The organism is Pseudomonas sivasensis, from assembly GCF_052938085.1.
In genome coordinates, this window is the sequence record NZ_CP176442.1 from 3,636,061 (window position 1) to 3,693,731 (window position 57,671).

The 57,671-nt window shown below is 60.6% G+C and carries 49 protein-coding genes and 2 riboswitches (2 of these 51 only partly in view); of the genes, 24 read left to right on the forward strand and 25 right to left on the reverse strand.

Going from position 1 to position 57,671, the window contains the following annotated elements; translation table 11 throughout:
• Positions 1 to 841: the 5' portion of a glucose-6-phosphate dehydrogenase gene (gene zwf / locus ACKZ62_RS16900; protein WP_032887056.1), read on the reverse strand. The gene continues 683 nt to the left of window position 1, outside the view; 841 of the gene's 1,524 nt are visible here — the first part of the coding sequence; the start codon lies at positions 839 to 841; the stop codon falls past the left edge of the window.
• Positions 838 to 1,821: a phosphogluconate dehydrogenase (NAD(+)-dependent, decarboxylating) gene (gnd, locus tag ACKZ62_RS16905; RefSeq protein ID WP_032887058.1), complete on the reverse strand. Its 984-nt coding sequence runs from the start codon at positions 1,819 to 1,821 to the stop codon at positions 838 to 840. The genes zwf and gnd overlap by 4 nt, the downstream gene beginning before the upstream one ends.
• Before the next feature lie 272 nt (positions 1,822 to 2,093).
• On the opposite strand from gnd, the gene ACKZ62_RS16910 reads away from it, so the two are divergent.
• The 4 genes from ACKZ62_RS16910 to ACKZ62_RS16925 all read left to right on the forward strand — a co-directional run bounded on the left by ACKZ62_RS16910 (position 2,094) and on the right by ACKZ62_RS16925 (position 6,889).
• Positions 2,094 to 2,273, forward strand: coding sequence for a DUF6026 family protein (locus ACKZ62_RS16910; RefSeq protein WP_256226376.1), 180 nt, complete (start codon positions 2,094 to 2,096; stop codon positions 2,271 to 2,273).
• Between the two features lie 161 nt (positions 2,274 to 2,434).
• On the forward strand, positions 2,435 to 4,192 hold the full coding sequence (locus ACKZ62_RS16915; protein ID WP_032887059.1) for a phosphoethanolamine transferase CptA: 1,758 nt from the start codon (positions 2,435 to 2,437) through the stop codon (positions 4,190 to 4,192).
• Between the two features lie 114 nt (positions 4,193 to 4,306).
• Complete coding sequence (locus ACKZ62_RS16920; protein ID WP_447095555.1) at positions 4,307 to 6,535, forward strand: TonB-dependent siderophore receptor; 2,229 nt, start codon at positions 4,307 to 4,309, stop codon at positions 6,533 to 6,535.
• Between the two features lie 144 nt (positions 6,536 to 6,679).
• Positions 6,680 to 6,889: a hypothetical protein gene (locus ACKZ62_RS16925; protein ID WP_122753567.1), complete on the forward strand. Its 210-nt coding sequence runs from the start codon at positions 6,680 to 6,682 to the stop codon at positions 6,887 to 6,889.
• A 100-nt stretch (positions 6,890 to 6,989) separates the two neighbouring features.
• Here the strand turns inward: ACKZ62_RS16925 and ACKZ62_RS16930 are convergent, their stop codons facing one another.
• The 8 genes from ACKZ62_RS16930 to ACKZ62_RS16965 all read right to left on the reverse strand — a co-directional run bounded on the left by ACKZ62_RS16930 (position 6,990) and on the right by ACKZ62_RS16965 (position 15,297).
• Positions 6,990 to 7,481: a GNAT family N-acetyltransferase gene (locus tag ACKZ62_RS16930; protein WP_095185912.1), complete on the reverse strand. Its 492-nt coding sequence runs from the start codon at positions 7,479 to 7,481 to the stop codon at positions 6,990 to 6,992.
• Between the two features lie 172 nt (positions 7,482 to 7,653).
• Positions 7,654 to 8,757, reverse strand: coding sequence for a cell division protein ZapE (gene zapE / locus ACKZ62_RS16935; RefSeq protein ID WP_099602907.1), 1,104 nt, complete (start codon positions 8,755 to 8,757; stop codon positions 7,654 to 7,656).
• Between the two features lie 39 nt (positions 8,758 to 8,796).
• Positions 8,797 to 11,454: an aminopeptidase N gene (gene pepN, locus ACKZ62_RS16940; RefSeq protein WP_122681385.1), complete on the reverse strand. Its 2,658-nt coding sequence runs from the start codon at positions 11,452 to 11,454 to the stop codon at positions 8,797 to 8,799.
• 13 nt (positions 11,455 to 11,467) lie between these two features.
• Complete coding sequence (locus tag ACKZ62_RS16945; protein ID WP_032887068.1) at positions 11,468 to 12,298, reverse strand: DUF2797 domain-containing protein; 831 nt, start codon at positions 12,296 to 12,298, stop codon at positions 11,468 to 11,470.
• A complete protein-coding gene (locus ACKZ62_RS16950; RefSeq protein WP_032887070.1) occupies positions 12,295 to 12,555 on the reverse strand; it encodes a YeaC family protein in 261 nt (86 codons plus the stop codon). Before ACKZ62_RS16950 ends, ACKZ62_RS16945 begins: the two co-directional genes overlap by 4 nt.
• Positions 12,556 to 12,569: 14 nt before the next feature.
• Positions 12,570 to 13,439: a rhomboid family intramembrane serine protease gene (locus ACKZ62_RS16955; protein WP_122681386.1), complete on the reverse strand. Its 870-nt coding sequence runs from the start codon at positions 13,437 to 13,439 to the stop codon at positions 12,570 to 12,572.
• Positions 13,436 to 14,410, reverse strand: a complete 975-nt coding sequence (locus tag ACKZ62_RS16960) for a metallophosphoesterase (RefSeq protein ID WP_371260727.1) — start codon at positions 14,408 to 14,410, stop codon at positions 13,436 to 13,438. Before ACKZ62_RS16960 ends, ACKZ62_RS16955 begins: the two co-directional genes overlap by 4 nt.
• Positions 14,407 to 15,297, reverse strand: coding sequence for an NAD(+) kinase (locus ACKZ62_RS16965; RefSeq protein WP_032887076.1), 891 nt, complete (start codon positions 15,295 to 15,297; stop codon positions 14,407 to 14,409). Before ACKZ62_RS16965 ends, ACKZ62_RS16960 begins: the two co-directional genes overlap by 4 nt.
• A 156-nt stretch (positions 15,298 to 15,453) precedes the next feature.
• Between ACKZ62_RS16965 and ACKZ62_RS16970 the strand changes: the two genes are divergently transcribed.
• Positions 15,454 to 16,401, forward strand: coding sequence for a DUF1853 family protein (locus ACKZ62_RS16970; RefSeq protein ID WP_447095556.1), 948 nt, complete (start codon positions 15,454 to 15,456; stop codon positions 16,399 to 16,401).
• Positions 16,402 to 16,527: 126 nt separating this feature from the next.
• Here ACKZ62_RS16970 and ACKZ62_RS16975 read toward each other — a convergent pair whose 3' ends face one another.
• The 4 genes from ACKZ62_RS16975 to cobW form a co-directional block, all read right to left on the reverse strand.
• The gene (locus ACKZ62_RS16975) at positions 16,528 to 17,130 is read right to left on the reverse strand and encodes a vWA domain-containing protein (RefSeq protein ID WP_447096966.1); all 603 of its coding nucleotides are present in this window, start codon (positions 17,128 to 17,130) and stop codon (positions 16,528 to 16,530) included.
• A 53-nt stretch (positions 17,131 to 17,183) separates the two neighbouring features.
• Positions 17,184 to 18,182, reverse strand: coding sequence for a magnesium chelatase ATPase subunit I (locus tag ACKZ62_RS16980; protein WP_122681390.1), 999 nt, complete (start codon positions 18,180 to 18,182; stop codon positions 17,184 to 17,186).
• A 226-nt stretch (positions 18,183 to 18,408) separates the two neighbouring features.
• Positions 18,409 to 22,170: a cobaltochelatase subunit CobN gene (cobN, locus tag ACKZ62_RS16985; RefSeq protein ID WP_447095557.1), complete on the reverse strand. Its 3,762-nt coding sequence runs from the start codon at positions 22,168 to 22,170 to the stop codon at positions 18,409 to 18,411.
• A gap of 3 nt (positions 22,171 to 22,173) precedes the next feature.
• A complete protein-coding gene (cobW, locus tag ACKZ62_RS16990; RefSeq protein WP_447095558.1) occupies positions 22,174 to 23,235 on the reverse strand; it encodes a cobalamin biosynthesis protein CobW in 1,062 nt (353 codons plus the stop codon).
• Between the two features lie 93 nt (positions 23,236 to 23,328).
• A riboswitch (cobalamin riboswitch) is annotated at positions 23,329 to 23,529 on the reverse strand.
• Between the two features lie 41 nt (positions 23,530 to 23,570).
• A riboswitch (cobalamin riboswitch) is annotated at positions 23,571 to 23,776 on the forward strand.
• Positions 23,777 to 23,872: 96 nt separating this feature from the next.
• Here cobW and ACKZ62_RS16995 point away from each other — a divergent pair.
• The 4 genes from ACKZ62_RS16995 to cobM all read left to right on the forward strand — a co-directional run bounded on the left by ACKZ62_RS16995 (position 23,873) and on the right by cobM (position 25,983).
• Positions 23,873 to 24,061 (forward strand): CbtB domain-containing protein, encoded by a 189-nt coding sequence (locus ACKZ62_RS16995; protein WP_012723860.1) that lies wholly within the window; start codon positions 23,873 to 23,875, stop codon positions 24,059 to 24,061.
• Between the two features lie 11 nt (positions 24,062 to 24,072).
• Positions 24,073 to 24,777, forward strand: coding sequence for a CbtA family protein (locus tag ACKZ62_RS17000; RefSeq protein WP_095185921.1), 705 nt, complete (start codon positions 24,073 to 24,075; stop codon positions 24,775 to 24,777).
• Positions 24,774 to 25,166: a cobalamin biosynthesis protein gene (locus ACKZ62_RS17005; protein ID WP_095185922.1), complete on the forward strand. Its 393-nt coding sequence runs from the start codon at positions 24,774 to 24,776 to the stop codon at positions 25,164 to 25,166. The genes ACKZ62_RS17000 and ACKZ62_RS17005 overlap by 4 nt, the downstream gene beginning before the upstream one ends.
• A gap of 70 nt (positions 25,167 to 25,236) precedes the next feature.
• Positions 25,237 to 25,983, forward strand: a complete 747-nt coding sequence (cobM, locus tag ACKZ62_RS17010) for a precorrin-4 C(11)-methyltransferase (RefSeq protein ID WP_447095559.1) — start codon at positions 25,237 to 25,239, stop codon at positions 25,981 to 25,983.
• Between the two features lie 248 nt (positions 25,984 to 26,231).
• Here cobM and nfuA read toward each other — a convergent pair whose 3' ends face one another.
• Positions 26,232 to 26,816: a Fe-S biogenesis protein NfuA gene (gene nfuA / locus ACKZ62_RS17015; protein WP_032887092.1), complete on the reverse strand. Its 585-nt coding sequence runs from the start codon at positions 26,814 to 26,816 to the stop codon at positions 26,232 to 26,234.
• Positions 26,817 to 27,710: 894 nt separating this feature from the next.
• Positions 27,711 to 30,002: a fatty acid cis/trans isomerase gene (locus tag ACKZ62_RS17020; protein ID WP_447095560.1), complete on the reverse strand. Its 2,292-nt coding sequence runs from the start codon at positions 30,000 to 30,002 to the stop codon at positions 27,711 to 27,713.
• A gap of 166 nt (positions 30,003 to 30,168) precedes the next feature.
• On the opposite strand from ACKZ62_RS17020, the gene metH reads away from it, so the two are divergent.
• Positions 30,169 to 33,879: a methionine synthase gene (gene metH / locus ACKZ62_RS17025; RefSeq protein WP_095185926.1), complete on the forward strand. Its 3,711-nt coding sequence runs from the start codon at positions 30,169 to 30,171 to the stop codon at positions 33,877 to 33,879.
• A 127-nt stretch (positions 33,880 to 34,006) separates the two neighbouring features.
• The gene (locus tag ACKZ62_RS17030; RefSeq protein ID WP_032885836.1) at positions 34,007 to 34,225 is read left to right on the forward strand and encodes a DUF2970 domain-containing protein; all 219 of its coding nucleotides are present in this window, start codon (positions 34,007 to 34,009) and stop codon (positions 34,223 to 34,225) included.
• Here the strand turns inward: ACKZ62_RS17030 and ACKZ62_RS17035 are convergent.
• A complete protein-coding gene (locus ACKZ62_RS17035) occupies positions 34,222 to 35,289 on the reverse strand; it encodes an ABC transporter substrate-binding protein (RefSeq protein ID WP_401380932.1) in 1,068 nt (355 codons plus the stop codon). The genes ACKZ62_RS17030 and ACKZ62_RS17035 overlap by 4 nt on opposite strands.
• A 422-nt stretch (positions 35,290 to 35,711) precedes the next feature.
• Here ACKZ62_RS17035 and ACKZ62_RS17040 point away from each other — a divergent pair, with 422 nt between their 5' ends.
• Both ACKZ62_RS17040 and ACKZ62_RS17045 read left to right on the forward strand, forming a co-directional pair.
• Positions 35,712 to 37,370 carry a nitrite/sulfite reductase gene (locus tag ACKZ62_RS17040; RefSeq protein WP_032885834.1) on the forward strand — a complete coding sequence of 553 codons (1,659 nt, stop codon included), beginning with the start codon at positions 35,712 to 35,714 and terminating at the stop codon, positions 37,368 to 37,370.
• Positions 37,354 to 37,848 carry a DUF934 domain-containing protein gene (locus ACKZ62_RS17045; protein WP_260367262.1) on the forward strand — a complete coding sequence of 165 codons (495 nt, stop codon included), beginning with the start codon at positions 37,354 to 37,356 and terminating at the stop codon, positions 37,846 to 37,848. Before ACKZ62_RS17040 ends, ACKZ62_RS17045 begins: the two co-directional genes overlap by 17 nt.
• Before the next feature lie 41 nt (positions 37,849 to 37,889).
• Here the strand turns inward: ACKZ62_RS17045 and ACKZ62_RS17050 are convergent, their stop codons facing one another.
• Positions 37,890 to 38,294 (reverse strand): MerR family transcriptional regulator, encoded by a 405-nt coding sequence (locus tag ACKZ62_RS17050; protein WP_447095561.1) that lies wholly within the window; start codon positions 38,292 to 38,294, stop codon positions 37,890 to 37,892.
• A gap of 71 nt (positions 38,295 to 38,365) precedes the next feature.
• On the opposite strand from ACKZ62_RS17050, the gene ACKZ62_RS17055 reads away from it, so the two are divergent.
• Entirely contained in the window at positions 38,366 to 39,598 is a 1,233-nt protein-coding gene (locus ACKZ62_RS17055) for an NADH:flavin oxidoreductase/NADH oxidase family protein (RefSeq protein WP_447095562.1), read from the forward strand.
• Positions 39,599 to 39,676: 78 nt separating this feature from the next.
• The gene (poxB, locus tag ACKZ62_RS17060) at positions 39,677 to 41,401 is read left to right on the forward strand and encodes a ubiquinone-dependent pyruvate dehydrogenase (protein WP_032885830.1); all 1,725 of its coding nucleotides are present in this window, start codon (positions 39,677 to 39,679) and stop codon (positions 41,399 to 41,401) included.
• A 53-nt stretch (positions 41,402 to 41,454) separates the two neighbouring features.
• On the opposite strand, the gene ACKZ62_RS17065 is transcribed toward poxB, so the two are convergent.
• The gene (locus ACKZ62_RS17065) at positions 41,455 to 42,012 is read right to left on the reverse strand and encodes an NADPH-dependent FMN reductase (RefSeq protein WP_032885829.1); all 558 of its coding nucleotides are present in this window, start codon (positions 42,010 to 42,012) and stop codon (positions 41,455 to 41,457) included.
• Positions 42,013 to 42,240: 228 nt separating this feature from the next.
• On the opposite strand from ACKZ62_RS17065, the gene ACKZ62_RS17070 reads away from it, so the two are divergent.
• Positions 42,241 to 42,477, forward strand: a complete 237-nt coding sequence (locus ACKZ62_RS17070) for a hypothetical protein (protein ID WP_032885828.1) — start codon at positions 42,241 to 42,243, stop codon at positions 42,475 to 42,477.
• A gap of 61 nt (positions 42,478 to 42,538) precedes the next feature.
• Here the strand turns inward: ACKZ62_RS17070 and ACKZ62_RS17075 are convergent, their stop codons facing one another.
• A complete protein-coding gene (locus ACKZ62_RS17075) occupies positions 42,539 to 42,877 on the reverse strand; it encodes a hypothetical protein (RefSeq protein ID WP_447096967.1) in 339 nt (112 codons plus the stop codon).
• A 180-nt stretch (positions 42,878 to 43,057) separates the two neighbouring features.
• Here ACKZ62_RS17075 and ACKZ62_RS17080 point away from each other — a divergent pair, with 180 nt between their 5' ends.
• Positions 43,058 to 43,951: a LysR substrate-binding domain-containing protein gene (locus ACKZ62_RS17080; protein ID WP_122681398.1), complete on the forward strand. Its 894-nt coding sequence runs from the start codon at positions 43,058 to 43,060 to the stop codon at positions 43,949 to 43,951.
• Here the strand turns inward: ACKZ62_RS17080 and ACKZ62_RS17085 are convergent.
• The 5 genes from ACKZ62_RS17085 to ACKZ62_RS17105 form a co-directional block, all read right to left on the reverse strand.
• The gene (locus tag ACKZ62_RS17085) at positions 43,948 to 44,517 is read right to left on the reverse strand and encodes a GNAT family N-acetyltransferase (protein ID WP_032885825.1); all 570 of its coding nucleotides are present in this window, start codon (positions 44,515 to 44,517) and stop codon (positions 43,948 to 43,950) included. The two genes, ACKZ62_RS17080 and ACKZ62_RS17085, sit on opposite strands and share 4 nt — an antisense overlap.
• Before the next feature lie 20 nt (positions 44,518 to 44,537).
• Entirely contained in the window at positions 44,538 to 46,793 is a 2,256-nt protein-coding gene (locus ACKZ62_RS17090) for an Orn/Lys/Arg family decarboxylase (protein WP_032885824.1), read from the reverse strand.
• A gap of 201 nt (positions 46,794 to 46,994) precedes the next feature.
• Positions 46,995 to 47,735, reverse strand: a complete 741-nt coding sequence (gene dnaQ, locus ACKZ62_RS17095) for a DNA polymerase III subunit epsilon (RefSeq protein WP_163033241.1) — start codon at positions 47,733 to 47,735, stop codon at positions 46,995 to 46,997.
• A 73-nt stretch (positions 47,736 to 47,808) separates the two neighbouring features.
• Positions 47,809 to 48,261, reverse strand: coding sequence for a ribonuclease HI (gene rnhA / locus ACKZ62_RS17100; RefSeq protein WP_017738572.1), 453 nt, complete (start codon positions 48,259 to 48,261; stop codon positions 47,809 to 47,811).
• 45 nt (positions 48,262 to 48,306) lie between these two features.
• Positions 48,307 to 49,065, reverse strand: a complete 759-nt coding sequence (locus tag ACKZ62_RS17105) for a class I SAM-dependent methyltransferase (protein ID WP_032885822.1) — start codon at positions 49,063 to 49,065, stop codon at positions 48,307 to 48,309.
• A 65-nt stretch (positions 49,066 to 49,130) separates the two neighbouring features.
• Here ACKZ62_RS17105 and gloB point away from each other — a divergent pair, with 65 nt between their 5' ends.
• The 7 genes from gloB to ACKZ62_RS17140 all read left to right on the forward strand — a co-directional run.
• Positions 49,131 to 49,898: a hydroxyacylglutathione hydrolase gene (gene gloB / locus ACKZ62_RS17110; protein WP_447095563.1), complete on the forward strand. Its 768-nt coding sequence runs from the start codon at positions 49,131 to 49,133 to the stop codon at positions 49,896 to 49,898.
• Positions 49,899 to 49,996: 98 nt separating this feature from the next.
• Positions 49,997 to 51,406, forward strand: a complete 1,410-nt coding sequence (locus ACKZ62_RS17115) for a lytic transglycosylase domain-containing protein (protein ID WP_032885820.1) — start codon at positions 49,997 to 49,999, stop codon at positions 51,404 to 51,406.
• Positions 51,407 to 51,617: 211 nt separating this feature from the next.
• Complete coding sequence (locus tag ACKZ62_RS17120; RefSeq protein WP_447095564.1) at positions 51,618 to 53,447, forward strand: extracellular solute-binding protein; 1,830 nt, start codon at positions 51,618 to 51,620, stop codon at positions 53,445 to 53,447.
• On the forward strand, positions 53,444 to 55,282 hold the full coding sequence (locus ACKZ62_RS17125; protein WP_447095565.1) for an extracellular solute-binding protein: 1,839 nt from the start codon (positions 53,444 to 53,446) through the stop codon (positions 55,280 to 55,282). The genes ACKZ62_RS17120 and ACKZ62_RS17125 overlap by 4 nt, the downstream gene beginning before the upstream one ends.
• On the forward strand, positions 55,283 to 56,359 hold the full coding sequence (locus tag ACKZ62_RS17130) for a microcin C ABC transporter permease YejB (RefSeq protein ID WP_122681402.1): 1,077 nt from the start codon (positions 55,283 to 55,285) through the stop codon (positions 56,357 to 56,359).
• Between the two features lies 1 nt (position 56,360).
• Positions 56,361 to 57,380: an ABC transporter permease gene (locus ACKZ62_RS17135; protein WP_032885814.1), complete on the forward strand. Its 1,020-nt coding sequence runs from the start codon at positions 56,361 to 56,363 to the stop codon at positions 57,378 to 57,380.
• Between the two features lies 1 nt (position 57,381).
• Positions 57,382 to 57,671, forward strand: partial view of an ABC transporter ATP-binding protein gene (locus ACKZ62_RS17140; protein WP_032885813.1) — the start only. The gene runs 1,312 nt beyond the window's last position; the window shows 290 of its 1,602 coding nt (coding positions 1-290); the start codon lies at positions 57,382 to 57,384; the stop codon falls past the right edge of the window.

Sequence of the window (57,671 nt, forward strand, 5' to 3'; positions counted from 1 at the left end):
CGCGCACAGCGTCGGCACCAAATGCGGCGGGCGGCTCCATGGCCACCATCGCCAACAACTGGAACAGGTGGTTCGGCACCATGTCCCGCAGGGTGCCGGTTTTTTCGAAGAAATTACCCCGGGTTTCCACACCAACGGTTTCGGCGGCGGTGATTTGCACATGATCAATGTAATGGTTGTTCCAGAACGCCTCGAACAGCACGTTGGAGAAACGGCTGATCAGGATGTTCTGTACGGTTTCCTTACCCAGATAATGGTCAATGCGGTAGATCTGCTTCTCGCTCATCACCTTGAGCAAGCTGGCGTTCAGCGCTTCGGCGGTGGCGAGGTCGGAGCCGAACGGCTTTTCGATCACCACACGCCGGAAGCTGTCATCAGTCTCCGTCAACAATCCGGCACTGCCCAGGCGCTGCACCACTTCACTGAAGAAGCGGGGCGCAGTGGCCAGGTAGAACACAGCGTTGCCGGTGCCGCTGTCGGCGATTTTCTTGCCGATGTCGGCGTAGGTGCTGTCGTCGAGGAAATCACCCTCGACGTAGCTAATGCCTTTGGCCAACTGCGCCCACAAGTCCGGGTCCAAAGCGTTCTCGCCATTGCCCTTGACCTTGCTGGCAGCCTCGGTGCGAATGAAATCCTCGAGTTTCTTGGCGAAGTCGGCATCACTGATGGCGTTGTGATCAACGCCCACAATGCGCAGCCCATCGCCCAACAGGCCATCACGACTGAGGTTGTACAGCGCCGGCATGAGCAGGCGCTTGACCAGATCGCCATGGGCGCCAAACAGAAACAGCGTGGTTGGAGGTGCGGGTTCGGCCTTGGGTTTCTTGCCGTTAGCGGTCATTTTTTGGAAGTCTCCACATGACCACCAAAGCCGAAGCGCATGGCAGACAGCATCTTGTCACCGTAGGTGCTCTGCTGGCGCGAGCGGAACCGCGCGAACAACGAGGTGGACAGCACCGGTACCGGCACGGCTTGTTCCATAGCGGCTTCGATGGTCCAGCGGCCTTCGCCACTGTCGGCGACGGAACCCGAGTAGCCTTCAAGTTTCGGGTCGGTGGCCAGGGCGTCGGCGGTCAGGTCCAGCAACCAGGACGAAACCACACTGCCACGGCGCCAGACTTCAGCGATATCGGCAACGTTGAGGTCGAAACGCTGGTCTTCCGGCAGGTTGTCCGAGTTCTTGGTCTTGAGGATGTCAAAACCTTCGGCGAAGGCCTGCATCATTCCGTACTCGATGCCGTTGTGGATCATCTTGACGAAATGCCCGGAACCCGCAGGACCGGCGTGGATATAACCCTGCTCGGCGCGCGGGTCTGCGGAGGCGGAACGGTCCTTGGTGCGCGGGATATTGCCCAGGCCCGGTGCCAGTGCGGCGAAGATAGGGTCGAGGCGTTGCACGGTCTCGGTATCGCCACCGATCATCATGCAGTAGCCGCGCTCCAGGCCCCAGACGCCGCCAGAGGTGCCGACATCAACGTAGTGCAGGCCCTTTTGCGCCAACGCCTTGCCGCGACGAACGTCATCCTTATAGTTGGTGTTGCCGCCGTCGATGATCACGTCACCGTCTTCGAGCAGCTCACTGAGTTCATTGATGGTGTTTTCAGTGGGGTCGCCTGCTGGCAACATCACCCACACGGCGCGAGGCTTTTGCAGCCCGGCAACCAGGGCTTTCAAGTCGGCAACGCCAGTGGCGCCCTCCTCGCTCAAGCCTTTGACAAATGCTTCGTTACGGTCGAAAACAACGGTGGTATGCCCATTGAGCATCAGGCGCCGTGCAATATTCCCGCCCATGCGGCCTAGTCCGATAATCCCCAGTTGCATGTGCTGATGCTCCTAACTACTAAATAAATGTGTGACATAGTTTATAGCGCAATGAGGCTAATGAGGGTTAGTCAGGGGCAGATCGATGTAGTTTCATGACAAAAAAGTTGCCATCGTTTCAGCATCACAGCACCAAAAGTCACAGGACCACCAAAAATAAAAAAGTTCCATTGCGCTGAAAAAGAATTCAGAATTGCTTCCGACTGTTGCCGAGAACCTCGACTCAAGCGTTCTGGCACACCGCGACACACCGGCTATTTGCGAGGTAAGCAATGAGCACTGCACAGATGACCCGTCCTCCCCAGACCCTCTACGTCACGCTCCGTCGCGATGAACTGCGCCAGTTGAAAGACGAACGCGAGCAGTTGCAGCAGGAGGTCATGCGCCTGCGTGCTCATATCATTCAAGCCCAGCTGGATCAGCCTTACGGCGCGCAACCTGCGCTCTGCTGAGCCCTGTCATGACTTTGTAAGATAACGGCTACACAAATCTCACAAAGTTTTCACACGCACTTCCCGATACTCCCGCCCACAAGGGCCACCCCAATGCAAGGGTGGCCTCTATTGCGCGCAGCCCTGCGCGTGATTGAAAAACTACCGGGTTGGAGCGCTGGATGGCGATGTTCGAACGCAGCACTAAGTCTGCGAAAGGCTTTGATTGGGCCGGTCTTGGCTGGCTATTCCTGTTTTTCTGGTACTTCTCCGGCATCACACAACTGCTGATCCAGCTCAGCGGCACGTCCGGCTTCAGTGGTTTTCGCCAAGCGTTCTTCATGAGCGCACTGTGGCTCGCCCCCCTGCTCGTTTTCCCACGCCGTACGCGCTTGCTCGCCGCCCTGATTGGCGTGGTGCTGTGGGCCTGCTCCATGGCAAGCCTGGGTTACTTCTTCATTTACCAGCAGGAGTTTTCCCAAAGCGTCATCTTCATCATGTTCGAGTCGAACATCTCTGAAGCCGGTGAATACGCCACCCAATACTTCGCTTGGTGGATCGTGCTGGCCTTTATTGCCCACACCGCCGTCGCGGTTTTCCTGTGGACCCGTGTGCGACCGGTGTACCTGCCGCGCGGCCAAGCCCTGGTGGCGGCAACGGCGATCCTGGTGGCCATTGTCGGATACCCGCTGGTCAAGCAAATTGCCCGCAGCGACACCCTGGACGACGCCATCGACCGCTTTGAATCGCGCATCGAGCCTGCAGTGCCTTGGCAGATGATCGTCGCCTATCGCCGCTACACCGAACAACTCGACAACATGCAAGGCATGCTCGACAGCGCCAGCCAGATTGCGCCCTTGACCAATCTCAAGGACACCATGGCCGGCCAGCCCTCGACCCTGGTGCTGGTCATCGGCGAATCAACCAACCGCCAGCGCATGAGCCTCTACGGTTACCCGCGCAACACCACGCCGGAACTGGACAAGCTGCGCGACCAACTGGCGGTGTTCGACAACGTCATCACCCCGCGCCCCTACACCATCGAAGCGCTGCAACAGGTGCTGACGTTCGCCGATGAAGAGAACCCGGACCTGTACCTGAAAACCCCGTCGATTGTCAGCGTGATGAAACAGGCCGGCTACAAGACTTACTGGATCACCAACCAGCAGACCATGACCAAGCGCAACACCATGCTCACGACCTTTTCCGAACAGGCCGACGAACAGGTGTACCTGAACAACAACCGCAACCAGAACGCACGCCAATACGACGGTGACGTCCTCGCGCCATTCTCCAAGGCCCTGGCCGATCCGGCGGAGCGCAAGTTCATTGTGGTGCACCTGCTCGGCACTCACATGAGCTACCAGTACCGCTACCCGCCGACGTTCGACAAATTCACCGATCGCCAAGGCGTACCGGCAGGCATCAGCGATGATCAATTGCCCACCTACAACAGCTACGACAATGCCGTGCTGTATAACGACTTCGTGGTGTCGAGCCTGATCAAGGATTACGCCAAGACCGATCCAAACGGCTTCCTGCTATACCTGTCCGACCACGGTGAAGACGTATTCGACTCCGCCGGCCACGCCACACTGGGACGTAACGAAGGCAAACCGACTGCGCCGATGTACACCATTCCCTTCATGGCCTATGCCTCGCCGAAATGGCGTGAGAGCCATGACTGGAGTTTCGCCGGCGATCTGCAACGCCCTTACACCAGCTCGCAGTTGATCCACACCTGGGCCGACCTGGCCGGGCTGAGCTCCGATGAAATCGACCGCAGCAAAAGCCTGGTGAGCGACAGTTTCAAAGCACGTCCGCAACTGATCGGCAACCCGTACTTGCGCCAGCAGAAGGCCCTGATCGACTTCAGCCTGATCAAGCCGAAGAAGGTTGGCCCGACCGATGTGGTGCTTCAGGAAGCGCCAGGTTCGTAACAGAAAGATAACAATCATTCTCGTTTAACCCTAAAGTTCCGCTCCTCCTTTCGTCTTTGAGCCAAGGCCTTCCCTTTCCGGGGTGGCCGCAAAGACGACAAGGAGTCTCACGCGATGTTCGCGCCAATTACCCGTTCCATGACCCTCACGCTCGGCCTGTGCAGCGCCGCGCTGAGCCCGGACCTGCTGGCTGAAACCGACCCCGAACAGACCCAACTCGAACTCGGCGCCACCCGCATCACCGCCGAAGGCCTGGGCGCGACCACTGAGCACACCGGTGCCTACACCACCGGTTCGATGAGCACCGCCACCCGCCTCAACCTGTCCGTGAAAGAAACCCCGCAGTCGATTTCGGTGATCACGCGCCAGCAGATGGACGATTTCAATCTCAATACCTTGACCGACGTGCTGCGCCAGACCACGGGTATCAACGTGCAGCACAACGACTCAGACCGCGTGTCCTACTCCTCTCGCGGCTATGGCATCACCAATTTCCAGATTGATGGGATGCTCAACACCTTCGGCTACATGAAGTCCGACGCTGACACCATCATCTACGACCACATCGAAGTGGTGCGCGGCGCCACGGGCCTGACCACCGGAGCGGGCGACCCTTCAGCCACTATCAACATGGTGCGCAAGCGCCCCACCGCCCAGTGGCAGGCGAAAACCGGCGTAAGCGCGGGCAGCCATGACAACTATTACAGCTACGTGGACGTGGGCGGCCCGCTGGCGTTCGACGGCAAGTTGCGCGGGCGTACCGTGCTGGCCTATCGCGACAGCCAATCCTTCCGTGACAACTATGAGCTACAGCGGGAGGTCGGCTACGGCATTCTCGAAGGCGATCTGTCAGACGACACCGTGCTGGCCGTAGGTTTTGATTACCAGAACAAACAAGTCCAGGGCACTTCCTGGGGCACCGTGCCGTACTGGAACAGCCAGGGCGGCAAGGCCGGGCTGTCGCGCTCTACCAACATGGCCGCGCACTGGAGTTCCTGGCCGCTGACGGACAAGACCACTTTCGCGACCCTCGAACATCGACTGGGTGGCGATTGGCATATCAAAGCCGCCTACACCCATCGCCAGAGCGACACAGATGGCAAGGTCTACTACGGCGGCTCGGGTTTCCCCAACGACGACCGCAGCGGCATGACCGCCTGGGCGAGCCACATGCGCGGCACCTCGCGGATGGAAGCCATCGACCTCAACCTGGCCGGCAGCTATCAGTTGCTGGGCCGCGAACACGCCTTGATGATGGGCTACGGCGAGGCCGCGCAACGGGACAGTTCGCCGTTTATGCGCGAGAACATCCCAGCCGGCTACTACAGCATTGAAGACTGGAAATACATGGGCGGGATCGCTAAGTTCGGCGACACCGTCACCGGCCTCAAAGGCGAACACAGCAGCAAGGAACAGAAGGCCGGCTACCTGGCTACGCGACTGAGTCTCACCGACCGCCTGCATGCGGTACTGGGCAGCCGCTATGGCAGTTGGGAACTGAAAAGCGCGGCCCCCCGATACGACGACAACGACCAACTGACCGCCGCCGGCAAAACCAGCCAGACCCACAACGACATGTGGACGCCCTATGCCGGGCTGCTTTACGACATAACACCGGAGTACACCGTCTACGCCAGCTACACCGATATTTTCAAACCCCAAAGCCTCAAGGATGCCAACAAGAAATTCCTTGAGCCTGTAGTGGGCAGCAACTACGAAGTGGGCATCAAGGGGAGTGTGCTGCAAGAGCGCCTGAACCTGGCGGCGGCGTATTTCTGGAGTACCCAGGACAACGTTGCCGAGCGCGATTACTCGGTGCCACGCAACCCAAGGACCGGCGAGGAATATTACAAGTCAGGCGGCAAAGGCAACAAAGTGAACGGCTTCGAACTGGAAGCGTCCGGGGAAGTGATGCCTGACTGGAACCTCACGGCAGGCTACACCTACACCCATTCGGTCAACGGTTCGGGCAACCGCAATAACACGGGTCAGCCGCTGAACCTGCTGAAAGTATCCAGCGCTTACCGCCTGCCGGGTACATGGCGCAACCTCACCGTCGGCGGCGCCGTGAACTGGCAAAGCGATTTCTATGATTTCAGCAATCGACCGACCGGGGCGCGCGATACCGATGGCGACCCAATCACCACCCGGGCAAAAATCACGCAGCAGGCCTACACCGTGGTTAACCTCATGTCCCGCTATCAATTCGACGACCATATTTCAGCGTCGCTTAACGTCAACAACCTGTTTGATAAAAAATATTACGAGCGTGTCGGCTTCTATAACGGCGTGTACTGGGGTGACCCGCGCGCCATTACGTTGGCCTTGGACTGGAGACTTTAAAGCGCACAACCCGAAGTTAACGAAATTGTTAACTTCGGACGTTTCTCGAGTTAATTCCCACTTAATAAGATCGCTGCAAAATCGCCCCATGAATCTGCTCAAGGACAGAACGGATAACCGATCACACTTAATGAGAATACCCCGATGAAACTCTCGACTTTGATGCTTGCCAGCCTGATGACCGTAGCCTCCGCCGCCGCTTTTGCAGAAGATGGCTCGGAGCGCGCGAAGGAGTACTACAACAACTTCACCTTCATGCAGCAGAAGGTTCACGGCACTAACGAGCAAACAGCATCCGCCGACGACACGTCTTCCAAGACCAGCACCACCAATCAGGAACAACCGAAGAGTTAATTAATGTTTAGTTAATCCGCAACACCCTGGGCCATTCCGCTCCGTTGGCAAAGGTTTATTGGGCGCCATTTAATGGCGCCCTTTTTTTGCCTGTTATTTATTAAAGCGGCTTGTTCCAGAACAGCATACGGCCATGAGCCGGATCAAACTTTGAATCATCAAAGCCAAACTTTCGGTACGCCGACTGAGCAATAGCATTACCCTCAAGCACCTCCAGGGTGATCTTGCAGCAACCGCGCTGGCGGGCAATTTCCTCGACCTTTTGCAGCATTTTCTGACTCAGGCCCAAGCCGCGGAACTCATTCATCACCACCACGTCATGAATGTTGACCAGTGGACGGCAGGCAAAGGTGGAGAACCCTTCAAAACAATTCACCAGCCCCGCCGGCACGCCACCGACGAACGCCAGCACACTGAAGGCATGGGGGCGCTTGGCCAATTCGGCCGGCAGTTGCTCTAGAAGGTCAGCGGGCAGGCTATGGCTTCCGCCCATGGGGTCTTGTGCGTAGTGGTTGAGCACGCGGCCTATGGCTTCAGCGTGCACGGGGTTGGTGTAGCTGGCTTGCAGCACCAGGATATCTGGAGTTTCCATTGCCTTCCTCGATCACGACAACAAGGGAATCGGCTCCCTTTGAGGGGCTCGATTGTAAGCGTGGAGTCGGCGGTAGATGAAGGAGAAAAACTACAAATATCTGCCAGAAAGCGCGAGGTTCATGCCGACGAAAAAGCGCTGGCGGCAGATTTAGGAGGTTGCCCTACACGCCTTAGCCGAAACGCTGCAATTGCATCTCCTGCAGCCGGCTCAGGGTGCGGCGGAAGGGAAACTCCAGGTAGCCCTGGGTATAGAGGCGCTCCAGCGGCACTCGGGCCTCGATGAACAGGGGCACCTTGCGGTCGTAGCACTCATCCACCAGGGCGATGAACCGACGCACGCTGTCGTCGTGCACCGACAACTGCGGCAATTCGCGATCACCCGCCACCACCCGCTGGGCGCCGTCTTCGGTGCCTCGGGCAATCCGGCCCGGGCGCTGCTGCGCACTCAGGTCAGGCACCTCGCCAAGTAAAATCGCCTTGAAGCGATCACACAGCAGCATGAAGTCCATAGCGGCCAGGGGTTGTTCGCACAGGTCGGCATAACGACACCAGAGCACGCTGTCACTGGACCGCACCGTCACGATGCTACGGTGACCGACAACGACCGGCTCGTGGCTCACCACCTGCCCTTCTGCCAATTGCGTGAAGACAGCCGCAAGCGCCTCGGGCTGATTCACCCAATAACGCTGCATGCCGACACCTGGATGCAAACGATGGTCTTCACCGCCGTCCACCGCCACCACCCGCATATGCTGCTTGATCGCTGCGATACCCGGCAAAAACCGTTCGCGGTTGAAGCCATCGGCATACAGTTGGTCGGGAGGCTGGTTGGAGGTACAGACCATCACCACACCTTCCTCGAACATCACCTGGAACAACCGCCCCAGGATAATCGCGTCCCCGATGTCATTGACGAACAACTCGTCAAAGCAGAGTACGCGCACCGCCCTGCTCAGCTCTCGCGCCAGGGCCTGCAACGGGTCGGCGGTGCCAGTAAGCTCGAATGAACGCTGATGCACCCACCCCATGAAGTGATGAAAGTGCTGACGCCGCGCCGGCACTCGCAGGCTCTGGTAGAACTGGTCCATCAACCAGGTTTTGCCCCGACCCACCGGCCCCCACAGGTAGACACCGGTGACCGGTGCACGCCCTTGGTGCAGAGCCTCATGGCAGGCTTGCAGGGCATCCACCGCCCGCCGCTGGGCATCGTCAGAGACGAAGCCCTGTTGGGCGATGGCGTGTTGATAGGCAGCGAGAGGCGAGTCGAAAGTCATGCACGCACTCCTGACAGGCCGTTTTCTTAAACTTCGAACTTACGCAAGGCTCTTACTGACCACCTCGAACACATCGCTCGACAGCTCGCCCGAACCACGAATGCGCTCCAGCTCGGCCTTCATCAGCGCCTGTCGCGCGCTGTCGTATTTACGCCAGCGGGTCAACGGCGCCAACTGGCGCGACGCAATCTGCGGGTTGAAGCCATTCAACTGGATCACCAGATCCGCCAGGAAGCGGTAGCCGGAGCCATCCGCCGCATGGAAGTTGATTAGGTTCTGCCCGGCAAAGGCGCCGATCAGTGCACGCACTTTGTTCGGGTTTTTGAGCGTGAACGCCGGGTGTTCCATCAACGCCTGGACCCGCGCCAGCCCGCCCGGCAAGGTGCTGCCGGCCTGCACACTGAACCACTGGTCCATCACCAACGGGTTGTCCTTGAAGTTCTCGGCAAACACCGCCAACGCCTGGGCTTTTTCCGCCTCGAACGGTGAGTTCACCAGCACCGCCAGCGCGGTCAGGCGCTCGGTCATGTTGTCACTGGTATCGAACTGCTCCAGGGTGGCCGCCAACACCTCAGGCTTGCCACTGAGCATCAGGTACGACAGGGCGATGTTCTGCAAGGCGCGACGGGCAAAGTGCTCGGCCGCTGCCACATATGGGGTTTGCTTGGACAGGTCGCGATTGGCCTGATAACGCAGCCACAGCCCTTCGAACAGGTTGTCGGCCAGTTGCTTGCGTGCAAATTCGCGTGCGGCGTGGATCGCATCCACATCCGCCACTTCGCTGATTTCTGTCAGGTAGGCTTCGCCCGGCAACGAGAGCATTTCCGCGACCATCGCCTGGTCCAGGCTTTCGTCGCTCAGTACCGTACGCAGCGCGTCGATCAGGCGTTGATCCATTTTCAGCGCCTGGCCCGCCTGATGCTGGCCAATCAGTTCCTGCAACACCTGCACCGACAGTTGCTGGCCGGCATCCCAGCGGTTGAAACCGTCGCTGTCGTGCTGCATCAGGAACATCAACTGATCGCGGTTGTACGGGAAGCTCAGTTTCACCGGCGCCGAGAAGCCGCGCAGCAGCGACGGCAACGGCTGTTCAGCGATGTCGACAAACGTGAACGTCTGCTCGGCCTCAGTCACCGAAATCACGCGGGACGTACCGCCCGCCGCTGCTTCACCGGCCAGGCGCAAGGCGATACCGGCGCCCTTCCCGTCCAGCAAGCCCAGCTCAACTGGAATCACGAACGGCAGTTTCTCGACCTTGTCCGGGGTTGCCGGGCAGCTCTGGCGGAAGGTCAGGCTGTAGGTCTTCGCCGCGGCATCGTACGACTCGCTCACCGCCAGACGCGGTGTACCGGCCTGGCTGTACCAGCGCTTGAACTGGCTCAGGTCGGCGCCGTTGGCGTCTTCCATGGCCTTGATGAAATCGTCGCAGGTCACGGCCTGGCCGTCGTGGCGCTCGAAGTACAGGTCGCTGCCTTTACGGAAGCCTTCGGCGCCCAGCAAGGTGTGGATCATGCCGACCACTTCCGAACCCTTTTCGTAAACAGTCAGGGTGTAGAAGTTGGAGATCTCGATAAAACTGTCCGGGCGCACCGCATGGGCCATCGGGCCGGCGTCTTCGGCGAACTGGTGGGTCCGCAGGTATGCCACGTCCTGGATACGCTTGACCGTGGCCGAGTTCATGTCAGCCGAGAAGCCGGAGTCGCGGAACACGGTGAAGCCTTCCTTGAGCGACAGCTGGAACCAGTCGCGGCAGGTCACGCGGTTGCCCGACCAGTTGTGGAAGTATTCGTGGGCGACGATGGCCTCGACGCGCTGGTGCGCGGCATCGGTGGCGGTTTCGGCGCGTGCCAGCACGGCGCTGGAGTTGAAGATATTGAGACCCTTGTTCTCCATGGCGCCCATGTTGAAGTCGTTCACCGCGACGATCATAAAGATGTCGAGGTCGTACTCACGGCCGTAGGTTTCTTCGTCCCAGCGCATGGATTTCTTCAGGCTGGTCATGGCGTGCTGGCACTTGTCGATGTTTTCTGGCTCGACGTAGATGCGCAACGCTACTTCGCGCTGGGTCATGGTGGTGAAGCTGTCTTCGACGCACCACAAATCCCCGGCCACCAGGGCAAACAGATAAGCGGGTTTCTTGAACGGGTCTTCCCACGTCGCCCAGTGGCGGCCGTCTTCACCGGGGCCGCTGGCAATCGGGTTGCCGTTGGACAGCAGCACCGGGTAGCTGTGCTGCTCGGCGATCACCGTGGTGGTGAAGGTGCTCATCACATCCGGGCGGTCGAGGTAATAGGTGATTTTGCGGAAGCCTTCGGCCTCGCATTGGGTGCAAAACATGCTGCCGGATTTGTACAAGCCTTCCAGAGCGGTATTGGTTTCCGGGTGGATCTTGACCGTGGTATCGAGGGTAAAGGTCGCCGCCGTCGGGTGCACGGTCAGGTGGCTATCAGTCAGTTGGTAGTCAGCGTCCGTCAATTCCTGGTCGGCCAGGTTCACGCTCACCAGCTCCAGCTGCTGGCCATCGAGCACCAGCGGCGGCAGGCCCGCGCCACGCTCGGGGTTACGGCGCATCACCAGCTGCGCGTGGACCAGGCTGTGGTCCTCGAACAACTCGAAGGTCAGGTGCGTCTCATCGATCAGGTAGTCCGGCGCCTGATAATCCTTCAGGTAAATCATCTTCGGTTGTTCGGTGCGCATGGGTGGCATCCTTCTACTGGTGCACGGCGAGCTGGTAGGCCGTGTACTTACGAATATTGATAACGCCGGTGTCGAAGATCAGGTATTGGCCCTTGATCCCCAGCAGCGTGCCTTCGGCAATCGGGTTCTTGTCCAGATTGAAGCTGACGATCTTGGCCGGATACTGCTCCACCGGGTAGCGAATCTCAATCGGCTCGATGTCGGTCACCGGTTGGATGGCTTGCAGGCCAAAGCGTTCCTGCAGGTTTTCCAAGCCTTCGGCGCAGGAGGCGAACAGTTCGTCACGCACCTGCTTGAGGTCTACGGGTTGTGCGTCGCCCTTGAGCAATGCACGCCAGTTGGTCTTGTCGGCCACCTGGCTGCGCAGCACGTCTTCGACGAAGCCGGACTGCTGGCGCGTGGCAACTCGCAGGATCGGCAACGCCTGACTCGCGCCCTGGTCCAGCCAGCGCGTCGGCAGTTGGGTGGCGCGCGTGATGCCGACCTTGATCCCCGATGAATTGGCCAGGTAAACCACGTGGTCGGTCATGCAAAATTTCTCGCCCCAGCCTGGATCACGGCAGGTGCCAGCGTCGTAATGGCAACGCTCGGGGCTCATGATGCACAGGTCGCACTGGGCCAGCTTGGTCATGCACGGATAGCAATAACCCTGGCTGAAGCTGGTCTTGGTCTTGCGGCCGCAATGGCTGCAATGGATGGCGCCGAGGTACTCCAGGCGGATATGGGTACCGATCAATGGGTTGACCGGCACCTCGGTCTCGCCCAGGCGAAACGCGTATTGAACGGTCGGCTCACCGAGTTGCGCCGACATTTTGCTGACTGCACCGCGACCAATTTCAATCAATGGATCGCATCCGACTTGAACAGGATGTTCGCCACCGGCTCGGATTTGGACGCGCATTCCTGCGGGCCCATGTAGCCGGTGCGCTGGTCTTCCGGCAGGTTCTGGATTTCCCAGGCGATCATCGCTTGCAGGGACAGTTCACGCTGTTCGGCGGTGAGCTTGCGGCCATCGGACCACTTGCCGATTTCCACGGCGAGCTTGAGGCTCTCGTAGATGTCCGGGGTGATGTTTTCGATCATTTCAGCAAAAGAGGACATTAGGCTCTTCCTTATCAAATAGACGATTTGCGGCGGCTGTAAAGCCCACCCAGCAAACCGGTGAGGCAACCGATAACCAGGCCGCCCACGTGGGCTGCGTTGGCGATTTCGCCGAAGCCGATCATAGAGACCAGCCCCGACATGCAGAGCACCAGCCAAATCAGCATCATCGCCAGCACGCCACGGGGCAGGCGATAAGCCGGATTCGGCGAGAGTAAATGAAAGATCCAGCAATGCCCGAGCAGGCCATACAGCACGCCCGACAACCCGCCAAACAAACCGGGGCCACCGTAAGCGTATTGAGCGTAGTTGGAGACCAGGCTGAACAGCAGGGTCAAACCGAGCAAGTTGACACTGCCCTGGCGTGCTTCGATACGCCGTCCCAGTTCCCAGTACCACATGCCGTTCATGGCCAGGTGCAGGATGCCGAAGTGGATCAACATCGGCGTAACCAACCGCCACCACTGCCCCGACGCCAAACTGTCGGCCAGCGGCGTGAATTGGATGTACTCGCCCAGGATGCGGAACGGCAAAAACGTCAGCCAGGCGACGGCTTGCAGGTTGTCCCCCAGCAAGGTCAGTGCGCCGACGATAATGCTCGCCAGCAGCACAGACGCCGTAACCGGGCTGTGACGCACTTGCTGGGCAAAACTCGGACGCGTCATCGGCGCCTGTTCAGGGATATCCAGTTGCTGGTCGGGGTCCCCGGCGGGAAACCGCTGGTACAGCACGCGCACGTCGTCGCTGATGGTCTCGGGCACCCACAACACCTGCTCGCCCGCCTCTTCGCTGACGCGATGGGGCACTTGCATGCGTTGCAGCAGTTTGACGAAGCCGCCCAGATCGACACTCAGGGGCAGGCGCAGTACAGCCACGGTACTCATGTGATGACCTCGGGCCGCTCAACATCGACCCATACGAATTTACGTGGATCGAGGCGGGTTTCCTGATCCAGGCGATACGCCACCAGCTTGCCGTACAGCACTGCGCTGTAGTCCAGGCAAGCCAGGTTGTCGCGGATCGGCGCCGGTTTGCCACTGCGCCAGTAGTGGCCGACGAACAGCAACGGCTCGTCGACGCCATAGCGCAGCAGTGAATTTTTTTCACTGGAGGACAGCGGCGTGCGCGCCACCGGCTCGGGCAGTGCGTCGGGCTGGAACACGATGTCGCCGTAAGTCTTCGGGTCGTCTTCCCAGAACTTGGTGCGGAAGAACGAACGCGTCAGACCGTCGCCACCGGTGAGCGTCAGGCCATCGGGCAGGCGCATGTCGGTGCCGCGCAGCAGGCGGTCAAAGGCGTTGCAGGCAAAACTGCCAGGGACGGCAGCGGCCTGCAGGAAGTGCTGGTCGATGCAGCCATCCGGGAAGGTCGCACGCAGCGGCGTGATAAAGCCGTCGTCCCAGCACGCATGCACCACGCGGAAACGCCCGGCATCGACAAACAGCGGCATGTCGTAGAACCAGCCGAGGAAGTCGTGCCAGTCGGCCGGGTGGTGTTCGAACTGGGTCAGGGTCTCTTGGATCAACCGTGCATGCCGTGGGTTGTGCTCACGCACGAACTGCTTGCCACTGCCCGGTGGCGCCGGCGTAGTCCAGCCCAGAGCGTTGAACTCGTGGTTGCCCATGATGCACAGCGCCTGGCCGGCCTCGGCCATGTCGTGGACGATATGCAGCGCCTCGCGGATGCGTGGGCCACGGTCGATGATATCGCCGAGGAACACCGCCATGCGCGACGGATGGCGCCAGGTGCCGCCCTGCTTGTGGTAACCCATTTGGTCGAGCAAGTGCTCAAGGGTATGAGCGCAACCGTGCACGTCACCAATCAGGTCGTAGCTACGCGCGGGATCGAGCATCAGTCGCCTCCACCCCCCAAGCGGCTGCCCCAGCCCAACTTGGTGCGGCACACTTCGTAATAGTTGTGGTCCAGCGGGTGGATCAACCGCAGCTTCTGCGCCTTTTTGCTCACGGTGATGGTGTCACCGGGGGCGCAGGTGAAGTGGTTCTGCCCGTCACAGGAAACCTGCGGGTAGATTTGCATGTCTTTGGACACCACGATTTTCAGCTCACTGTTGCCATCGACCACAATCGGCCGGCTCGACAACATATGGGGATACATCGGCACGATCACAATGGCATCCAGCTTGGGATGCATGATCGGCCCGCCGGCCGACAGCGCGTAGGCCGTGGAACCGGTGGGCGTGGCGACGATCAGGCCGTCAGCCTTCTGGCTGCACACGAACTGGCCGTCGATGTACAACTCGAACTCGATCATCCGCGTGGATTTACCGGGGTGAAGCACCACATCGTTGAGAGCATCGCCCTGGCCGATGGCTTCGCCGTGGCGGCGCACTTCGGCTTGCAACAGGAAGCGGTTTTCCACCAGGTAGTGGCCGTCGAGCACCTTGGCCACTTCGACTTCCAGTTCATCGGGGCGGATATCGGTGAGAAAACCCAGGCTGCCCCGGTTGATCCCCAGCACCGGCACGTTATGCCGCGCCAACGCCCGCGCGGCACCGAGCAGGCTACCGTCGCCGCCCACCACGATGACCATGTCGCACACTTCGCCGAGCATTTTGCGCGACGAGGTTTGCAGGCCGTGGCCAGGAAGAATCTCGGCGATGGTGTCTTCGAGGATCACGTGCAGGTGGCGATCCAGCAGGAATTTTTTCAGCCGGCGGACGGTGTCCAGCACCTGGGTACTGCCCAGGCGACCGATAATGCCGATATTGCGAAAGTGCTCCATGGGGCTCCTGCGGGATATGGGGTGTGGCAAAAAAGAAACGATTATGGGCGAAAGGCCGCCTCAGACAAAATCCTTTGTCATCGCCAAGCCTTGATGACAATGGTTCTCAGGGCTTCTGCTCATCCTGCGCCCGCATTAAAAGGCTATGCTCGGACCATGACCGTATTCCCCGACCTGCACAGCTTACCCCGCCAATTGCGTCACCCTGAGGTGCGCGACCTGGCGTGGGTGGTGCTCGCCCCGCCGATGCTCGCGCAGACGCCCTGGCCGCAACGCCATCCATTGGCCGGCAGCGACTGGGTGCAGGCGCCCGAGCGTCTGGAACGCTGGCTGCGGCAACTGGACAAGGACAGTCGTGACTTGCAGCACTGGTTAAGCCTGGCCCGCACTCGCCGCCTGGGCCTGTACTACGAGCGACTTTGGCAATTCGCCGTGCAGCATGCGCCGGGCGTGGAGTTGCTCGCCGCCAACCTGCCGATCCGCCGCGCCGGGCATACCCTGGGTGAGTTGGATATGTTGCTGCGCGACCGCGATGGCGTGCATCACCTGGAACTGGCGATCAAGCTCTATCTCGGGCCGCAGGCGGGTAATGGCGAAGACCCGGCGCAGTGGCTGGGGCCGGGCTGCCATGACCGACTGGACCGCAAGTTGGCGCATCTTGCCCAGCATCAATTGCCTATTTCGGCGCGTCCGGAAAGCCGCGAAGCACTGGCGGCGCTAGATATCCAGCAGTTCGATGCGCATTTGTGGCTTGGCGGGTATTTGCTCTACCCCTGGCCTGGACTGGCCGAATCGCCCAACGGCGCCCATCCGCAGCATTTGCGGGGGCGCTGGTTGCATCAGCGTGATTGGCAGGATTTTGTCAGCGCCAGCGCGCCAGGTCGCTGGCAACCATTGCCCCGGCATGCGTGGCTGGCGCCGGCGCACTACTCGGCGGATGAAGTGTGGAGTGAAGACCAGATGCAGCATTGGCTGAGGGAGCTCGATCCGATGGCGCCCGCGCAGTTGCTCGTGCGCATGGTGCAGAGCGGCGAGGATTGGGAGGAAGCCGAGCGGTTATTCCTGGTGGCGGATCTTTGGCCGAATGTGCCGGGGGCTGGCTGATGGAGTGTGTGGTGTCTGTGAGTGCCTCATCGGGGGCAAGCCCCCTCTCACACTGACCGCATTCCAAAGGGGTGTACTCGGTCAAATGTGGGAGGGGGCTTGCCCCCGATAGCGGCGACACCGCCACTACAAATTATCGATATGCCGATAATCCAACTGCAACCCTGCCGCCAGCGTCTCGGCCCGGCCCAGCCTGATTGGCCCGCGCTCGATATCCACCAGCAACCCTGAACACTCCAACGACGGCAACGCGGCGATGTCCTTGAGGCGTCCATCAGTGATCACCAATAAACGCTGCTCCTCAGCCGGATAACGCCTACGCCGCGCCGTCAGCCACTGCCCGGCCTCGGTCAGTGCGGCCAGCAATGGAGTGCCACCGCCCGCGCCGAGCTGATCCAGCCAGCCTGCCAAGCCTTTCGCCGCCTTCAAGCCCTGCACCTGCCATTTGGGCGCCTGCCCACTGGCGGTCAGCAATGCCATGCGCGCCCGTTGTCGGTACGCGTCATCAAATAGCTGGGCCAGCAAGCCCTTGGCATCGGTCAACGCGTGATGGCGCCGAGTAGAAGCCGATGCGTCGACAATCACCAGCCACAATTGCTGGGCCGAACGGCTGCGCAGGTGAAACAGCAAATCCTCACGGGATTGCGGTCGGCCGCCAAGCAAGGTGCCCGGCCAGTTGATCGAACCCTGTTGCGCGCTGCGCGCCTTGCCCTGCCTGCCTCTGTCCAGTCGCCCTGCCTTGGGCCGGGCATCCGCCCCCGCGTCAGGTCGGGGGCGAATGCCTAGGGCTTTTTTGGCCAGCTGGGTACTTCGCGACGTGCGCCGGTGGGCAGCGGCGGCGCGGGCATGTCACCCCACTGGCCTTGACCCGGCGAAGCCTCGCTGGACTTGGGCGACTGGCCTTCAGGCGGCGGACTGGCGGGCGGCGACTGTTCCTGGCGACGGTGGCGCAGGGCAAACTCAGCCACGGCTTCAATATCCTCCTCGGCAATTTCATCAGCGCCGCGCCACGCCGCATGGGCCCTGGCGCCGCGCAGCCAGACCAAGTCCGCGCGCAAGCCGTCGACGCCCGCAGCAAAGCAACGCTCGGTAATCTGCGCCAGGGCCTGGTCATCCAGCGCGATACTGTCGAGCCGCGCCCGAGCCTGGGTGCAACGCTCGCGCAAGGCCGCCTGGGGCTCGGCCCACTGGGTGCAGAACGCGACAGGATCGCTGTCGAAATCCAGGCGACGGCGAATGATCTGGCCACGCTCGGCTGGCAAGGTCTGCCCACTCAAGGCCACGTTAAAACCGAAACGGTCGAGTAACTGCGGACGCAACTCACCCTCTTCCGGGTTCATCGTGCCGATCAGCACAAAACGCGCGCTATGGCGATGGGAGATGCCGTCACGCTCGATCAGATTGGTGCCGCTGGCCGCCACGTCCAGCAACAGGTCCACTAAGTGGTCGGCCAGCAAGTTGACTTCATCGACATACAACACGCCGCCATCGGCCTTGGCCAATACGCCGGGGGAAAACTGCGCGCGGCCCTCGCCCAGCGCAGCGTCGAGGTCCAGGGTACCGACCAGGCGCTCCTCGGTCGCACCCAACGGCAAGGTGACGAATTGACCGCTCGCAAGCAGGTCCGCCAGGCCACGGGCCAGTGTGGATTTGGCCATGCCACGCGGGCCTTCGATCAGCACACCGCCGATCTTCGGGTCGATGGCGGTCAGGCACAGCGCCAGTTTCAGGTCGTCGGCGCCGACCACGGCGGACAGCGGGAAATGGGGAATATCGGTCATCCGGTCTCTCTTTAAATTCTGCTGTACACGTAATCAACCTGTCATGAGCCCGCTTCTTGTGGCGAGCGGGCTTGCCCCGCGCTGGGCTGCGAAGCAGCCCCAATAGAAGCGCCGCAGTCTGCCAGGCAGCTCCGAGGCTATGTTTTGGGGCCGCTTCGCAGCCCAACGCGGGGCAAGCCCGCTCACCACAAGAGCACCGCCCGCCACAACAGGCCCATCTCGCGTTCTAACTGTCTTCTTCTATATCCAGCAACAGATTTTCCAACGCTTCACGGTACGCCCCCGGCTCTTGCCAAAGGCCACGCTGTTGCGCCTCCAGCATGCGCTCGGTCATGTCCCGCAACGCCGCGGGGTTGTGCTGCTGCACAAACGCGCGGGTGTCGGGGTCGAGCAGGTAGGCGTCGGCGAGCAAGGCGTATTGATGATCGTCGATCAGCGCGGTGGTGGCGTCGAAGGCGAACAGATTGTCCACGGTCGCGGCCATCTCAAACGCACCTTTATAGCCATGACGCTTCACCCCATCGATCCACTTGGGGTTGGCAGCGCGGGCACGGATCACCCGGTTCAGCTCTTCCTTCAAGGTGCGGATCTTCGGCAAGTCCGGCTGGCTGTGATCACCGTGATAGCTGGCAGCCTTATCGCCGCTCAGGGTTTCCACGGCGGCGAGCATGCCGCCCTGGAATTGGTAGTAATCGTTGGAGTCGAGCAGGTCGTGCTCGCGGTTGTCCTGGTTTTGCAGCACGGCCTGCACCTGGCTCAGGCGCTGGGCGAACTGCTCGCGGGCGGCGGTGCCTTCGTCGGCGCCGCCATAGGCGTAGCCGCCCCAGTTCAAGTAAACCTCGGCCAAGTCCTCGCGGCTTTGCCACAGGCGGCCATCGATAGCGCCCTGCACGCCCGCGCCATAGGCACCGGGCTTGGCGCCAAAAATGCGCCAGCCGGCCTGTTTCGCCGCGGCCTCTTCATCCAGGCCAGACGCCAGCAACGCCGCGCGTTCGCTGCGCACCTTGGCGGCCAGTGGGTTCATGTCGTCCGGTTCGTCCAGCGCCGCCACCGCCTGCACCGCCGCGTCAAACAGGCGGATCAAGTTGGCGAAGGCATCGCGGAAAAACCCGGACACCCGCAGCGTCACATCCACACGCGGGCGGTCCAGCAGGCTGACCGGCAGGATTTCAAAGTCGTCTACCCGCTGGCTGCCGGTAGCCCACACCGGGCGCACGCCCATCAGCGCCATGGCCTGGGCGATATCATCGCCGCCGGTGCGCATGGTCGCGGTGCCCCAGACCGACAGGCCCAACTGGCGCAAATGATCGCCGTGGTCCTGCAAATGCCGCTCAAGAAGCAAGCTGGCCGACTGGAAGCCGATGCGCCAAGCCGTGGTGGTGGGCAGGTTGCGCACATCGACGGTGAAGAAATTGCGCCCGGTGGGCAGTACATCCAAGCGCCCACGACTCGGCGCGCCGCTCGGACCTGCCGGCACGAAACGGCCGTCGAGGGCTTCCAGCAAACCGCGCATTTCCGCCGGGCCGCAGGCATCCAGGCGTGGTGCCACGACAATGCGCAGGCTTTCGATAACCGCTTTCACGTCTTCCCAGCCGGGTTCTTCCAACTGTTCAAGGGGACCTTCCAACGCCTGCTCGATCAGCCGCGCCGCGTACAACTCCAGACGCTCGCGGGTGTCGCCGGCGGTGCGCCACACCTGCGCATCGATGCTCTGCAACACCGCCGGGCGGCGCCCGGTCCACGGTTCGGCCAGGGCGCAGTCCAGCGGGTCGAAGCCCAGCCCAAAGGCCTTGGCCAACACGCGCAGCAAGCTCGATTGCGGGCCACGGCCATCACCTCGGGGGATGCGCAGCAAGGCCAGCAACGTATCAATGCGCAAACGGCCTTGCGGCGATTCACCGAAGATATGCAGGCCGTCGCGGATCTGCGATTCCTTCAAATCACACAGGTAGGTGTCCAGGCGCGGCAGCCAAATCGCCGCATCGGCGTCGCCATCCAGTTCAAGCTCCTGGTCGATACGAGTTTCGCGCACCAGCTTAAGGATGTCTTTTTGCAGCTCACGAGCACGGCGTGGGTCGAGCAGTTGGGCCTCGTAATACTCGTCCGCCAACAGCTCCAGGTCACGCAGCGGGCCGTAGGTTTCGGCGCGGGTCAGCGGCGGCATAAGGTGATCGATGATCACTGCCTGGGTGCGCCGCTTGGCCTGGGCGCCCTCGCCCGGGTCGTTGACGATAAAAGGGTAGATATTCGGCAGCGGCCCCAGTATCGCGTCAGGCCAACAGTGTTCCGACAGGCCCACGCCCTTGCCTGGCAACCATTCCAGATTACCGTGCTTGCCCACATGGATGACGCCATGGGCGCCATAGGTGTGGCGTAACCAGAAATAGAACGCCAGATAGCCGTGGGGCGGCACCAGGTCCGGGTCGTGGTACACCGCACTGGCGTCCACCTGGTAACCCCGCGCCGGCTGGATGCCGACGAACGTCAGGCCCAGGCGTAGGCCGGCGACCATCAGGCGGCCATCGCGGAACATCGGATCGTTATGGGGCGTGCCCCAGCGCTCCAGCACGGCGCGCTGGTTGGCTTCAGGCAGGCGCTTGAACATCGCCTCGTACTCATCCAGGCCCAGGCTTTGATGGCACGGGCGCAAGTCGAGGCTGTCCAGATCGTTGGTGACGCCACCCAGCAAGTCTTGGATCAAGGCAGTGCCGCTTTCCGGCAGTGCCGCTGGCACCGGGTAACCTTCAGCTTGCAACGCACGCAGGATATTCAGCGCCGCCGCCGGAGTGTCCAGACCCACGCCATTGCCGATGCGGCCATCGCGGGTCGGGTAGTTGGCAAGGATCAGCGCGATGCGTTTATCCGCATTCGGCACACGCGCCAGTTCGACCCAACGGCGCGCCAGCTCGGCGACAAAATCCATACGCTCGGGCGCTGCGCGGTAGCACACCACGTCCGACTGGCTGCGTTCGCTGCGCCAGGCCAGGTCTTTGAAGCTGATCGGCCGGCTGATAATGCGGCCGTCCAGCTCCGGCAAGGCAATGTGCATCGCCAGGTCGCGCGGGCCCAGGCCTTGTTCACTGGCCTCCCAGCCGGGCTGGTTATCCTGGGCGCAAATCGCCTGGACCACCGGAATATTGCGGCGAAATGGGCGCAAATGCGGGGCTTCGGGGCTGGATTGGGCAAAACCGGTGGTATTCAGAATCACCGATGCCTGCACGTCATCCAGCAAATCCTCGACCACCGCGAGGCAGCCGGGCTCTTTCAAACTGGCCACCGCCATCGGCAACGGGTTGAGGCCCGCCGCCTGCAAGCGCTGGCAGAACACATCGATAAAACCGGTATTGGCCGCCTGCAAATGGGAGCGATAGAACAGCACCGCCGCCACGGGATGGTCGGCGTGCCAATCTGCCTGCCAGTCGCTCAGGCAAGCATTGGCTTTGCCGGGATGATAAATCGCCGTACGCGGCAAGGCTTGCGGCTCGGCCCACGGGTAGTCGCGGCCCATATAGCCGCTGGCCAGGCAGCGATAAAAGTCCAGCGCGTTGCCCAGCCCGCCCTGGCGCAGAAACTGCCACAAGCGATCCCGCGCCTCGACGCCGACGGTACTGAGACCGCTGAGTTCCGGGTCCGGGCGATCATCCCCCGGCACCAGGATCAGCTGCACACCGCGCTCGGCCAACTCCACCAAGCGCTCGATGCCGTAGCGCCAATAACCGATGCCACCGTGCAGGGAAATCAGGATGACCTTCGCGTGGCGCAGCACCTCATCGACATACAGGTCGACCGAAGCGTGGTTCTGCACCTGCATCGGGTTGGCCAGGCGCAGGCTCGGGTAGTCATCCGGCAACTGCTGGGCCGCTTCGGCCAGCAGCGCCAGGCTGGAATCACCGCTGCACAGGATCACCAGCTCGGCGGGGGTTTGTCCAAGGTCGGCAATATTGTCGTCCGCGACAAAACCACCGGGCTGAGTCCTGAGCAGGTGCATGGATTAAACGCTGAGCGCGGCGCGCAGTTGCGCCTCAAGGCCGACCGCATCCAGGTCCTGGCCGATCAGCACCAGGCGCGTGATGCGTGCTTCGTCAGCACCCCAGGCGCGGTCGAAGTGTTTGTCAAAGCGGGTGCCCACGCCCTGGATCAACAGGCGCATCGGCTTGTTCGGGATCGCGGCGAAGCCTTTGACACGCAAGATGCCGTGTTGCACGACCAGTTGAGTCAATGCGTCGAGCAGCAGCGCTTCGTCGGCCTGGGGCAAGTTGATGGAGATGGAATCAAACGCATCGTGGTCGTGATCGTCTTCACCTTCGTGGTGATGATCGTGATGACTATGACGACCGTCGATATGCTCTTCGGAGCCGGCGCCCAGGCCAATCAACACGTCCAGGGGCACGCGACCGCTGCTGGCTTCGATGATTTTGACGGCTGGCGGCAGCTCTTCGGCGACTTCCAGGCGCACACGGGCCAGGTCTTCCGAGCTGATCAGATCGGCCTTGTTGAGGATGACCAGGTCCGCGCTGGCCAATTGGTCGGCGAACAGCTCGTGCAGTGGCGACTCATGGTCCAGGTTCGGGTCGAGTTTGCGCTGGGCGTCCACTTGATCGGGGAACGCAGCAAAGGTACCGGCGGCCACGGCCGGGCTGTCGACCACGGTGATCACCGCGTCAACCGTGCAGGCGCTGCGGATTTCCGGCCACTGGAAGGCTTGCACCAGCGGTTTTGGCAGGGCCAGGCCCGAGGTTTCGATGAGGATATGGTCGAGGTCACCGCGACGGGCGACCAGTTCGCGCATCACCGGGAAGAACTCTTCCTGCACGGTGCAGCACAGGCAGCCGTTGGCCAGTTCGTACACGCGGCCATTGGCTTCTTCTTCGGTGCAACCGATGGAGCACTGCTTGAGGATTTCACCATCAATGCCCAACTCGCCGAACTCATTGACGATGACGGCGATGCGACGGCCCTGGGCGTTGTCGAGCATATGGCGCAGCAAGGTGGTTTTGCCCGAGCCGAGGAAGCCGGTAACGATGGTGACGGGGAGTTTGGCCAGTGTTTTCATCGGATGCCCTTGGGGGCGGGCATACGGGACGATAGGCCCTGCGGCGCGGCGCAGAAGCGGATTTCGTCACCGGATCACCCCGCCCGGTTGAATTAGAAAATCGGTTGCGAGGCAGGTCTCCTGGCTTAGGGCTTGCGGGTCGTTAGACCGGCGCCGGCTGCGCCTTCCCGCCGTTGATGGCAGTGGCGTGGCAGTCGGATGAACCCTTCACAGTTGCGGGGGCAGCCGCGGATTGAACCGCGTTCCCTTCTTAGCTTCGGCCTGGGCCGAAGAACCTCGAAGGTGCAAGGCTACAGGGGCTCGGTGAATTTGACTACCGTCGCTCTGCATGCTTTCCTACATGCCTTGTTTCGGGTGCCCTTCACAGGGTGAAACGGGAAACCGGTAAATCATGGCTGCCATGACCAGTCCGGTGCTGCCCCCGCAACGGTAAGCGAGTGAAGCGTCAGATCCACTGTGCCTGTAAGGCATGGGAAGGCGATGCTTTATAGACCCAGTGTCCCTCGCAAGCCCGGAGACCGGCCCGAAAAATCAGATAACAAACCCGCGGTGGGCGGGCGCTGTTCGGAACTCTGCGTGCCTGGCTCGCGGGGTTTTCATGCGCTCGTTTCATCCAGACACCTGAAAGGGACGCGCCATGTCGATCATCAGCAGCACTTCGCACTCCGCCAGCAGCACCTCTACCTTGAGCCAACGCCTGACCGCCGCCATCGGCGCGTCGATCCTCGGCGCGTGTCTGGTGTATTTCGCCGGTTTCTCGCATATCGAGGCGGTGCACAACGCTGCCCACGATACCCGCCACAGCGCCGCGTTCCCGTGCCACTGAGACCTGCCGACATGATCAAGCGTATTGCGCAAACCGCAGGTTTCACCGGCCTGTTGGCCGCGCTGCTGCTGACCCTGCTGCAAAGCTTTTGGGTCGCCCCGCTGATTCTTCAGGCGGAAACCTTTGAAAAAGCCCCGGCGGCAACCGAAGTGGTGCATGAGCACGCTGCCGGCGCTGCTGCCCACACCCACGATGCCGAAGCCTGGGAGCCTGAAGATGGCTGGCAGCGCGTGCTGTCGACCACCGGTGGCAACTTGGTGGTGGCGGTTGGTTTTGCACTGATGCTGGCCGGCCTCTACACATTGCGCGCCCCCACCCGCACGGCGCAGGGCCTGCTGTGGGGCCTGGCCGGTTACGCAACCTTCGTGCTGGCGCCGACGATGGGCCTGCCACCCGAGTTGCCGGGCACCGCCGCCGCTGATCTGGCACTGCGCCAGACGTGGTGGATCGGCACTGCGGCCTCCACCGCTGCCGGGATTGCGCTGATCGTGTTTGGGCGCAATTGGCTGCTGAAAGTGCTGGGCGCTGCCATCCTCGCGGTACCGCACGTCATTGGCGCGCCGCAACCGGAAGTGCACGCAATGCTCGCGCCGCAAGCCCTGGAAACGCAGTTCAAAATCGCTTCGCAACTGACCAACGTGGCGTTCTGGCTGGCCCTGGGCCTGATCAGCGCCTGGCTGTTCCGCCGCAAACGCGACGATCAATACTCCGCATGACCTACGTGGTCGGCCTGGGTTGCCAGCGGGGTTGTGAAGTTCACACCCTGCTGGCGCTGTTTGATACCGCCCTCGCCGAGGCAGGGATTGATCGCCAATTCATTACCGCGCTGGCCAGTATGGACCGCAAACACGACGAGCCAGGCTTACTGGCTCTGGCACGGCACTTGAACCTGCCGCTGGAGTGCTTCAACGCCGAGCAACTGGCGATTTATGAACACCGGCTAAGCCACAAGTCCGACGTCGCGTTCGCCCATACGGGGTGTTACGGCATCGCCGAAAGTGCCGCCCTGGCCCTTGTTGAACAGCTCGGCGGCGCGCCTGCCCAGTTGCTCATCACCCGCAAAAAAACCGCCCAAGCCACCTTTGCGTTGGCCTGCGCCGGTTAAAACCCCGATAATCGCCCTCCCCGATCATGAGCAATCTTCATGCTCGCCCGTTTTTTGACAGGAATTCTCCATGACCGTCTACTTCATCGGCGCCGGCCCCGGCGACCCGGAATTGATTACCGTCAAAGGCCAGCGGCTGATCCGTAGTTGCCCGGTGATCATTTACGCCGGTTCGCTGGTGCCTGCGGCGGTATTGGAGGGTCATCAGGCAGAACACGTGGTCAACAGCGCCGAACTGCACCTTGAACAGATCATCGACTTGATCAAGACCGCACACGCCAAAGGCCAGGACGTGGCGCGCGTGCACTCCGGGGATCCGAGCCTTTACGGAGCGATCGGCGAGCAGATCCGCCTTTTGCGGGAATTGGGCATTCCATTCCAGATCATTCCTGGCGTCACCGCCGTAGCGGCCTGCGCAGCGTTACTGGAGACGGAACTGACCCTGCCAGACATCGCCCAAAGCGTGATCCTGACCCGTTATGCCGATAAAACCAACATGCCCGCCGGTGAGGGTTTCGACAGCCTGGCGCAGCACGGTACGACCATGGCGATTCATCTGGGGGTGAATCATCTGGAGAAAATCGTCGCCGAACTGCTGCCGCACTATGGCGCGGATTGCCCGATCGCCGTGGTGCATCGCGCGACTTGGCCGGATCAAGATTGGGTAGTGGGCACCCTTAGTGATATCGCCGAGAAAGTCGCGTCCAAAGGTTTTCGGCGTACGGCGTTGATTGTGGTGGGCCGGGTGCTGGCGAGTAACAGTTTCAGTGAGTCGTCGCTGTATCGGGCGGGGCATGCGCACCTTTATCGACCTTGATTTTTCACTTCACAAAAACCCTATAAGCTACTGATAAATATCAATAAATACAGATAAATATGGGAGGATTTTGCTCCTGATAGCGGTGGGTCAGCTTCCAATGGGGCAACTGAGCTACCGCTATCGGGAGCAAGCCCCCACCCACAGTTAATGTTAGTTGTTAGGTTTATTGCGTAAGACCCTGAATTTAAAGCAAAAAAAACGGCGCTCACGGGGCGCCGTTTTTTTGTTCGCAGTGAACGCCTTACTCAGTAGTAGGCGTTTTCTTTCTGCGTGTGGTCCGTCACGTCACGGACGCCCTTGAGCTCCGGAACGCGCTCCAGCAGGGTGCGCTCGATGCCTTCACGCAGGGTCACGTCCGCCTGGCCGCAGCCCTGGCAGCCGCCGCCGAACTTCAGCACGGCGATACCGTCATCGACCACGTCGATCAGGCTGACCTGGCCGCCGTGGCTGGCCAGCCCTGGGTTGATCTCGGTTTGCAGGTAGTAGTTGATGCGCTCGTTGACCGGGCTGTCGGCGTTGACGCTCGGCACCTTGGCGTTCGGCGCCTTGATGGTCAACTGGCCGCCCATACGGTCGGTGGCATAGTCCACCACCGCGTCGTCCAGGAAGGCTTCGCTGAAGTGGTCGATGTACGCGGTGAAGCTTTTGAGCCCCAGGGCGGTGTCTTCAGGTTTCTCTTCACCGGGTTTGCAGTAAGCAATACAGGTCTCGGCGTACTGGGTGCCGGGCTGGGTGATAAAGACGCGGATGCCGATGCCTGGGGTGTTCTGCTTGGACAGCAGGTCAGCCAGGTAATCGTGGGCGGCGTCGGTAATGGTTATGGCAGTCATGGAAACTCCTCACAGGCTTGCCCGGAGTTTACGCCAAATTATTACGGAGGTACAAAGTCCTAGTGTTTTTGTCGGGTTAGGCTTTGGTTTCGGGGTGGTGGTGTGGATGTGGGGTGTATATCCGTTATTTAGGTGGCGGCTACAATTGGTTCCGACCTGACGGCGGGTCACTTTTGAAAATAGCCGGAATGCCGGCCCAGCCAAAAGCAGCCAAAAGGCTCTTGCCCATCACTCGGTGCCTCGCCTAGGCGCGGCATGGCCGTAATCCGAGATTGATTTTGGGGGGCGCTTTCAGATCAAAAGCTAGAGCGCGACGGCTTTAGAGCCGACCGGATTTTTGTCTGGTGTACTCGGGTAAAAGTGTGGGAAGGGGCTTGCTCCCGATGGCAGTGGGTCAGTTACAGATCTTTTCGCTGACACACCGCCATCGGGAGCAAGCCCCCTCCCACATTTTGATCTTCATGTATCAGATAGGTATCAGCCTGCTTTTGCTCTGCTTTTGCTCTGCTTTTGCCCTGCTTTTGCCCTGCTTTTGCTCTGCTTTTGATCTGGCCCTTACATCCTTATCGCTGACGAAGTCAGCGGTCTTTTGATCTGCGCTTTTGATCTTGATCTTGGGCGCCCCATCAAACACGCTGGCCGAACGCAGGCTTGAATCCGTGGGTAACCCGGCAGGACGCCGGGTTAGCCGCGCTGGGCCATGGATGGCCCATCGCGGCGGCCCACGGATTCAAGCCGGAGTGCGGGCACACCGAGCCTAGGCGAGGTGCCGAGTGTTGGGGCGAAGCGTTTTTGGTTACTTTTTGCGCTCTTCAAAAAGTGACCCGCTGTAAGAGCGGAACCCATAGCCGCCGTTACCCAAATAACGGATATGCCCGCCCCCCCCCCAACCACTCACAAATTCTCATACCGATTCATATCCAGGACCCCCGCCTCAACCGGCGTAGTCTCCCGAACATACTCCGACAAGTCGTGGAAATACTGCCAAAACAGCGGATGACTACGCCTCACCCCCCAACGATCCACAATCTTCTCAAACTGCGCGGCATCCTTGACCTGCTCCATCTGCGCCACAAAAACAGGCACTTCCTGCGCCGGAATATTGAACATGAAGTTCGGATAACTACTGAGCACCCCAGGGTAAACAGTCACCGTATCCAGCCCCGGCTGATAGCGGTACGCCTCACCCAGCAAAAACGCCACATTACTGTGAGCCCTGTTACGCAGCAGGCTGTAAACCACACGCGTCCCACTGGCAGTCTCAACACGCAACATCGTCGCCTCAGGCAACTGATCTATCACCTTAAGACCAGCCGCCGGACGCAAGGTCAGCCGGCTAAGCGCCTGCTCAGCATCCTGCAAGGCAGGCTCAATACCGTCACGCGAACAATAAGCACCAGAACAGCGATTGATCGGGTCCGGGCTCGCATTCAGATCGCCGTAACGGGCAATCAACTGGTTGGCAAAGTCCCGCTTGGGATCCTGTTCATTGAGGTGCAAGCCTGTAGGCTTATCGTCATCAATGGCTTCGTAATCCAGCCACAGCTTGATCTTGCCGCTGTTCTGGTACCAGTCGTCCATAAAGTCTTCACGAGAGTCCGCCGGCATCAGGCGCAGGAAGTTCTGCTCGGCACCGTTACGGATCAAGTCGAAGTAAAGGCGAGTCTGGGCCTGGTGCGAGACGTTGCCAAACACATCGAAATTCACCGCCAACTGGTAATAAGTCCGCTCCAGCAACGGATAGTCGAACAGCCACATCGTCTGAGGCACTTCGCCGATCAGGCCTTTGTTGACCGATGCACTGTCAAAGTGGCGGAAGATACTCAGCAAGGCGTTGTCATTGCCCGCCCACAGGCTCGACCAACTGGGTGGCGGCAAATCGGCATAACTGTCCCGGCGCAGCGCTTCGTACTGGTTGCGCTTGTCGCGATAGGCCAGCCACAGGCTCAACACGCTGCCTACATCATCGTTCTGCCCCGGCATGGCGAGCAACGGCGTGGCCTGTCCGCGATAACGTGCATCGGTGATGTACAGGTCGTGGTCCGGGTCCTGGAACAGGGCCCAGAAGTTGTCGCGGATCACATCCGTGGCGATCTGCCCACGGCACACCGGCCCACGAATAAAGGTGCGTACAAAGTACTCGGCGTTATCCAGCATGAACTGGTAGCGCGCCTTGGCGGGGATTGCCTCGAAGGTGTCGAACGGATTGGCGCGACGTCCAGGCCCGTAACCCGGCAAGGCGCTGACCTGCCAATCGCCGGTGTAAAACAGCGCTTTGATCCGCGCCATTTTGGCAGCGCTGAACGGATAGGTAATGTGAGTCTTGTGCACGATCACGCCCTGCACCGGCCACAGACGGTAGTACACCCGCGTGCCCGGATCGTCATTGGGGCGACGGGTGCTGATCAGGTCGATGGGCTGCCCACTCGGCGTGCGCGAGCGCACCCACTGGAAGAAATGCCCCGGCTCGCCGTTCTCGAAATAGATGTGGGCCAGGAACAAGTGCTCGAACAACCAGCGGGCCACCAGGCTTTCTCGGGCGCCGGGCAGGTTGAGCAGGTTTTCCCACTGCTGCACCTGCAAGGCTTCCTTGGCACTCGGTGCCAGGCCCTGCTCATCGATCGGCGCGCCGGACGCCAGCCAGCGCTGCAGCGTCTGGTATTGCTGGTCGGTCAGGCCGGTGACCGCCAGTGGCATGCCTTCCTTAGGATGACTGCCTGCGTAGGCATTGAATTCGCCGGGGGTGGCGCATATGTTTTCGCGGTTCAGGCCCAGCACAATGTCGTCCGGCAGCTTGGCGTTGGGCTGCAGCGGCGCGTTATGCCCCAGTTCCAGCATGCGTGCCATCAACGCGGCCTGGCTGCCCTGGGCGTCCAGCACCGAATAGAAGCCCTTCTGCTGCCAGGCTTGCTTGCCGAATGCGTCATAGAACAAGCGCGTAGTCGGCGCAGCCTGGCTGCGCTCGCCGTCGTACACAGGCACTTTGCTCGCGCCTCGGGCGGCGCCCTCGGCACTGCCCAGGTTGAGCTGGCAGGCGGAGTCATAGCAGGCATGGCAGGCCACGCACTTCTCGGTGAAAATCGGTTGGATGTCGCGGGTGTAGGAGATCGCCGGGGCGGGACCTTCTGCCTGGGCAGTACTGGCAATCAATGCCAGGACGGCGCTGACGATAAGACGAAGTGACATGTATCCGGTCCCGATTCAATGCGTGCGCTGAAAAATTGCCAGTGATTCTACCGGGCCATCGCACCTCACAACGTGAGCGATATTCATGCAAAAGCCGGACATGCCGCAAATCCGCACAGGTTTGCTATGATCCACGCCCTCCGTAATGCCTGACCAGAGTAGTCCCATGTCCGATCGTAGCGCTCGTCTGCAAGCCCTCCACCACGCCCTCAAGGAACGCATCCTGATCCTCGACGGCGGCATGGGCACGATGATCCAGAGCTATAAACTGGAAGAGCACGACTACCGTGGCAAACGCTTTGCCGACTGGCCGAGCGACGTCAAGGGTAACAACGACCTGTTGGTGATTACCCGCCCGGACGTGATCGGCGGCATCGAGAAGGCCTACCTGGATGCCGGCGCCGACATCCTCGAAACCAACACCTTCAACGCCACGCGCATTTCCATGGCCGATTACGGCATGGAAGAGCTGGCCTATGAACTGAACGTCGAAGGCGCACGCCTGGCGCGCAAGATCGCGGACGCCAAGACCGCCGAGAACCCGGACAAGCCACGCTTCGTTGCCGGCGTCCTGGGCCCGACCAGCCGTACCTGCTCGCTGTCGCCCGACGTGAACAACCCCGGCTACCGCAACGTGACCTTCGATGAACTGGTGGAAAACTACACCGAGGCCACCAAAGGCCTGATCGAAGGCGGTGCGGACCTGATCCTGATCGAAACCATCTTTGACACCCTCAACGCCAAGGCCGCGATCTTCGCCGTGCAGGGTGTGTTCGAAGAGCTCGGCATCGAATTGCCGATCATGATCTCCGGCACCATCACCGACGCCTCCGGCCGTACCCTCTCGGGCCAGACCACCGAAGCATTCTGGAACTCGGTCGCCCACGCCAAGCCGATTTCCGTGGGCCTGAACTGCGCCCTGGGTGCCAGCGAGCTGCGCCCGTACCTGGAAGAGTTGTCCAACAAGGCCAACACCCATGTGTCGGCACACCCGAACGCCGGCCTGCCCAACGAATTCGGCGAGTACGACGAGCTGCCTTCGGAAACCGCCAAAGTCATCGAAGAGTTTGCCCAGAGCGGCTTCCTCAATATCGTCGGCGGCTGCTGCGGCACTACGCCTGGTCATATTGAAGCCATCGCCAAAGCCGTGGCCGGTTATGCGCCACGCCCGATCCCGGATATTCCCAAGGCCTGCCGCTTGTCGGGCCTGGAGCCGTTCACCATTGATCGCAGCTCGCTGTTCGTCAACGTCGGCGAACGCACCAACATCACCGGCTCCGCACGCTTTGCCCGCTTGATCCGCGAAGACAACTACACCGAAGCCCTGGAAGTCGCCCTGCAGCAGGTGGAAGCCGGCGCCCAGGTGATCGACATCAACATGGACGAAGGCATGCTGGATTCGAAGAAGGCCATGGTGACCTTCCTCAACCTGATCGCCGGCGAGCCGGACATCTCCCGCGTACCGATCATGATCGACTCCTCCAAGTGGGAAGTGATCGAAGCCGGCCTCAAGTGCATCCAGGGCAAGGGCATCGTCAACTCCATCAGCATGAAGGAAGGCGTCGAGCAGTTCATTCACCACGCCAAGCTGTGCAAGCGCTACGGCGCCGCCGTGGTGGTGATGGCGTTCGACGAAGCCGGCCAGGCCGACACCGAAGCGCGCAAGAAAGAAATCTGCAAACGCTCCTATGACATCCTGGTGAATGAGGTCGGCTTCCCGCCGGAAGACATCATCTTCGACCCGAACATTTTTGCGGTCGCCACCGGTATCGAAGAACACAACAACTATGCCGTCGATTTCATCAACGCCTGTGCCTACATCCGCGACGAGCTGCCGTATGCGCTGACCTCCGGCGGCGTGTCCAACGTGTCGTTCTCGTTCCGTGGCAACAACCCGGTGCGCGAAGCGATCCACTCGGTGTTCCTGCTGTATGCGATCCGCAACGGCCTGACCATGGGTATCGTCAACGCCGGCCAGTTGGAGATCTACGACCAGATCCCGGCCGAGCTGCGCGAAGCCGTTGAAGATGTAGTCCTCAACCGCACCCCGGAAGGCACCGACGCACTCCTCGCCATCGCCGACAAATACAAGGGCGACGGCAGCGTAAAAGAGGCCGAGACCGAGGAATGGCGCGGTTGGCCGGTGAACAAGCGCCTGGAACACGCGCTGGTCAAGGGCATCACCACCCACATTGTTGAAGACACCGAGGAATCCCGGCAGTCGTTCGCGCGCCCGATCGAAGTGATCGAAGGCCCGCTGATGTCCGGCATGAACATCGTCGGCGACCTGTTCGGCGCGGGCAAAATGTTCCTACCCCAAGTGGTGAAATCCGCCCGTGTGATGAAGCAGGCCGTGGCTCACTTGATCCCGTTCATCGAACTGGAAAAAGGTGACAAGCCGGAAGCCAAGGGCAAGATCCTGATGGCCACGGTGAAGGGCGACGTGCATGACATCGGCAAGAACATCGTCGGCGTAGTGCTCGGTTGCAACGGTTATGACATCGTCGACCTGGGTGTGATGGTGCCGGCGGAGAAGATCCTGCAGGTGGCCAAGGAGCAGAAGTGCGACATTATCGGGCTGTCCGGCCTGATCACGCCGTCCCTGGACGAGATGGTGCATGTGGCCCGCGAGATGCAGCGTCAGGACTTCCACCTGCCCCTGATGATCGGCGGCGCGACCACCTCCAAGGCGCACACGGCGGTGAAGATCGAGCCTAAGTACAGCAACGACGCGGTGATCTACGTCACCGACGCCTCACGCGCGGTGGGCGTGGCCACGCAGTTGCTGTCCAAGGAGTTAAAAGCCGGCTTCGTCGAGAAGACCCGCCTGGAATACATCGATGTGCGTGAGCGCACCTCGAACCGCAGTGCGCGCACCGAACGCCTGAGCTACCCGGCGGCCATCGCCAAGAAGCCGCAGTTCGACTGGAGCAACTACACACCGGTGGTGCCGACGTTTACCGGTGCCAAGGTGCTGGACAATATCGACCTCAACGTCCTGGCCGAGTACATCGACTGGACTCCGTTCTTTATCTCCTGGGACCTGGCCGGCAAATTCCCACGCATCCTCACCGATGAAGTGGTGGGCGAAGCCGCCACCGCGCTGTACGCGGATGCCCAGGAAATGCTCAAGAAGCTGATCGATGAAAAGCTGATCAGCGCCCGTGCGGTGTTTGGTTTCTGGCCGACCAACCAGGTGCAGGACGATGACCTTGAAGTGTACGGCGACGACGGCCAGCCAATTGCCAAACTGCACCACCTGCGCCAACAGATCATCAAGACCGACGGCAAGCCGAACTTCTCTCTGGCCGACTTCGTCGCGCCTAAAGACAGCGGCGTGACCGACTACATCGGTGGCTTTATCACCACCGCCGGCATCGGCGCCGAAGAAGTGGCCAAGGCCTACCAGGATGCCGGCGACGATTACAACTCGATCATGGTCAAGGCCCTGGCCGACCGTCTGGCCGAAGCCTGCGCCGAGTGGCTGCACCAGCAAGTGCGTAAAGAGCACTGGGGCTACGCCAAGGACGAGCAACTGGACAACGAGGCGCTGATCAAAGAGCAATACAGCGGTATCCGCCCTGCTCCCGGCTACCCGGCGTGCCCGGATCACACCGAGAAAGCCCAGTTGTTCCAACTGCTCGACCCCGAGGCCCGCGAAATGCACGCCGGGCGCAGCGGTGTGTTCCTTACCGAACACTACGCGATGTTCCCGGCGGCGGCGGTCAGCGGCTGGTACTTCGCCCACCCGCAAGCGCAGTACTTTGCCGTGGGCAAGGTCGACAAGGATCAGGTCGCCAGTTACACCGCCCGCAAGGGCCAGGACCTGGCCGTGACCGAGCGCTGGCTGGCGCCGAACCTGGGTTACGACAACTAAGCCCTGACGGAGAAACGTGCCCACGCTCAACGCGGGCATGCAGCCCGTGACACTGCGCGTCGCCTCCCCGAACCCGCCTCGGGCAATCGTCTATGCTATCCCTCACACACCTTGTGTCGAGGGACGTATGGACGATCCAGCCAACTACAAGCCCCCTACCTTCTGGCAGATGCTCCACAGTGTGGTGGCCGCTGCGTTTGGCGTGCAGAGCGGCAAGAATCGGGCCCGCGACTTCACCCATGGCAAGCCCAGCCACTTTGTGATCCTGGGCATCCTGTTTACGGCGGTGTTTGCCTTGACCTTGTTTGGAATCGTCAAGCTGGTGCTGCACCTGGCCGGCGTCTAGCGCAGCAACAGACGTAGGCTGAATGGGTAGCGATAGGACTCGGGCTTGCCCTGGGCCGACAGCACGCGAAAATTCACCGACGGTGTCGGCCCCAACAAACGCCGCGCCTGGCCGGCATCGATCAATTGGAACAACGTCAACTGCCGGTCGCGCCCGCCGTATGCGCCAATGTCCAGGCCCTTGGCATCATCATGAACCAACACCATGGCCCAGCCGCCGACAGTGAAATGCCCGGCGACCAGGGACGACAAGCGTCCGTCCAGTCGAGCCTGCAAAATCTCCGGCGAGCTGTTGACCGCGCTGAACAGCACGTCCTTACCCGGTAACCGCCCGCTGGCCTGCAGCGCCTGCATGGCGCCCAGCGCCATCTGATCGTTGGCCGACCACACCAGCGCCGTCTGCGGGTAGCGCTTGAACAGTTGCGTCGCTTGCTCGAAGGCGCGCTCGCGGCTCCATTCACCGTAGACCAACTGACGCAGGCGCACCTCGGGATGTTCGGCCAGCGCCCGACGCATGCCCCGCTCACGCAATTGCGCGCCCGGCGTGGTCTTGACGCCGGAAAAGGCCAACAGGTCGAGGGATTGACCGGGCGCAACCGGTCCGTGCTGGCGCAGCAAGTCGCGGAGCATCAGGTAGCCAGCCTCTTCATCGTCAGCGACCAGGCTGCCGATCAAACGGATGCCACTGCGGGTTCCCAGCAAATGCATCTGGTCGGGGGTCAGCGCGCTGTTCACCAACAGCAGCTTGACGCCACTGCCCTCGGCCATGCGCAGGATCTGCGGTGCAACGTATTGCTCATTCACCAGCACCAGGTAATCAGGTCGCTGGCTGCCTTGCAGCACCTCACGCGCCTGAAGCAGCGTATTGTCGGGATTACGCTCGCCATAACGCACACGCAATTCCAGGCCGAGGTCCTTGGCGGCGGCCTGCATGAATTGCGTGTAGCTGACCCAGAAGGTTTCCGTCGATACGCCCGGATTGAGAAAGACCACCGACGTTGCATGAGCCATCACTCCATACGTCGATCCCAGCAACCAGACACACGTAATCAACACCTTCAACATAGATGCCTGAGCCTCGAAAATAGGCCGCCATGATAGTAGCAATGCCCAAACCAATCGAGGTTCGATCAACCACCTTTATTGGTGGCTTACCCAAAACACGGCAGTTCCCACCACCAGAATGATCAAGAACAGAATGGCCCACGCATCCACGGTACTGTCGGGTTTACGGGCTTTTGTCGGATTGCTCATCGCATCGCCTCTTGTCGGTTTTATAGGTGATTGCACTAAGACTCGCTCACAGTAAAGTTGATGATTGCCCGCATGACAAATGTGGATATCGCGATAACTGTTCTCATTAGTCATTTTGGTTATTTGCATATACTCAAACATCACTTTTGCGCATAAACGCAAACTGGTATCGTGCGCCGGCTCCGTTGGGAGTGCGCGGCCGTGCGCGCAGATTTGCCGAGAACAGGACCTATATGTACGTATACGACGAATACGATCAGCGCATCATCGAGGACCGCGTCAAGCAGTTCCGTGATCAGACCCGACGCTACTTAGCAGGTGAACTGAGCGAAGAAGAGTTCCGCCCTCTGCGCCTGCAAAATGGCCTTTATGTTCAGCGCTTTGCGCCGATGCTGCGGGTGGCCGTGCCCTATGGCCAACTGACTTCGCGCCAGATGCGCATGATGGCCAAGATTGCCCGCGACTTCGACAAAGGCTATGCCCACATCAGTACCCGCCAGAACGTACAGTTCAACTGGCCGGCGCTGGAAGATGTGCCGGATATCCTCGCCGAGCTGGCCACCGTGCAGATGCACGCCATTCAGACCAGCGGTAACTGCCTGCGCAACGTGACCACCGACCAATTCGCCGGTGTTGCCGCCGATGAGTTGATTGACCCACGCCCATGGTGCGAAATCGTCCGTCAATGGACTACCTTCCACCCAGAGTTCGCCTACCTGCCGCGCAAGTTCAAGATCGCCGTCAACGGCTCGACCTCGGACCGCGCGGCCATCGAAGTCCACGACATCGGCCTGGAGCCGGTCTACAACGCCGCTGGCGAGCTGGGCTTCCGTGTGCTGGTGGGCGGCGGCCTGGGCCGTACCCCGGTAGTTGGCGCGTTTATCAACGAGTTCCTGCCGTGGCAAGACTTGTTGAGCTACCTCGACGCCATCCTGCGTGTCTACAACCGCTATGGCCGTCGTGACAACAAGTACAAGGCCCGGATCAAGATCCTGGTCAAGGCGCTGACCCCTGAGGTATTCGCCCAGAAAGTCGATGCCGAGATGGAACACCTGCGCGGCGGCCAGACCACCCTGACCGAAGCCGAAGTACACCGCGTCGCCAAGCACTTCGTCGACCCCGAGTACAAGGCCCTGAGCAATCAGGACGCCGAACTCGCCGCACTCGACCAGCAGCACCCGGGCTTCGCCCGCTGGCGTACGCGCAACACCCTGGCGCACAAAAAGCCGGGCTATGTGGCCGTAACCCTGTCGCTCAAGCCTACCGGTGTTGCCCCAGGTGATATCACCGACAAGCAGCTGGACGCCGTTGCCGACCTGGCCGACCGTTACAGCTTCGGTCAACTGCGCACCTCCCACGAGCAGAACATCATTCTCGCGGATGTGGAGCAAAGCCAACTGTTCACCCTGTGGGGCGAACTGCGCGAAGGCGGTTTCGCCACGCCGAACATTGGCCTGCTGACCGACATCATCTGCTGCCCAGGCGGCGATTTCTGCTCCCTGGCCAACGCCAAGTCGATCCCGATTGCCGAATCGATCCAGCGCCGTTTCGACGACCTGGACTACCTGTTCGACATCGGCGAGCTGGACCTGAACATTTCCGGTTGCATGAACGCCTGTGGTCACCACCACGTCGGCCACATCGGCATCCTGGGCGTGGACAAGAAAGGCGAAGAATTCTACCAAGTGTCCCTGGGTGGCAGCGCCAGCCGCGATGCGAGCCTGGGCAAGATCCTCGGCCCGTCCTTCGCCCAGGAAGCCATGCCCGAGGTGATCGGCAAACTGATCGATGTGTACATCGAACAGCGCACCGAAGATGAGCGTTTCATCGACACCTACCAGCGCATCGGCATTGACCTGTTCAAGGAGCGCGTCTATGCAGCGAATCATTAAGAACAACGAAGTCCTCGACGAAACCTGGCACCTGCTGCCCAAGGACGCGAGCTTCGACGGCATCTCCAACTGCGACGACCTGATCGTGCCGCTGTCCCTGTGGCGCGAGCATGGCCACGCGCTCAAGGCCCGCGACGGCGGCCTGGGTGTGTGGCTGGACGCCGATGAAGAAGCCGAGGAGATCGGTCCTGACGTGGAACACTTCCAGGTCATCGCCCTGAATTTCCCGGCCTTCACCGACGGTCGCAACTACTCCAACGCACGCTTGCTGCGTGACCGTTATGGTTACAAAGGTGAGCTGCGGGCGATCGGCGATGTGCTGCGCGACCAGCTGTTCTACCTGCGCCGTTGCGGGTTCGATGCCTTCGCGCTGCGCGCAGACAAAGACCCGTACGAAGCATTGGAAAGCCTCAAGGACTTCTCGGTGACGTACCAGGCTGCAACCGATGAGCCGTTGCCGCTGTTTCGCCGGCGTTAAGTCTGCGGACATGAAAAAGCCCTGGCATGCCAGGGCTTTTTTTATGGTTGAAGTTTTATCGACGCCAGCACCTGCTTCTGCCCCATGGAGCATGGCACGCCTTGCGGCTGCGCCCGCACGGCCTCGATCACGCCCAGCAACTGCGCTTTGCTGTGGGCCAATTGCGCTTGCATCACTTCGATCTGTGCCACTTTGCGCTCCAGAGCCTCGATCAACTCGTCGCGCTTGTGCTCTCCAGGCGCGGGCATCAGCGCCTTGAGTTCCTGCAAGGTAAACCCGGCCTGCTGCGCACTTTGAATCAATTGCAGGGTCTGCAAGACCTCTGGCGCATAACGACGGTATCCGTTGGACTGGCGTCCGACCTGACTGATCAACCCTTCGCTCTCGTAAAAACGAATGCGTGAAGCGGCCAGACCGCTCTGTTTTGCCAGCTCACCAATATTCATCACAACGCCTGCTTGACATTAAAGTTAACTTTAAGCTTAGCCTGAGCCCTCCCCCGCTCAGGAGTCAACTCATGTCACCTTTTGAAGCCCTGCAACTGCCCAACGGCCAAATCATCGCCAATCGCATCGCCAAGGCTGCGATGGAAGAGAACATGGCCGATATCAACCAAGCGCCGTCCCGCGAATTGAAGCAGTTGTACAAGGCCTGGGCAGACGGCGAACCCGGCCTGCTGCTGACCGGCAATGTGATGATCGACCGCCACGCCATGACCGGCCCCGGCGGCGTGGCCCTGGAAAACGAAGAGCACCTGGACAGCTTTCGCGAATGGGCCGATGTAGCCCGTAACAAGGGCGTGCACTTCTGGATGCAGCTCAGCCATCCAGGGCGCCAGACCATGGCCAATCTCGGCCAACAAGCCTTGGCACCGTCTGCCATTGCGCTGGACCTGGGCAGCTTTTCCAAGATGTTCGCCACACCAAAAGCGATGACCGAAGACGATATTCAGGACGTGATCCGGCGCTTCGCAACCAGCGCACGCCTGGCCGAGAAAGCCGGCTTTACCGGGGTGCAGATCCATGGCGCCCACGGCTATTTGCTGAGTCAATTTCTCTCGCCCTTGAGCAACCACCGCAGCGACCGTTGGGGCGGCTCGCTGGAAAATCGCGCGCGCCTGTTGCTGGAAGTGATTCACGCCGTGCGCGCCAGTGTCAGCTCGTCGTTTTGCGTGGCGGTCAAACTCAACTCGGCGGATTTCCAGCGTGGCGGCTTCGATGAAACCGATGCGCGCGCGGTGGTCGAAATGCTCAACCCGTTGCCCATCGACTTGTTGGAATTGTCCGGTGGCAGCTACGAGGCGCCCGCCATGCAAGGCGAAGCGCGGGATGGTCGCACCCTGGCCCGTGAGGCGTATTTCCTAGAATTTGCCGCAGAAATGGCCAGCGTCGCCACCATGCCCGTGATGGTCACCGGTGGCATTCGCCGACTGCCTATCGTGAAGCAGGTACTGGACAGCGGCGTCGCCATGGCCGGTATCGCCACCGCCCTGACCCTGGAACCACAATTGATCAAGCATTGGCGCGAAGGACGCGACCTCAACCCGCAACTCAAACCGATCGATTGGAAGCGCAAGCCCCTGGCCTCACTCGCTACGCTCGCCGTGGTGCGCGGCCAGATGCGCCGCCTCAGCCGTGGTCGTTTGCCCAACCCCAAGGTTATCCCCTGGCTGGCCCTGGCGTGTGACCAATGGTTAATCGCTCGGCGCACTCGGCAGTACCGTGCGGCCATGACGCAATCTTCACATTAAAGACGGAGCATTCGCCGTGATCGAGCTGTCCCCTATTGATCAGCAGTTTTTTAACCTCACTGACGATTGGAGTGCTTCATGGCGAAAATCAACCTGGCCCAGCAACTGGCGACCACCCTTGAACAGGCGGGCATCAAGCGCATTTGGGGCCTGACCGGCGACAGCCTCAACGGCCTCACCGACGCCTTACGCACCATGGACAGCATTGAGTGGATGCATGTGCGCCACGAAGAAGTCGCCGCGTTTGCCGCCGGTGCCGAAGCAGCAGCCACCGGCGAGTTGACGGTGTGTGCAGGCAGCTGCGGGCCGGGCAATCTGCACTTGATCAATGGTCTGTTCGACTGCCATCGCAACCATGTGCCAGTGCTGGCGATTGCCGCGCAGATTCCGTCTTCGGAAATTGGCTTGAACTACTTCCAGGAGACCCATCCCCAGGAACTGTTCAAGGAATGCAGTCACTTCATCGAGCTAGTCACCAACCCCGCGCAGATGCCCCAAGTGCTGCACCGCGCCATGCGCTCGGCGATCCTCAATCGCGGCGTAGCAGTGGTGGTGATTCCGGGGGATGTGTCGCTGCTGGAAGTCGAAGACACCCTCAAGCCGTGGCCGGCCCTGCACGCGCCACGCACACTGCCTGCGGAGGCCGATCTGCTGCACTTGAGCGAGATCCTCAAGGACAGTGAAAAAGTCACGCTGCTGTGTGGCAGCGGCTGTGCGGGCGCCCATGCGCAAGTGGTGGCCCTGGCCGATACGCTGGGTGCGCCGGTGGTGCACGCCCTGCGCGGCAAAGAACATGTGGAATGGGATAACCCGTTTGATGTGGGCATGACTGGCCTGATCGGCTTCAGCTCCGGTTACCACGCCATGCTCGACTGCGACACACTGATCATGCTCGGCACGGACTTTCCATATCGCCAGTTCTACCCTACGGACGCAAAAATCATCCAGGTCGACCGCAACCCACAGGCATTGGGTCGTCGCGCTACCTTGGACTTGGGCATCGCCGCAGATGTGGGCGAAACCATCGACGCCCTCCTTCCGCGCTTGACCCGCAAGACGGATCGCAGCTTCCTTGAGACTTCATTGAAGCATTACGTGAAAGCCCGCCAGGGGCTCGATGACCTTGCGCAACCTTCAAAAGCCAACCGGCCGATCCATCCGCAATACGTCGCGCGATTGCTCAGTGAGCTGGCCGACGATGATGCGATCTTTACCGCCGATGTCGGTTCGCCCACGGTCTGGGCGGCGCGCTACCTGAAGATGAACGGTAAACGCCGCCTGATCGGCTCGTTCAACCACGGCTCCATGGCCAACGCCATGCCCCAGGCCATCGGCGCGCAGGCAGCATTCCCGGGTCGGCAAGTGATTTCGATGTCCGGCGATGGCGGGTTCGCCATGTTGATGGGGGATTTCATCTCGCTGGCGCAGCTGAAGTTGCCGGTGAAAGTCATCGTGTTTGATAACTCGTCACTGGGGTTCGTCGCCATGGAGATGAAGGCGGCGGGTTATCTGGACGCGGGCACCGAACTGAAAAACCCGGATTTCGCGGCGATGTCCAATGCCATGGGTATCCTGGGCATTCGTGTGGAGCAGTCCGAAGACCTGGAGCCCGCCCTGCGCCGCGCCCTGGCCCACGATGGCCCGGTGCTGGTGGACGTGGTGACTGCCACCCAGGAACTGGTGATGCCACCGAGCATCAAGCTGGAGCAGGCCAAGGGGTTTAGCTTGTACATGCTCAAGGCGGTGATGAGTGGGCGTGGCGATGAGGTAATCGAGCTGGCGCGGACCAACTGGCTGCGCTGATCTAAGCATGTGGGAGGGGGCAACCCCTTCCCACGCTTTACGCTATTGCCAACTCAAGCCGTTTGTTTTTCTACCCACTGGCCGTAGGCATCGATAAACGCCTGCAAAAACGGCTTGGTCTTTTCCGACACTTTGCCCGACTCATCAAACACACTGCCCGCCCCACCCAGGTAGGCTTCGGGCTGCTGCATGCACCATACATCCAGGAACACCAGGGACTGACGCAGATGGTGGTTGGCGCCAAAGCCTCCGATAGCACCAGGCGACACACTGATGATCGCACCCGGCTTGCCGCTCCAGGCGCTTTGCCCATAAGGACGGGAACCCACATCAATCGCGTTCTTCAACGGGGCCGGCACCGAGCGGTTGTATTCCGGGGTCACGAACAGCACCGCGTCGGATGAACTCACCTGTTTGCGGAAAGTACTGTAGGCTGCCGGCGGTGAATCAGCGTCGATGTCTTCGTTGTAGAGCGGCAAATCGCCAATTTCGACGATGTTCAACTTCAGATTGGCTGGGGCCAGTTCGGCCAATGCCAACGCGACCTTGCGGTTGATCGACTGTTTTCTCAAGCTGCCAACCAGGACGGCAATCGTGTAGACCTTGCTCATTGAGGTTTTCCCGATGTCTGACTAAAGGAGCTTGTAGTTATAGAGGCTTCACGACAGGTTCACCAGAAGGTTTTGAGAATCCTCCAGACGTTTGCCTCGCACCTCTCTGCGTAGGAGGCGTCGTAAAATCCCAGCGAATAGTATTTTTTTTCCGTAGGCAAACTACCCCTCTTTATTACGGTCTACAGAACCGCAAATCGAGTGTTTATCTCCAGAGGTTCTAAACAGATGGCAGCAGTACTTGTCGGACAGTTCCATGCCAGAGACGCGGAAGGTCGCGTTTATTCCGTGCATGAGTTCCAGGAATCCAACCCGGCGCAAGGCGACCTGGCTGGCTCGGCGCCCACCACAACCTACAAGCTGGCCATTGGCGACCGTGTAGAAAAACTGGAAGGCGATGAGTTCAAACTGATCCAGTCGGGCATCATTATTGTCCGCGAATCGCAAACCACCCTCGCTTCATAAGATCTCGCCTTGATGACCTGCTCAGTCCTGGCCATTGCTGGCGTTGACTGGGCTGGGGTGATCAGGGGCTGCGGATTTCCGTCACTTCGATGCCCTGCTCGCCTTGCTTGAGCGTGACCAGCAAGTGCCCCCGCTCCCCTTCCACGGCGTACATCGAGCGCGTGTAGCCCGACGTGTTGTACGCGGGATACGCCTCCACCTGCCTGATCAAGGTCACCCCCAACACCGCCCCCACTTGTTCGCTGACCTGTTCCTGGGCACGGATAAACGCTTCGAGCGCCAGGCTTTCCGGTGTGTTGTTGTCGTGATTATTGAAGAGATAAGCCGCCGCGCACCCCACGGTCACCAGAACCAGGAGTTGCTTGGCCGTTACCCCGAAGAACATCGAGGGAATAGGCATTCGAGACCAGACCTGTTTTTGTTGTAGTGCCGGTACCCGGCTTTGGTCGTTGATGATCAGACGAGCCATTTTAGTAAGGTCGTGGCTGAACGCCAGTGGCATAGGCGACTTGCACCGTCTTTTTTGCGCACGACCGCTTGCACCATTGAAACCCCACCACACTGCACATAGACTCCGGCCATGCGTTTACGTCATATCGAAGTGATTCAGGCCATCTTGCAGACCGGACACCTCGGCACGGCCGCCGAATGGTTGCAACTCCCCGTGGGCGATGTGGACGCGGCGCTGAAGGAAGCCGAGCAGCAACTGGGCTTTATGCTGTTTGCCAGCGTGCGCGGGCGCTTGCAGGCAACACGGGAAACCCTCGAACTGCAGGCAGAAATCGCCCATATATACGAAGCGCTGGAACCGGTGCAACGCCTGGCCAGCCGTTTGAAACACCATCACGCCCCGCCCTTGCGTGCGCTCTGTACCCCGCCCCTGGCCAATCAACTGCTGCCGCAAAGTATCGCGGTGCTGCGTCGACGCTTTCAGGACACCCCGTGCAACCTATCAAGCCAGCCCACAAGGGAGATCGTCAGGAGCCTGTTGCTGCATGAGGCCGATGTCGGCTTGAGCCTGCATGACCCGGAACACCCGCAAATCGTCAGCACCGTGCTGGCTCAAGGCAAACTGCAGTTGCTCGCGCCCCACGGCTGGCTCAAACCCAAGCAGAAGTACATTGCACTACAGGACCTGGCCGGCCAGTCGATGATCGGGTTGGAGGGGCAAGACCCGCTCAGCCGCCTGCTGGACGCCAAGCTGCAAGCCCTACGGCCGCTTCCGGTGGTGCAGACGCGGGTGCAGACCTACCAGATGATGCGCAGCATGGTAGAAGCGGGAGAAGGCTTGGCGATTGTCGACCCCTTCACTGCGTTTGGCGCGCAAGAGGCCGGACTGGATGCGTGCCCGGTGTCGCCGCCAATGATGGTCAGCCTGTACGCGCTGACCCTCAAGGATGGCGTGGCCTCTCCAGCGATGAATGCATTGCTGGAGATTGTCACGCAGAAGGCTGAAAGCCTGCTGCTGAGTTAAGCCTTGTCGACTTCGGCCTTGAACAGCCGATACCAGAAAATCGCCACTTCGCGAGTTTGCGGGTCAATGCCGCGATAGCGCAGGTGGTCGATCCCGCCCATCACATAGCCGCATCGCTCATAGAGGCGGCAGGCGCCGAGGTTGTTGTTTTGGGTTTCGAGCATCATGCCCGGCAGGTTTTTCTTGCGGCTCCAGAACTGCGCTACATCCAGCAAGGCCTTGGCTACACCGTGCCGCCGCGCCGGCAAGACCACCGCCAGTTCATCCACATGGGCAAAGCCATTCCAGTTGGTGCTGACCACGACATGCCCCACCGGTCGATCATCCAGATAGGCCATGAAGATCGCACTGTCTGGGGCATCGCGGAAACTGGCGAACTCCTCAGGATCAATCCCATAACATTTGCGGTACGGCAGGATACGCTCCAGCGGCCATTGATCGACGCGCTTGCCCATCTCCGGCACGCTGTAGGCGCTGACCTCGAAACTGAAGTCATTGCCCCACACGTAGGCATCAAAACCTTCGTCGGCGACTCGCACACTGAGCCCTGGATACTTCGGGTTCATTACAGCTTGCATAAACATCCTTAACCCTTGATGCAGTCGACGGTGTAACAACGACCACTGCCGTCATCTTCGTGTTGTAACCCGTGAACATCGGCAAAAAAACCGGGAAAACTGCTATCGAACGTACGGGCAAATGCCAGGTAGTCGATGATCGAGCGGGTGCTCTCGGTAAAGCGCTCGCCGGGCATGATCAACGGAATGCCAGGCGGATACGGCACCAGCATCACGGCTGCGACGCGTCCTGGCAAGGCATCAATCGACACTGCTTCCACTTCACCCCTTACCAATTGGTCGTAGGCGTGCGCCGGTTTCATCGCAATCTCCGGTAGTACGGTGTACATGCGCTTGAGGTGTTTGGCGGTGGCGTTGCTGCGGTAACAGCTGTGCAATTGGTCGCACAGGTCGCGCAACCCCAGGCCCTGATAACGCGCCGGGCCTTGGGCAAACACCGAGGGCAAACAACTGGCCAGGCTGACATTCGCGTCGTAGCTGCGTTTGAATTCCAACAACTCGGTGAGCAACGTACTCCATTTGCCTTTGGTGATGCCCATGGAAAACAACACGAGGAAGGAATACAACCCGGTCTTCTCCACCACCAACCCGCGCTCCCAGAGGAACTTACTGACCACAGCGGCAGGGATCCCACAATCGCTCAAGGCACCGCCGGCATTGAGACCGGGCATGACCAGCGTCACTTTGATCGGGTCCAACAACACATAATCTTCGGCCACATCCCCAAAGCCATGCCAGTCATCCTGCGGCTGCAACAGCCAGTCCTCCGTCGCGACGCGGTCGATGCCCGCCACCGACGGCGGCTGCCAGATCGAGAACCACCAATCTTCAGCGGCGATATGCTGGCGGAGGTTAGCCAGCGCGCGGCGAAAACTCAGGGCTTCGTCGAACATTTCCTGGAGCAACGAACGCCCGGCAGGGCCTTCCATCATCGCCGAAGCCACGTCCAGCGACGCGATGATGCTGTACTGAGGCGAGGTGGAGATGTGCATCATGAACGCCTCGTTGAAACGGTCACGGTCCAACTGACGGGCGCCGCCGTCCTGTACATGGATCATCGAGGCCTGGCTGAACGCGGCCAACAACTTGTGAGTGGAGTGAGTGGTGAACACCAGTGGGCTGTCCGGAGTGCGCGAGGTGCCCATGCCATAGCGCCCGGCAAAGAATTCGTGGAACGCCGCGTAGGCGTACCAGGCTTCGTCAAAGTGCAGCACCTCGACGCTGTTGCCCAATTGCTGCTTGATCAGCTCGGCGTTGTAGCACAGGCCGTCATAGGTGGAGTTGGTGACCACGGCCAACTTCACTTTCGCTGGCCGGCCACGGGTCAACGGGCTGGCGTCGATCTTGGCGCGGATCGACTCGGGGCTGAATTCACTCAGGGGGATCGGGCCGATAATGCCCAGCTCGTTGCGCTCCGGGCACAGGTACAGCGGGATAGCGCCGGTCATGATGATCGAGTGCAATACCGACTTGTGGCAGTTGCGGTCCACCAGCACCAAATCATCGCGGGCGACCATCGAGTGCCAAACAATCTTGTTGGCGGTGGAAGTGCCGTTGATCACAAAGAAGGTGTGGTCAGCGCCAAAATTACGGGCAGCACGAGCCTCTGCTTCGGCCAGGGGGCCAGTGTGGTCCAGCAGCGAGCCCAATTCGGGGACAGAGACCGACAAATCCGAACGCAGGGTGTTTTCCCCAAAGAACTGATGAAAAGCCTGCCCCACCGGGCTTTTGCGGTAGGCCACGCCACCGCCATGGCCGGGGGTGTGCCAGGAATAATTTGAATCAGCGGTGTGCTGCACCAAGGCCTTGAAGAACGGCGGCAACAGGCCATCCAGGTAGGTGCGCGCAGCGCGGGCCACTTGCCGGGCCAGGAATGGCACGGTGTCTTCGAACAGATAAAGGATGCCACGCAGTTGATTGAGCTCGCTCATGGCATCGGCCGGGGCGTTTTCCAGGGTGACTTGCTCGCCCAAGGCAAAGATCGGCAGGTTCGGTGCCCGTACCCGCGCCAAGCGAATCAGCTCAACCATGTTTTGCAGCAGATGGGTATTTTCGCCAGCGCCTTCGGCGGCGATCAACATGCAGGCTAAGCCGTGATGGGTAGACGCCACTAGCCGACCTTCGGCGTAGTCCACGGCGGAAAAAACACTGAAGCCCTCTTGTTCCAACTCCCTGGCAATGCCGCGGACCCGGTCGCCGGCAACGGTGTCGGCCTTGATGTCGCGGTGCACGATAAGGATAGGGAACTTCAGGTCTTTGTACATGAGGGCGTGGAGTCCTGAGGGCTATGCACTCAGGGTAGAAGCTGGGAAGCGATGACGCGAATGAAGATTTTGAAAGCTATGCAGATCAACTGTGGGAGGTGGCTTGCTCCCGATCACGGTGTGTCAGCTAATAGTTGATTGGCTGATCCACCGCTATCGGGGGCGAGCCCCCTCCCACAGGTTGATCGGACCCACGCAGGGCTATTGTTGTGTCAACTGGGTCCACAGCGCCGGCGCGCCCGCCGACTTGGCAATCGCTTCCAGGCGTTGCGCATGCTCGACCATGTCCTGCTCGCTGGCGCGGAGAATGGTGGTCGGCTTGCGATCTGCCGGCAGGCGCCGGATTTCCGAAGGACGATTGCCCGAGCCTTCCGCAGAGCCGCTGCCATCGGAAGCATTGCCGGCCAGGGACAGGCTGGTCTGCCCGCCGGTCATGGTCAGGTAGACGTCGGCGAGAATCTCGGAGTCGAGCAAGGCGCCGTGGAGTTCTCGGCCGGAGTTGTCGACGCCATACCGCTTGCACAACGCATCCAGGCTGTTGCGCTGGCCAGGGTGACGCTCCCGGGCCATCATCAAGGTGTCGAGGATCGAGCAGTGCTGGGAAATATCCGCGCGATCCGTCTGCCCCATGAGGGCAAATTCGTTGTTGATGAAGCCGACGTCGAACGCCGCGTTATGGATGATCAACTGGGCGCCGTTGATGAATTCGAAGAACTCATCGGCCACCTCGGCAAAACGCGGCTTGCCCTTGAGGAACTCGTCGGTGATGCCGTGGACGCCGATGGCGCCTTCGTCACTGTCGCGATCCGGTTGCAGGTAGACGTGGAAGTGACGCCCGGTGAGGCGCCGACCCATGAGTTCGACACAGCCGATTTCAATGATCCGGTGGCCGTCAGTCACCGGCATGCCGGTGGTTTCGGTATCGAGTACAACAGATCGGATGGCCATCAGGGTTCAGCTCTCAACGGGGTGGTGGTGTGCGTCAAAGGGCGGGATGTTAACACGTCAGACGGCATCAGCTTTGCTTGTAGCCCCGCACTTCATCCACGCCACGGTTGGCCAACTGGTCGGCACGCTCGTTGCCGGGGTGGCCGATGTGACCACGTACCCACTTCCAAGTGATGTCATGGCGATTGCATTGCTCATCGAGCAGTTGCCATAGGTCGGCATTCTTGACCGGTTCTTTGGCGGCGGTCTTCCAACCGCGCTTTTTCCAGTTGACCATCCACTCGTTGATGCCCTTCATCACATACTGCGAGTCGGTCACCAGCAGTACGTTGCAACGACGCTTGAGTTCTTCAAGGCCGCGAATCGCGCCCATCAATTCCATGCGGTTGTTGGTGGTGTTGGCTTCGCCGCCCCACAGTTCCTTCTCGACGCCCTTGCACACCAGCAACGCGCCCCAGCCGCCGGGGCCTGGGTTGCCCTTGCAGGCGCCATCGGTGAAGAGTTCTACGGTATCGGTCATCGGTTACATCCATCAAAACAGGCGGGATCTGAAATCAAAAAGGTTTTACGGTTCGCTTTGCTTGCGATTGACCTTGGCCATGGGCATCGGCACCAGCTTGCCCATGGGCTGGCGGGGCACCTGGCGCACTGGCCGCAGCCCGACCACAATCTTGCGCGCTACTAATAAATAGAAGCCGCCGCCCGACAGTTGCCAGGCACCCGCGCGGCGTTCCCAGCCGGCCAGGCGTGCCTGCCACTTGGTCGAGGCAAGCGGCGGACGATAGCACCCGAAGCGGCGTTTCTCCAGCGCGAAGCCCAGCAGGTTCAACCAGTCCGCCACCCGCGACGGCGAGATGCAGCGCGCCTGGCGAAGGCCATCATGAGCGAACACATGGCGCAGCCCCCAACTGCTCCAGGGGTTGATACCAACAATCAGCAAATGGCCACCAGGGCGCACGCTGCTCGCCGCCTCGCGCAGCAACCCGTGAGGCGACAGGCAGAAATCCAGGCCATGCTGCAACACCACCACATCGGCAGCGTGCTCGCTCAACGGCCAGGCCTGTTCCTCACAAACGATCTCTACGCCCGGCAACGGCGCACCCAGGCGCACATTGCGCTGCACCTGCGGCGCAGACGGCGGCGTCTGTGCCGAGGGACCGTAATGCACGAGGTAGCCACCAAAGAAACGACCCAACTCGTCTTCGAGCATGCGCCGTTCTTCATCCAGCAAAAATTGCCCGATGGGCCCGGACAGCCATTCGCGGGCCGCGCCGATCAGGGCCAGCCACTCAGGATCGGCCTGGGCGAACGCTTTATCAGTCATTGCATTCTCCAACTCGCCTAGACGTTCTAAGATGCACCAATGTGTTCAGCTTGGCGAATCGAAGAATGATACAGATCAGTGCTCTGCCCGCCTTCACCGATAACTACATATGGTTGCTACAGGACCCGCATACCCAACGTTGCGCGGTGGTCGATCCCGGCGATGCCTCGCCGGTACTGGCCTGGCTTACGCAACATCCGGAGTGGACCCTGAGCGACATCCTGATCACCCACCATCACCATGATCACGTGGGTGGCGTCGAGCAACTCAAGCGCGTGACCGATGCCAAGGTCTACGGACCGGCCAACGAGCAGATCCCGGCGCGGGACGTCGCCCTGCAGGATAACGATTGCATCAACGTGCTCGGCTGGGACTTTGACATCTATACCGTGCCAGGCCACACCCTCGGCCACATCGCCTTCTATCACCAGGGCGCGCTGTTCTGTGGCGACACCCTGTTCGCCGCTGGCTGCGGCCGCCTGTTCGAAGGCACGCCGGAGCAGATGCACACTTCCCTTGAGCGCCTGGCCGCACTGCCCGCCGACACGCTGGTGTACTGCACCCACGAATACACACAAAGTAACCTCAAGTTCGCCCAGGCAGTGGAACCGGACAACGCCGATATCGCCGAACGGGTGGAAGTCGTCCGCCAACTCCGGGCCCGTGGTGAGATAACACTGCCCTCCAACCTGGCATTGGAAAAACGCACCAACCCTTTTCTGCGTACTTCTGAAACATCCGTTAAACAAAAAGCGGACGAACGGAATGGCCGCGACAACCGCTCTGGGGCCGAGGTGTTTGCTAGCTTGAGGGCTTGGAAAGATAAGTTCTAAGACGATGCAATCTGATACGTAATTTCTGAATGGTTGACCGGAACCAAAGTGCTTTCTAGAATCGCCCGACATTTTTGCCCGGAACTTACTTCCAGCCAATGTCGTCATCTATTCGTAAATCCAACCATTCAGACGCATTGACCCGCCTGGCTCAAGCTGTGGCGGTGGCTGTGTCCGCAACGCTGGCGGGCTGCCAATCGACCAATTTCACTGCACAATCCACCGTGCAACCCAAGCCCAACCTTACTGCCAAAATCAAACAGAAACCCGTCATCTGGCTTTCAGAAAAACCTGCTCCCGAAGTACCGCAGGATGTCTGGGAACGCATGCGACGGGGCTTTCAATTGCAGGACAACGTTGGCGTCAACCCGCGCATCGAGCAACAGCGCCTGTGGTTCGCCAGCAACCCGTCCTTCCTGGAGAACGCCGGCGAACGCGGCAGTCTCTACATTCATTACATCGTCGAACGCCTTGAAGAACGCAACATGCCCCTGGAGCTGGCGCTGCTGCCAGTGATCGAAAGTGCCTACAACCCAATGGCCTATTCGCGCAGCGATGCCGTCGGCTTGTGGCAGTTCATCCCCTCCACCGGGCGCTACTTCAACCTGCGCCAGACCCGCGCCTATGATGGCCGCCGCGACATTACCGCCTCCACCACCGCCGCCCTGGACTACCTGACCCGTCTGCACGACATGTTCAACGGCGACTGGCTGCTGGCGCTGGCAGCCTATAACGCCGGCGAAGGCACGGTGAGCCGGGCGATCGAGCGCAACGAGAAGCTCGGTCTGCCCACCGACTACTGGAACCTGCCCCTGCCCCAGGAAACCAAGGATTACGTGCCCAAGTTCCTGGCGCTGTCCCAGGTGGTGCTGGCCCCTGAGGCCTACGGCGTCAACCTGAACCCGATTGCCAACACGCCTTACTTCGAAGTGGTTGAAGTCAAGCAAAGCATGGACCTGTCACGGGTCGCTGCGCTGGCTGAAATCGATGAAGACGAGCTGTTCCAGCTCAACCCGGCCCTGAAACAACGCACCACCCTGGATGGCCCGCAGCATCTGTTGGTACCGAGTTCCAAGGCGCAGTTGCTGACCAGCACCCTTTCGACGATGAAGCCTGAAGAATTACTGGCGATGCGCCCGAAGAAACAGGTCTTCGACGAAGTTGAGACCGCACGGGTTGCCGGCCGCAGCCGAAGCTACAAGGTGCGCAGCGGCGACAACCTCACGCTGATCGCCAAGGCCAACAAGGTCGATGTGCATGACCTGCAACGCTGGAACAAGCTTAACGGCCAGGCCCTCAAGGTTGGTCAGACCCTGGTGATGCAGGACACCCGCCGCGCAGTAGCCAGCAGCAAGAAGCCGGTGCAGTACAAGGTCAAGAAAGGCGACTCGCTGTACATCGTCGCCAAGCGTTTCAACGTCGAGATGCAACATCTCAAGCGTTGGAACCCGCGTACTGGCCAGGCATTGAAGCCGGGGCAGATGCTGGTAGTTTCCGGGCCGCGCTAAGGCTTTCAGAACACTGTAGAACCAATGTGGGAGGGGGCTTGCCCCCGATATCGGTGGATCAGCCAATGAATCTGGTGGCTGACAAACTGCTATCGGGGGCAAGCCCCCTCCTACACTGAATCTCCAGTGTTCCCAACCGGCTTTTTCCAACCGGAACAAGCTGTTACTGTACCGACCATAAAGCCCAAGCCGCCTGGATCGGATCTCTGACTTGAAGCGTCCCCTCCTTCTACTAATAAGTCTGGCCTTGAGCTTTGGTGCGAACGCGACGATTACCGAGAGCCACGGGTATACGCAGTTCGGCAGGCTCAAATACCCAGCCAAATTCACCCACTTCGATTGGGTAAATCCTGCAGCGCCGAAAGGCGGGACCTTGCGGGTCATGGCATTTGGCACCTTCGATACGCTCAACCCCTACACGTTCAAAGGCTCAAGCCCGGTTTCAACCCCCAACTTCCTGCAATACGGCGTCAATGAGCTCAACGAACCATTGATGGTCGGCACCGGCCAGTACGCGCCATCCGGCGATGAGCCAACCTCAAGTTACGGATTGATTGCCCAATCGGTGGAGTACAGCGAGGACCGCAGTTGGGTAGTGTTCAACCTGCGCCCGGAAGCACGCTTTCACGATGGAAAGCCGATCACCGCGTATGACGTGGCGTTTTCCTATCGCACCCTGCTGACCGAAGGCCACCCGCAGTACCGCACCAACCTGCAGGAAGTGGCGCGGGTGGACATCCTCAACCGTCACCGCATCCGCTTTGTATTCAAGCGCGCCGGCAACCCGCTGCTGATCCTGCGCCTGGGCGAGTTACCGGTGCTGCCCCAACACTATTGGAAAAACCGCGATTTCAAGGCGACCACCTTCGAACCGCCGCTGGGCAGTGGGCCTTACCGTATCAGCAAGGTCACGCCTGGGCGCCAATTGGTGTTCGAACGGGTCAAGGATTACTGGGGCAAGGACCTGCCGGTCAACCAGGGTTTCTATAACTACGACAAGGTCGAGGTGGAGTTCTACCGCGACAGCGACGTGGCCTTCGAAGCCTTCAAGGCCGGCGAGTTCGACATCTATATCGAGCACCAGGCCAAGAATTGGGCGAATGGTTACAACTTCCCGGCGGTGAACCGGGGTGACGTGATCAAGGCGCAGATCGCTCACCAGATCCCCACCCAGAGCCAGGGCCTGTTCATGAACACCCGCCGGCCGACCTTCAGCCAGACCAAGGTGCGCGAAGCCCTGGGGCTGATGTTCGACTTCGAATGGACCAACCGCACGCTGTTCAGCAACGCCTACAAACGCACTTTGAGCTACTACCCCAACAGCGAGTTCGCGGCGACCGGCGTACCCGTGGGCCACGAATGGCTGATGCTCTCGCCGTACCGCGAGCAATTGCCGGCGAACCTGTTTACCCAAGCCTTCAGCCTGCCGCAGACCGACGGGCGCGGCATCCCCCGTGAAAACATGCGCCGCGCCCTGTCGCTGCTGGGCGAAGCCGGGTGGAGGCTGTCGGGCCAACGCCTGCTCAACAAGGACGGGCAACCGCTGCGCTTCGAGATTCTGCTGGTCAATCCGAACCTGGAGCGCATCCTGCAGCCCTATGTCGAGAACCTGATCAGCATCGGCATCGACGCGCGGCTGCGCACCGTTGACCGCGCGCAATACAAGCAGCGCCTGGATCAGTTCGACTTCGACATGATCCTGATCACCCTCAATCAGACCCTGAGCCCCGGCCTTGAGCAGTGGCAGTACTTCCACTCCAGCCAGGCCGCAATCAAGGGCAGCAAGAACTACGCGGGCATCGCCAACCCCATTGTCGATCACCTGCTGGAACAACTGCTGGCCGCCCAGACCCGCGAAGAACAACTGGCCGCCGGCCGCGCCCTGGACCGAGTGCTCCTGTGGCAGCACTACAGCATTCCCAACTGGTACCTCAACTATCATCGCCTGGCGTACCGTAACCGGTTCGCCTTTGTCACCACGCCGCCCTACAGCCTGGGCCTGAGCGCGTGGTGGCTGAAAGCGTCGGAGAAAGCCCAATGATGTCTTTGCGTACTTCACTGTTTGCCGGCCTGTTGCTGTGCTCCGCAGCCCACGCGGCGCCGCAACATGCGCTGACGCTCTACAACGAGCCGCCGAAATACCCCGCCGACTTCAAGCACTTCGACTATGTGAACCCGGATGCCCCCAAGGGCGGCACCTTCCGCGAATCGAGCATGGGCGGCTTCGACAGCCTCAACCCGTTTATCAGCAAGGGCGTGCCGGCCGACAACATCAGTCTGATCTACGACACCCTGGCCATGCAGAGCCTGGACGAACCCATCACCGAATACGGCCTGGTCGCCGGCAAGATCGAAAAAGCCCCGGACAACAGCTGGGTGCGTTTCTACCTGCGCCCCGAAGCGCGGTTCCACGACGGCCACCCGATCCGCGCCGAAGACGTGGTGTTCACGTTCCAGGAACTGATGAAGGAAGGCTCGCCGATCTACCGCACCTACTACGCCGATGTCGATGAAGTGGTCGCCGAAGACCCGCTGCGGGTGTTGTTCAAATTCAAGCGAACCAACAACCGCGAGTTGCCACTGATCCTCGGCCAACTGCCGGTACTGCCCAAGCATTGGTGGGCCACGCGGGACTTCGCCAAGGGCAACCTGGAGGTGCCGCTGGGCAGCGGGCCGTACAAGGTGGCCGAGGTCAAGGCCGGGCGCATGATCCGCTACGAGCGGGTCAAAGACTACTGGGCCAAGGACCTGCCGATCACCAAGGGTTTCTACAATTTCGATAACCGCATCACGGACTACTACCGCGACAGCACCGTGTCCCTGGAAGCGTTGAAGGCCGGGCAGTTCGACTACTGGCTGGAATTCAGCGCCAAGAACTGGGCCAACGCCTACAACATTCCGGCAGTGACCCAGGGCCGGTTGATCAAGGAAGAGATCCCCAACGGCAACCCCACGGGCATGCAAGGTTTTGTGTTCAATACGCGCAAGGCGATGTTCCAGGACGTGCGCGTGCGCAAGGCCATCAGCCTGTTGCTGGACTTCGAGTGGAGCAACAAACAGCTGTTCAACGGCGCCTACACCCGCACCCGCAGTTACTTCGAAAATTCTGAAATGGCCGCCACCGGCCTCCCCGGCCCGGATGAGCTGAAAATCCTCGAGCCCCTGCGCGACAAAATCCCGGCCGAAGTCTTCACCCAGGCCTTCGAGCCGGCCAGAACCGACGCCAGCGGCATGATCCGCGCCCAGCAACGCGAGGCCTACCAACTGCTGCAGGAGGCCGGCTGGCGCATCGTTGATGACAAGATGGTCGACACCACGGGTAAACCTGTGACCATCGAGTTCCTGCTGGCACAGACCGAGTTCGAACGCATCCTGCTGCCCTTCAAGCGCAACCTGGCGGACCTGGGCATCGACCTGGTAATCCGTCGGGTGGACGTCTCGCAGTTCGTCAACCGTGTCCGCTCTCGGGACTTCGACATGATGGTGGGCAGCTTCCCGCAGTCCACTTCGCCAGGTAACGAACAACGGGAGTTCTGGAAGTCTTCCAGCGCCGACAAGCCTGGCAGCCGCAACTACATGGGCCTCAAGGACCCAGCGGTGGACCAGTTGGTGGAAGAACTGATCGACGCCGATTCGCGCAAAAGCCTGGTAGCCCATGCCAAAGCGCTGGATCGCGTGCTGCAGTTTGGCTACTACGTGATCCCCAACTGGCACATCAAGACGTTCCGCGTGGCGTATTGGGACCACCTGGGGCACCCCAAAGTCCCGCCGCGCTACGACGTGGGCACAGCCACCTGGTGGAGCAAACCCAATGTCAAACCTGCCGTCACCTTGGACACCGACACGAACGCCGATTCGGCGAGCGGAGGCGATTAAATGCTGGCCTATATTGTTCGCCGCCTGTTACTGATCATCCCCACGCTGTTCGGGATCCTGCTGATCAACTTCATCATTATCCAGGCCGCCCCCGGTGGTCCGGTGGAACAGATGATCGCCAAGCTTGAGGGCTTTGAAGGCGCCACCAGTCGCATTGCCGGCGGCGGCGCCGAAGTCTCGGTGGCCGGTTCCAGCAGCTATCGCGGCGCCCAAGGTTTGGACCCGGCGCTGATCAAGGAAATCGAAAAGATGTACGGCTTCGACAAGTCGGCGCCGGAACGCTTGTGGATCATGGTCAAGAACTACGCCCAGCTGGATTTTGGCGACAGCTTCTTCCGTGACGCCAAGGTCATCGACCTGATCAAGGAAAAGATGCCGGTGTCCATCTCCCTCGGGCTATGGAGCACGCTGATCATGTACCTGGTGTCGATCCCCCTGGGGATCGCCAAGGCCACGCGGCATGGCAGCCATTTCGACGTCTGGACCAGTTCGGCGATCATCGTCGGCTACGCGATCCCGGCGTTTTTGTTCGCCATCCTGCTGATCGTGGTATTTGCCGGCGGCAGTTACTTCGACTGGTTCCCGTTGCGCGGGCTCACCTCCAACAACTTCGACGAGTTGAGCTGGGGCGGCAAGATCCTTGACTACTTCTGGCACCTGGCATTGCCCATCACTGCGCTGGTCATCGGCAACTTCGCAACCATGACGCTGCTCACCAAAAACAGCTTTCTCGACGAGATCAACAAGCAGTACGTGGTCACCGCCAAGGCCAAGGGCCTGACCAACAACCGCGTGCTCTACGGCCATGTGTTCCGTAACGCGATGCTGCTGGTGATCGCCGGGTTTCCGTCCGCGTTCATCGGGATTTTCTTCACCGGCTCGTTGCTGGTGGAAGTGATCTTCTCCCTCGACGGCCTGGGCCTGATGAGCTTTGAAGCGGCGATCAACCGCGACTACCCGGTGGTGTTTGGCACGCTGTTTATCTTCACCCTGCTGGGGCTGATCGTGAAACTGATCGGCGACCTCACCTACACCCTGGTCGATCCGCGTATCGACTTCGCCAGCCGGGAGCATTGAGATGAATCTATCCCCCCTCAATCGCCGCCGGTTCGAGCGTTTCAAGGCCAACAAACGTGGCTGGTGGTCCCTGTGGCTGTTCCTGATCCTGTTCGGGCTGAGCCTGGGCGCGGAGCTGATCGCCAACGACAAGCCGCTGGCCGTGCACTACGACGGCGACTGGTATTTCCCGGCGCTCAAGCGCTACCCGGAAACCACCTTCGGCGGCGAATTCCCACTGGAAGCCAACTACAAGAGCCCGTATATCCAGGAGCTGCTCAAGGCCAAGGACGCCTGGACTCTGTGGGCGCCGATCCCGTTCAGCTATCAGAGCATCAACTACGACCTGAAAGTGCCGGCCCCCGCGCCGCCCTCTTCCGTGAACTTGCTGGGCACCGATGACCAAGGCCGCGATGTACTGGCGCGGGTGATCTACGGGTTCCGGGTTTCGGTGCTGTTTGCCCTGACCCTGACCATCCTAAGCTCGATCATTGGCGTAATCGCCGGAGCCTTGCAGGGTTTCTATGGCGGCTGGGTCGACCTGGCCGGGCAGCGTTTCCTGGAAATCTGGTCCGGGCTGCCGGTGCTGTATTTGTTGATCATCCTCGCCAGCTTCGTGCAGCCCAATTTCTGGTGGCTGCTGGGCATCATGCTGCTGTTTTCCTGGATGAGCCTGGTGGATGTGGTGCGCGCCGAGTTCCTGCGTGGGCGCAACCTTGAATACGTGCGTGCAGCCCGGGCACTGGGGATGCAGAACGGCGCGATCATGTTCCGCCACATCCTGCCCAACGCCATGGTCTCAACCATGACCTTTATGCCGTTCATCCTCACTGGCGCTATCGGCACCCTGACCGCACTGGACTTCCTCGGCTTTGGTCTGCCAGCCGGCTCGCCGTCCCTGGGTGAACTGGTAGCCCAGGGCAAATCCAACCTGCAAGCACCGTGGCTGGGCATGAGCGCGTTTGCCGTGCTGGCGATCATGTTGAGCTTGCTGGTGTTTATCGGCGAGTCCGCTCGCGATGCCTTCGACCCGAGGAAATGAGATGAATCAGGACAATCTGATCGAAATCCGCGACCTCAGCGTCGAGTTTGTCACCGGCGAGCATCACCACAGGGTGGTCAATAACGTCAGCTTCGACATCAAACGCGGCGAAACCATCGCGCTGGTTGGCGAAAGCGGCTCTGGCAAGTCGGTGACCGCCCACTCGATCCTGCGCCTGCTGCCCTACCCGTTGGCACGGCACCCGAGCGGCATCATCCAGTACGCCGGGCAAGACCTGCTGACCCTCAAGGAAAAGACCCTGCGGCACATTCGCGGTAACCGCATCGCGAT

Coding starts and splice junctions, on each gene's coding strand:
- ACKZ62_RS16910 (WP_256226376.1), top strand. CDS start 2,094: ATGAGCACTGCACAGATGACCCGTCCTCCCCAGACCCTCTACGTCACG.
- ACKZ62_RS16930 (WP_095185912.1), bottom strand. CDS start 7,481: ATGGAAACTCCAGATATCCTGGTGCTGCAAGCCAGCTACACCAACCCC.
- ACKZ62_RS17105 (WP_032885822.1), bottom strand. CDS start 49,065: ATGACTGATAAAGCGTTCGCCCAGGCCGATCCTGAGTGGCTGGCCCTG.
- gnd (WP_032887058.1), bottom strand. CDS start 1,821: ATGCAACTGGGGATTATCGGACTAGGCCGCATGGGCGGGAATATTGCA.
- ACKZ62_RS17075 (WP_447096967.1), bottom strand. CDS start 42,877: ATGCCTATTCCCTCGATGTTCTTCGGGGTAACGGCCAAGCAACTCCTG.
- ACKZ62_RS16970 (WP_447095556.1), top strand. CDS start 15,454: ATGACCGTATTCCCCGACCTGCACAGCTTACCCCGCCAATTGCGTCAC.
- ACKZ62_RS16965 (WP_032887076.1), bottom strand. CDS start 15,297: ATGGAGCACTTTCGCAATATCGGCATTATCGGTCGCCTGGGCAGTACC.
- ACKZ62_RS16915 (WP_032887059.1), top strand. CDS start 2,435: ATGGCGATGTTCGAACGCAGCACTAAGTCTGCGAAAGGCTTTGATTGG.
- ACKZ62_RS17040 (WP_032885834.1), top strand. CDS start 35,712: ATGTACGTATACGACGAATACGATCAGCGCATCATCGAGGACCGCGTC.
- ACKZ62_RS17065 (WP_032885829.1), bottom strand. CDS start 42,012: ATGAGCAAGGTCTACACGATTGCCGTCCTGGTTGGCAGCTTGAGAAAA.
- ACKZ62_RS16925 (WP_122753567.1), top strand. CDS start 6,680: ATGAAACTCTCGACTTTGATGCTTGCCAGCCTGATGACCGTAGCCTCC.
- metH (WP_095185926.1), top strand. CDS start 30,169: ATGTCCGATCGTAGCGCTCGTCTGCAAGCCCTCCACCACGCCCTCAAG.
- ACKZ62_RS17035 (WP_401380932.1), bottom strand. CDS start 35,289: ATGTTGAAGGTGTTGATTACGTGTGTCTGGTTGCTGGGATCGACGTAT.
- ACKZ62_RS17115 (WP_032885820.1), top strand. CDS start 49,997: ATGTCGTCATCTATTCGTAAATCCAACCATTCAGACGCATTGACCCGC.
- ACKZ62_RS16995 (WP_012723860.1), top strand. CDS start 23,873: ATGTCGATCATCAGCAGCACTTCGCACTCCGCCAGCAGCACCTCTACC.
- zapE (WP_099602907.1), bottom strand. CDS start 8,757: ATGACTTTCGACTCGCCTCTCGCTGCCTATCAACACGCCATCGCCCAA.
- ACKZ62_RS17135 (WP_032885814.1), top strand. CDS start 56,361: ATGAATCTATCCCCCCTCAATCGCCGCCGGTTCGAGCGTTTCAAGGCC.
- ACKZ62_RS17045 (WP_260367262.1), top strand. CDS start 37,354: ATGCAGCGAATCATTAAGAACAACGAAGTCCTCGACGAAACCTGGCAC.
- pepN (WP_122681385.1), bottom strand. CDS start 11,454: ATGCGCACCGAACAACCGAAGATGATTTACCTGAAGGATTATCAGGCG.
- ACKZ62_RS16950 (WP_032887070.1), bottom strand. CDS start 12,555: ATGTCCTCTTTTGCTGAAATGATCGAAAACATCACCCCGGACATCTAC.
- cobN (WP_447095557.1), bottom strand. CDS start 22,170: ATGCACCTGCTCAGGACTCAGCCCGGTGGTTTTGTCGCGGACGACAAT.
- ACKZ62_RS16920 (WP_447095555.1), top strand. CDS start 4,307: ATGTTCGCGCCAATTACCCGTTCCATGACCCTCACGCTCGGCCTGTGC.
- poxB (WP_032885830.1), top strand. CDS start 39,677: ATGGCGAAAATCAACCTGGCCCAGCAACTGGCGACCACCCTTGAACAG.
- ACKZ62_RS17080 (WP_122681398.1), top strand. CDS start 43,058: ATGCGTTTACGTCATATCGAAGTGATTCAGGCCATCTTGCAGACCGGA.
- ACKZ62_RS17125 (WP_447095565.1), top strand. CDS start 53,444: ATGATGTCTTTGCGTACTTCACTGTTTGCCGGCCTGTTGCTGTGCTCC.
- ACKZ62_RS17090 (WP_032885824.1), bottom strand. CDS start 46,793: ATGTACAAAGACCTGAAGTTCCCTATCCTTATCGTGCACCGCGACATC.
- rnhA (WP_017738572.1), bottom strand. CDS start 48,261: ATGACCGATACCGTAGAACTCTTCACCGATGGCGCCTGCAAGGGCAAC.
- ACKZ62_RS17070 (WP_032885828.1), top strand. CDS start 42,241: ATGGCAGCAGTACTTGTCGGACAGTTCCATGCCAGAGACGCGGAAGGT.
- ACKZ62_RS17000 (WP_095185921.1), top strand. CDS start 24,073: ATGATCAAGCGTATTGCGCAAACCGCAGGTTTCACCGGCCTGTTGGCC.
- ACKZ62_RS17130 (WP_122681402.1), top strand. CDS start 55,283: ATGCTGGCCTATATTGTTCGCCGCCTGTTACTGATCATCCCCACGCTG.
- nfuA (WP_032887092.1), bottom strand. CDS start 26,816: ATGACTGCCATAACCATTACCGACGCCGCCCACGATTACCTGGCTGAC.
- ACKZ62_RS17020 (WP_447095560.1), bottom strand. CDS start 30,002: ATGTCACTTCGTCTTATCGTCAGCGCCGTCCTGGCATTGATTGCCAGT.
- ACKZ62_RS17005 (WP_095185922.1), top strand. CDS start 24,774: ATGACCTACGTGGTCGGCCTGGGTTGCCAGCGGGGTTGTGAAGTTCAC.
- ACKZ62_RS17085 (WP_032885825.1), bottom strand. CDS start 44,517: ATGAACCCGAAGTATCCAGGGCTCAGTGTGCGAGTCGCCGACGAAGGT.
- ACKZ62_RS17050 (WP_447095561.1), bottom strand. CDS start 38,294: ATGAATATTGGTGAGCTGGCAAAACAGAGCGGTCTGGCCGCTTCACGC.
- ACKZ62_RS16955 (WP_122681386.1), bottom strand. CDS start 13,439: ATGAGTACCGTGGCTGTACTGCGCCTGCCCCTGAGTGTCGATCTGGGC.
- ACKZ62_RS17030 (WP_032885836.1), top strand. CDS start 34,007: ATGGACGATCCAGCCAACTACAAGCCCCCTACCTTCTGGCAGATGCTC.
- cobW (WP_447095558.1), bottom strand. CDS start 23,235: ATGAAAACACTGGCCAAACTCCCCGTCACCATCGTTACCGGCTTCCTC.
- cobM (WP_447095559.1), top strand. CDS start 25,237: ATGACCGTCTACTTCATCGGCGCCGGCCCCGGCGACCCGGAATTGATT.
- ACKZ62_RS17055 (WP_447095562.1), top strand. CDS start 38,366: ATGTCACCTTTTGAAGCCCTGCAACTGCCCAACGGCCAAATCATCGCC.
- gloB (WP_447095563.1), top strand. CDS start 49,131: ATGATACAGATCAGTGCTCTGCCCGCCTTCACCGATAACTACATATGG.
- ACKZ62_RS16980 (WP_122681390.1), bottom strand. CDS start 18,182: ATGACCGATATTCCCCATTTCCCGCTGTCCGCCGTGGTCGGCGCCGAC.